Raw genomic sequence first — 56,933 nt, forward strand, 5'->3', positions numbered from 1 at the left:
ACTTTACGACAAATAAAGGCTCCGGCGGGCCAACCGCCGCCTGTCCATTAGTCTAACACTTCAGATTTTTTACAAACGGAAGACACGATGCGAGCAAGCCGTTACCTGATTGCCACCCAGAAAGAGACCCCCGCTGACGCCGAGATCATCAGTCACCAGTTGATGTTGCGCGCCGGCATGATCCGAAAACTGGCCGCCGGGCTGTACACCTGGTTGCCCATGGGCCTGCGTACTCTGCGTAAGGTTGAGCGGATTGTTCGTGAAGAAATGGACAAGAGTGGTGCCCAGGAAGTGTTGATGCCGGCGGTCCAACCGGCAGAGCTCTGGGAGGAATCCGGGCGCTGGACCCAGTACGGCGGCGAACTGCTGCGGATGAAAGATCGTCATGGCCGGGATTTCTGCTTCGGGCCGACCCATGAAGAGGTAATTACTGACCTGATCCGGAATGAGATCAGCAGCTACAAGGAGCTTCCGGCCAACTTCTACCAGGTCCAGACCAAGTTCCGGGACGAGCGGCGCCCCCGGTTCGGTGTGATGCGGGCCCGGGAGTTCCTGATGAAGGATGCCTACTCGTTCCACCTGAACCCAGAATCGCTGAACGAAACCTATCAGCTGATGCACCACACCTACTGCGCCATCTTCGACCGTTTCGGTCTGGATTACCGTGCGGTTCAGGCGGATTCTGGCGCCATTGGCGGCAGTGCATCCCACGAGTTCCATGTGCTCGCGTCTTCCGGCGAAGATGACATCGTGTTCAGCACAGACAGTGATTACGCGGCCAACATCGAGAAAGCCGAGGCGGTAGCTCCGAGCGGTACCCGCCCTGCGCCGGCCGAAGAGATGAAGGAAGTTGCCACGCCGGACCAGAAAACCATCGAGGCGGTGTCAGCGTTGCTGGGCATTGATCCCACTCGCACGGTCAAGACTCTGCTGGTGAAGGCCGAGGCGGACGAAGACGGCAATTCCGGCCTGGTTGCACTGGTTCTCCGCGGGGATCACACCCTCAACGAAATCAAGGCCGAAAACCTGGCCGGCGTCGCCGAGCCTCTGACCATGGCCACCGATGAGGAAATCGAACAGGCCGTGGGCTGCAAGGCCGGGTCTATCGGCCCGGTAAAGCTCAACTTACCGGTCATTGTTGACCGCAGTGCGGCCCACCTGGCCGACTTTGTCTGCGGCGCCAACCGTGAAGGTTTCCATCTGACTGGCGTGAACTGGGAGCGAGACGTGGCACTTGATCGCGTGGAGGACCTGCGCAATGTGGTTGAGGGCGACCCCAGCCCGGATGGCAAGGGCACTCTGGAGATCCGGCGCGGGATTGAGGTCGGGCATATCTTCAAACTCGGCAACAAATACAGTACCGCCATGAACGCCACGGTTCTGGATGAGAACGGCAAGACCGTGACCATGGAGATGGGTTGCTACGGCCTCGGCGTTTCCCGGGTTGTTGCCGCAGCCATTGAACAGAACCACGACGAAAACGGCATCATCTGGCCGGACGCCATTGCGCCTTTCCAGGTGGCCATCGTCACACTGAACGCCCACAAATCACCCACGGTTGCCGAAGCCGGCGAAAAGCTTTACGAGCAGCTGCGCCAGGCCGGCTACGACGTGCTTCTGGATGACCGAAAAGAGCGTCCGGGTGTGAAGTTTGCCGATATGGAACTCATCGGTATCCCGCACCGGTTCGTGGTGTCCGAACGCGGTCTGGCTGCCGGTACGCTTGAGTACAAAGGCCGGAGGGATGCGGAGAAACAGGATGTGCCGGTGGCTGAAGCGCTGCCCTTCCTGGTAAACGCCTCGCCTCGCAAAGGGCTTTAACCACATGCCCGCCGCCGGCGGGCGAACCTCTGACGGCACCCGGCTGCAAGGGTGCTGTCAGGGGTTTTCTTTTCCCGTACCACCCACGATTCCCGGTTCAATTTCCAAAGTGACGCCGAACCGCCCCGCCACGGATTGACGAATTTTCTCAGCAAGTTCGAGTATGTCGGCCCCAGTGCCGCCCGAATGGTTAATCAAAACCAGAGCCTGCCGGTTATGAACGCCCACCCGGGCATTCCGGAAACCCTTCCAGCCACTTTGATCAATGAGCCAGGCCGCCGCCAGTTTGACGCCTTGCTCCTGAGGATAAGCCACAATATCGGGGTTACGTTCCCTGAGAGATTCAAACGTTGCGCTATCCACCACCGGGTTTTTGAAGAAACTTCCGGCGTTAGGAATGATGTCTGGATCCGGCAGCTTGCGGCGACGGATTGCCATCACAGCCTCCGCCACGTGCAACGGGCCAAGAGCGGTTTCCGGCGTATCAGCAAGGTATTCCTCCAGATCCCGATACCCGAGCACAAGGGGCCGCGTGCGCGACAGAGCCAGACGGATTTCAGTGATGACGTAACGGCCCGGAGTCTGTTTGAACAGGCTGTCGCGGTAAGCGAACCGGCACTCCGCGTTCTCGAGAACGACCAGCTCATCAGTCTTGCGGTCGAGGGCTGTAACCGATTCAAGACAATCGCAGAGTTCGACCCCGTAAGCACCAATATTCTGGACCGGAGCGGCACCCGCGGTTCCGGGAATCAGCGCAAGATTTTCAATGCCGCGATAACCGGCACGGGTGGCATATAGGACCGCCTCATGCCAGTTCTCACCTGCGCCGAGAACCAGGGTAGCCTTGTGATCTTCAATGTGCTCCCAGCGGCGGCCACGAATGGCCAGGCGAACCACCAACCCCGAAAAATCACCCGCGAATACCAGGTTGCTTCCACCACCGAGAATCAGCACTTCCAGGTCTTCGGAGGCTACCCAGTTTAGAGACTGGACCAGCTCATCGGCGGTGTGAACCTTCACATAAAAACGAGCCCTGGCGGGCACATGTAGGGTGTTCAGTGCCTCCAGCTCGACGTTTTCCTGGATTTCCGGCCGCTGCTTCAAGCCAGGCGCCCCCGGATATCCGCCAGCAGGCCTTCGCCAGCCTCGTTTATCAGATCCAACACGGTTTCGAACCCTTCCTCACCGCCATAATAGGGATCTGGCACTTCGTGATGGGCCGAGCGGCCATACTCCAGAAATAGCGCTGGCCGGGTGCCGCCGTTCTGGTGCCAGACATCCTTGATGTCTGCAAGATTCTGGCGATCCATGACCAGTACGTAGTCAAAGGTATCGAGATCTTCCGGACTGAACTGACGTGCCCGCAATCCGCTGATATCGATACCCCGGCGCAGGGCAGCCTCCTGGGCGCGGGTATCCGGGCTCTTGCCAATATGCCAGTGTCCGGTGCCACACGAGTCGATGTATATCTGATCCGCGAGGCCGGCTTGCGCGACCAGGGAACGAAACACACCCTCGGCAGTGGGCGAGCGACAGATGTTCCCCAGACAAACAAAAAGCACCTTTACCGGTTCAGCCATGGTCGATCTCTCTCCTTTCCAGCCAGTGGCGCACCCTTTGCAGATCAGCCTCTGTATCAATGCCACCCTGCGGGTTCACGGCGGCCACATCCACATGGATCCTGGCGCCATTGTATAGCGCCCGCAACTGTTCCAGTGATTCGGTAACCTCTGTAGGGGCTGGCGCCCAGCTCACAAACTCACCAAGAACCGACGCGCGATAGCCGTAAATGCCAATGTGCCGGAAATACCCGATGTTGTCTGGCAGAGACCTGTCGACGCCCGTCAACGGTGTTCCTTCCTGCCACTGGTCCCGGGCCCACGGAATCGGCGCGCGGCTGAAATAGTGCGCCATCCCCTGGTGATCAAACACCACCTTTACAATGTTGGGATTGAAGACCTGCTCCGGGTCATGGATTCGTTCACACAGGGTTGCAATTGCGGCTTCCGGATGAAACTCAAGGTTGTCTGCCACCTGATTAATCAGTTCCGGTGGAATCAGTGGCTCGTCGCCCTGAACGTTGACTACCCGGTGGTCGGCTGCAAACCCGAGTTCCCGAGCGACTTCTTCGAGGCGGTCAGTGCCACTGGCGTGATGGGGGGATGTCATGACCACCTCGGCACCGAAGCCTTCGCAAGCGGAGCGGATTCGTTCATCGTCGGTGGCCACAACCACCCGGTCTGCCCGGCTTTCCGCAGCACGCTCACAAACGTGCTGGATCATGGGCTTTCCGGCAATGTCCGCCAGCGGCTTTCCTGGCAGACGACTGGAGGCATAGCGAGCCGGAATCACAACGGTAAAAGACATGACGTAACTACCCCGGTGGACTTGGGTTTAGCGCTTGTGCAGACGCTCATCGGTGGACAGGGTCCGGGCCTCTGTGGCCAGCATTACAGGAATTCCCTCACGGATCGGGAATGCCATGGCGTCCTGGTAACAGACCAGCTCGGTTCTGTCCTCGTTGAGCTTCAGATCGCCCTTGCACACTGGACAGGCCAGCATTGCCAACAGTTTCTTATCCATCTTGCTTACTCACTTGAAATCACGAAGTTATAGGCTCGGAACACTGACGAACCCGGGCCAGAAACGCATCCCGGAACGGCCCCGGCAACCTGGCCTCGACCACCAGGCTCCACGCATTCTCGGGCGCGAACTCCCGGCATTTCACCGCATCCTTTGCCGTCATGACAATCCATTCATCGGTCTCGGTTTTCAGATCCTCCGGGCGGAACCGGTGATGATCCGGAAAAGCCGACTCGGTCACCGAAGCACCCAGCGCCCTGAGCGTATCGAAAAACCGGGCCGGATTGCCGATGCCCGCAACCGCCTTAACCGTTTTTCCCTTCAGGTCGCCCACAGCTCTGGACGCCCCCGATTTGAGGTGGACCAAGGTCGTCGGCTCCAGAACCATGGAATAGATGGCCGGATGGTCAACGCCGGCAAAGCTCTCCAGAGCCTGCTCCGGGAGCTGCTTGTCATTTACGATAACAAAATCCACGGAAGCGAGCCGGGAAACCGGCTCTCGCAGGGGACCAACCGGGATCAGGGCGCCGTTGCCGATGCCACGCTGCCCATCAAATACCGATAGCTCAAGATCCCTGGGCAGTTTGTAATGCTGGAGCCCATCGTCGCAGATCAGCACATCACCGAGGTTGTTCTCGAGAGCGTAATCGGCTGCGCGTCGCCGTCGAGGATCAACCACGACCGGGCAACCTGTGCTGAGCGACAGCATGACCGGCTCGTCACCGGCTTTGATGGGGCTGGTATCTGCCGTGACTTCCAGCGGGTATTGGCCCGCATCACCGCCATACCCCCTACTGAGGATCACCGGCCGCCAGCCAGCAGATGCCAGTTCAGAGACCAGCCAGGCGGTGAGCGGCGACTTCCCGGTTCCGCCTGCAGTGATATTGCCAACTACAATCACTGGAACGGGCAACGACGCATCCCGTGCTTCCCAGGCCGCGCGGCGACGAGCCTCGGCGATGCTTCGGTACAACCAGGACAAGGGCGCCAGAAAAAACAGGGGCCGTTTGCTGCCATACCAGAGACGTTCAACCAACGAACTCAGGGCGGATTTCACCCCACTCATGCCTGCTCGCTGAACTGCATCTGGTGAAGTTGCGCGTAAGCGCCGCCAGCCGCAAGGAGTTCGTCATGGCGCCCGGACTCTGCAATGCGTCCGTTATCCATCACCAGAATCCTGTCGGCTTTCTCGATAGTGGAAAGGCGATGGGCGATGACCAGTGTGGTACGGCCCTGCATCACCGTTTCCAGCGCCTCCTGGATATGGCGTTCAGATTCGGTATCCAGCGCCGAAGTGGCCTCGTCAAGGATCAGAATCGGCGCATTCTTCAGCAGTGCCCGGGCGATGGCCAGCCTCTGCCGCTGCCCACCCGAGAGCATTACACCGTTATCGCCGATCATGGTGTCCAGGCCTTCGGGCATGCGGTCGATGAACTCGAGAGCATGGGCCTTGGCGGCGGCTTCCCGAATTTCCTCGGGGCTGCAATCTCTCAAGGCACCATAGGCGATGTTGGCAGCGATGGTGTCGTTGAACAGAACAACGTTCTGGGTGACCAGCGCGATCTGTTTCCGCAGGGCTTTCAGGGAAAAATCACGGAGCGAATGGCCGTCGATCCGGATGTCGCCGCCGGTATACTCATAGAACCTCGGCAACAGGCTCACCAGCGTGGACTTTCCGCTCCCGGAGCGACCGACCAGAGCCACGCTCTGTCCTGCCGGAATGCTCAATGAGATGCCTTCCAGAACATTGTCTAACTGATCACGGTAACTGAACGCGACGTTATCAAACTCGATATCGCCATCAACGCGATCCGGTGCATAAGTGCCCGGATCCTGCTCCGGGGATTCATCAATGGTTTCGAAGACATCGTAGGCCGCAGCAACACCCTTCTGAATCTTTGCGTGGACCGAGGTCACCTGCCGGATGGGCTTTGCCATGGTGGTCGCAGCCGTAATAAAAGCAACCAGTTGCCCCGTGGTCATTTCGCCACGGATTTCCGGCGCCAGCATCATCCAGACCAGACCGGCAATGGCAATGGCCACCAGCACCTGAATCACCGGAACACTGATCGCCTGAGTCGACGCCATCTTCAGACTTTGCTTGAGGTTCTTTTCATTAACCTCCTGAAAACGCTGACGTTCGTAATCCTCGCCACCAAAAGTCCGAACAACCCGGTAGCCAGTAATCGATTCCGAGGCCACGTGGGTGATGTCGCCCATGGACCCCTGGATGCGCTTGCTGATCTTGCGAAAACGCTTGCTGGCATAGCTGACAACGGCGGCAATAAGTGGTCCTACTGCCAGGAAAATCAGCGTGAGTTTCCAGTTGGTGTAGAACATGTAGCCCAGCAGACCAACGATGGTCAGGCCTTCGCGAAGCGTGATGGTCACAGCGTTGGTCGTGGCCTCCGCCACCTGCTCCACGTTGAAGGTAAGCTTGGAGACCAGGCGCCCGGCTGCATTGTCGTCAAAGTAGCGGGAGGGCAAGGTCATCAGGCGATCAAATACATCGTTGCGTAGTGCATTGATGACCTGGCGACCGACATAGCTGATGAAATACTGGCTCAGGAAGGTGCCCAGGCCCCGGAATGCAAACACCCCTACTATGACCAGGGTGAGCATCAGGCGGTTCTGGTCGGTGGGGTTCTCGATGGCGGCAATGACGTATTCCATCGCAGCCGCCATGCCGGTTGAGGCGGCGGCATAGATGATGTTGCCGAGTACCGCCAGGGAGAACGCCAGGAGGAACGGCTTAACATAGGCAAGCAGGCGCTTGTAGGTTTCCCAACTACCTGCCGGTAACCCGGCCGAGGGGTCGGGCAGAGGCTCGGTTACCTTCACGGGCTCTCAGCCTCCCGCTCAGTGGTAATGCTGAGCTTGGCGAATCCCAGCCGCCCGGCGACATCCATGGCCCGAACCACAAACTCGTGGGGAGTGCGGGCATCGGCGGTGATAATGAACGGGAGCGAATTGTTGCCCTCAGCCAGCTCACGCACACCCCGCTCAAGGGTCTCGCGCCGATTGTTGACCAGCGTCCGGTCATTCAGGATGTATTGCCCCTCGGCATTGATCACCACGTCAATCTGCTGGACTTCCGACGCCGGCGCGGGCTCGCCACTGGCCTCGGGAAGCTCCACCTGCAAATGGCTTTCCCGGGTAAAGGTTGTGGAAACCATGAAGAAAATCAGCAGCAGGAACACCACGTCAATCAATGGTGTCAGGTCTACCCCGACTTCCTGGCTTCTCTGGCGCTTGAACTTCACGGCGTTCAGGCTCCTTCCACGTCGATTTCGCGGTCTCCGTGTACTACCTCAACCAGCTTGATGGCTTCCTGCTCCATACCGACAACCAGCTCATCCACCCGGCGGATGAAATAGCGATGGCAGATCAGCGCCGGAATGGCCACGCTCAGACCGGCAGCCGTGGTGATCAGCGCCTCGGAGATACCGCCCGCCAGGTTACCCGCGTTGCCGACCCCGGCCAGCTGGATCTCGGCAAACACCTTGATCATGCCAATAACGGTGCCCAGAAGACCCAGCAGAGGGGTAATGGTTGCCACAGTACCCAGAGGGTTCAGGAAGCGCTCGAGATCATGAATGACCTGGCTGGCCTCGTGCTCGATGCTCTCTTTCATGATTTCGCGGCCATGCTTTGCGTTGAGCAGGCCACCGGCCAGAATCCGACCCAGGGGCGAGGAACCCTGCAGGGCTTTCAGCTTCCGGCCATTGAGTTCTTTTTTCTTGATCCAGCGCCATAATTCGTTAATGGTCTGGGGAGGCGCTACCCTGGAAGCGCGAAGAGTCCAGATACGCTCCAGAATGATGGCCAGCGCCAGAATGGAACAGGCAACAATTGGCACCATCAGAATGCCACCGGCTTTCAACAGCTCGAACACGCTTGGTCTCCCTCATTGTTTGCAAGCCGCGCTACTTTAGCATAGCTACCGGTGGAGGCCACACCTGCAATGTCACGGTATTTTACATTGGTCCCGGGCGAGTCCCGGGCCGCCAATCCAGAATGGCGTCCCATGGCGCATTTCCTTCAACACCAACCGGTTATCCTCGATGGTCATCACTATGCTGCCAGAACAGGCTGTATTGAACGAAACGGCTCCGATCGCGGCATAGCGAGCGGTTACCGTCGGGTGAGGATGGCCGTACCGGTGGCGATACCCGGCAGTGTAGATAACCTGATCCGGCTTCAACGCCCGAACCCAGGCTTCTGAGGATGACGTTTTGCTGCCATGGTGTGGCGCCACAAGCACCCGGGTAACCGGTGCCTGAAGATCCTCTCGGTCAGCAAGATAAGCCAGATACCGGGCTTCCATCTGGTCGGTAATATCCCCCGGCAGGAGCCATTCGGTGCCTGATTCGGGATGGTAAATACGCAGCACACAGGACGCATCGTTACCTTCTGTCGCACCTTCCCCCTGCCAGAACTCCAGAATCAGGCCGCCCAGCTTCTGGTTTGAGCGCTTGCAGCCCGAAACAGGCAGATCGGCGACCTGCTGTCTGACGGCCACCGGCTCGCCAGCAATAGCTTGCCCGACTTCAATCTTCTGGGTGAGTTCGGCTACCCCGCCGGCATGATCACTGTCTGCGTGGCTGATTACGAGGGTGTTGATCCGACGTATGCCTTCGGCCGCCAGATTCGGTAGCAGGGTTGATTCAACAGCCGAAAACACACCCGGAACGGCAGGACCGGTGTCGTACACCAGGGCTTCATCGCCATGACGGATCAGAACCGACAGGCCCTGACCCACATCCCAGACCCGTATTTCCGGTGTGCGCAGATAGGGGTTCTTCATCAAGGCTTGGCCCGGAACCATCAACCAGAACACCGCCAACAGAGCGGCAACCAGCCGGAATCCGGTAAACGGCACGAATACGAGCGTAACGGACAGCAACCCCCAGCCGACTACCTCGGCAAGGCTGGCCTCAATGTCCGGCGACTGCCACTCCGAGAACCATTTCAGAACGTGCCAGAGCACGCCCAGTGCCCAATCGAACACTGGCACAAACACCTGGGCAGCGCCCGGGACCAAGGCAGTAACCAGCCCTCCGGTCACCAGCACCGGCATGACCACAAGAGATACCCACGGAATGGCCACCAGATTGGTCAGCAGACCAACCAGAGGCTGACCCTGGCCGAATACTTCGAGGATTGGCCATAAACCGCCGAAGACGGCGAGCTGCGCAATAACGAGCCCGGTCACCGGTCCCGTTCCCGCCAGCCGCGCCGAGAACACAGCTATCAGCACGGCGACAGCAATGAATGACAACCAGAACCCTTGATCCAGGGGCGCAAAGGGATCCAGTACAAGAACGGCTGTAAGAGCAGCCAGAAACGCCTGCCACACCGGCGCCTGACGACTGAGCAGAATCAGCCACCCACCTGCGATAACCATGATGAGGGCGCGTCGTGTTGGCACAGTAAAGCCGGCGGCCAGCGCATAAACGAGACAACAAATCACAATCGAGGAAAATACGATCCCGCGTCTGGCCTCATCGCTGACCCATCGCGCCGGCCATAACAGTAACAGCCGCCTACATACAACGCCGGCACCCAGGGCCACCAGACCGAGGTGTAGGCCCGAAATCGCCACCAGGTGAATGGTGCCGGTCGCCTTGAGCACATCCCAGTGGTTCTGTTCCATGTGCCCGCGGTGGCCAATCAACAGCGAGGCAACCAACGGAAAGTGCCTGGCGCTGCCAAACTGCTCCCTCGTCCAGCGTTCAAGCGAAAGATGCAGGCGCCGGTACTGGCAGTGCAGCGAACAGTCTACCGTCGTGTCCAACCGAACATTACGGACGCTTCCCGTGGCACGATACCCTTTCCGGAAGAGCCAGTCTTCGTAGCGGAAACCGGCAGGATTCAGCGTGCCGTGGGGACGCTTGAGAGCAACATCCAACCGCAGCCGGGCGCCGGGAAGGTATTGGCTGCCGCGACCATACCAGGCCAGCCTGAGCAGGCCCGGCATCCTTGCTTCCTGCCCGGCTTCGATGGGAAGGTTGTGCCAGTGGGTGACACAAAGACTAAAACGTAAACTGTTAAAGCTTCCGGGAGAAGGAATGTCGCACAGGTATCCCGAAACCGAGAGGCGCTCCCCTTCCAGGCTGGCCGGGAGGACGGTCGAAAGACGGTCTCCGGCATGCCAGGAGGCCCAGAACAGCCCCAGGAAAAGACCAAGGGCGAACACTGTTAGCCGAGAGGCAAGTGTCGAAAGAGAACAGGACAGGGCAACGGCGAGCAGAAATATCGCGGCGAGCAACCACTCGGAAGGTGGCAGTATCGACAACCAATACAGTAAGATAACGCCACAAGAGAAGGCGACAACGCCCACTACTGCGGAACCGGACTTGCCATACGAGCATACCGGTCGGTTGAGACTTCCGGACAATCCTTGTCCTCCTGTTTGTCATAAACACCGGCGACATCCGATGTGCCGGTATACTAACTCCGTTTAAAGGCAGAACTTCCAATGCCAAAGAAGTTCATGAAACGCTATCTGCCCTCACCAGAGAAGGTGCAAGCGATGCAGTCGCTGAGCTTTCTGGGCGATATTCTTCATGAACCGAACCTCTGGCACATCAACCGACACAGTGTTGCCAGGGCGTTTCTGGTCGGCATCTGGTTCTGCTTTATTCCCATGCCCTTCCAGATGCTCGCCGCAGCCTTCTTCGCTATCTGGTTCAATGCCAATCTGCCACTGTCGGTGGTTCTGGTCTGGATCAGCAACCCGGTGACCATGCCGCCGATGTTCTATTTCAACTACAAAATCGGCGCCTGGGCCCTGGACCGACCTGTACTCAGCTTTGAGTTTGAACTGTCCTGGTCCTGGATCAGCGAGCGGCTGCTGGATATCGGCATTCCGCTCTACCTCGGTTCACTGGTGGTCGCAACCATATCAGCCTGCCTTGCCTATTTGATCATCCAGTATCTCTGGCGCAGGAAAATCCGCTCGGACTGGCAAGTGCGCCGAACCGCAAGATTGCGACGCCGCCGGGCTGCTGATCAAACTTCCTGAATCAGCCGGCCCTGCTCCAGGCGCATGACCCGCCCCAGACTCCGGGCCATTTTCATGTCATGGGTTACCATGACAAAGGCAATGCCCAGCTGATCCCTCAGGGACTCGATCAGGGCCTGGACCCCCTCGCCGGTATGCTCATCGAGGTTTCCCGTTGGCTCATCCATCAACACGCAGTCCGGCTCATTTACCAGTGCCCGTGCAATGGCCACCCGTTGGCGTTCGCCACCGGAGAGCTCGCCGGGTTTGTGATCCAGCCGTTCTGCAAGACCCACCCGTTCCAGCAAACTGCTTGCCTTGTCCCGAGATTTCGAGACGGCCATGCCACCCAATGCGCACGGCATCATGACGTTTTCAAGCGCGGTAAATTCCGGCAACAGGTGATGAAACTGATAGACAAATCCCAGATGGGCGTTGCGGAACCTGGCCCGCCGAGCTTCAGATAGCCGATGGATGTCCTCACCGCAGATAGCAATCTGACCGGACGACGGCTTGTCGAGCCCGCCCAAAAGATTCAGCAGGGTTGTCTTACCGGCACCGCTGCTGCCAACGATGGCTACGGTCTCGCCCTGGGCAACTTCCAGCGAAATATCTGAAAAAATGGTCAGTTTTCCGAGGCCCTCGTTATAGGTCCGGGTTACCTGACGACAATCGATCACCGGTGCAGAATGCGCCATAGCGGCATGTTCCTTACTCATAGCGAAGCGCCTCCGCCGGATCCACCCTCGAGGCCCGCCAGGCCGGGTATATGGTTGCCAAAAGGCTCATGGCAAGTCCGGCGCCGCTGATTATGAAAACATCCTGCCATTGCAACTGGGATGGCAGGTAGCTGATGAAGTAAACGTCCGCACTCAGGAACTGGTGGCCCAGCGCGCCCTCCAGCCAGGAGATAAAGGCACTGATATTAAGTGCACCAAAAACTCCAAGCGCTGTGCCAACGATGGTTCCGAAGATACCGATGACCGCCCCCTGGACGATAAAAATGCGCATGATCCGACCCGGCGTTGCTCCCATGGTCCTGAGGATCGCGATGTCTCCGGTTTTGTCAGTGACCACCATGACCAGTGTGGAGACGATATTGAAGGCCGCTACGGCAACGATAAACATCAGCAGCAGACCGATCATGGTTTTCTCCATGCGGATGGCCTGGAAAAGATTGCCGTGGGTGCGGGTCCAGTCAGATACGTAATAGCGGCCGCCCAACGCCTCAGCCGCCTGCTGCGAAACCTTGGGCGCTGCGAACAGGTCATCCACCAGCAGACGAACGCCCTCCGCCTTGCCCCCGGTTCGCATAAGCTTGGCTGCGTCATCCATATGAATCAGCGTGTAGTTGCCATCCAGTTCAGCACCGACACTGAAAATGCCCTTCACCGTAAATCGCTTGAGCCTTGGCAGCACTCCCGCCGGGGTCACCGAGGCTTCCGGCAACACGACAGTCACCTTGTCACCCACCTGCAGGCGCAGGCTGGCCGCCATCAAGCGACCGATGATGATGCCAAACTCGCCGGAGACCAGATCGTCCAGCCCTCCCTCGATCATATGGTTCTCAATGATGGACACCGTACGCTCTTCTTCTGGAAGAACACCATTGAGCATAACGCCACGAACATTACCGCCACCGGTCACCATCCCCTGCCCCTGGATAAAAGGAGCCGCGGCCAGCACCCTGGGATGCTGCTGAACCCGGGCATCCACCGACTGCCAATCATCCAGAGGGCCGGCGCCCTGTATGGTGGCGTGGGGCACCATCCCGAGAATTCTCTGCTTGAGCTCCCGGTCGAAGCCATTCATGACGGACAACACAATGATCAGCACCGCCACTCCAAGCATCAGCCCGATCATCGAAGTCAGTGAAATAAAGGATATGAAGTGATTGCGGCGCTTGGCGGCCGTGTATCGCAAGCCAATGTAAAATGATAAGGGTCTGAACATGAAGAGGTGCCTGTTGCTACCTTCCGGTCTGTCGTGGTCTTGTTTTCCCGAGTACCTTCTGCCTTCCAGCACGGAGGGAAACTGCTAAACTGTTCTGTACCAATAAAAATTCAGTTTTCCGGAGCCGCGATGCAGTCGTCCGACATCCCCAACGAGCCGGCGGATTATTCCCCCGAACGCCGGGACTTTTTCCGCATTGAAGACCGGATCGGCCTGGAGATCCGCAAGCTAGCCCCTGGCACCCCACTAGACGGGAATGCCTTCGATGGTGACCACCTTGAAAGCCTGAAAGCTGAATTCAGGCGGTTGGACCAGGACGTAAAATCCCAGCTTGCCAGCCTTGCCGAGAGAGACCGGCTGCTAACCGGGCTGATCAAGTCCCTGAACGGCAAGCTGGACACGCTTGCGCGCATTATGGCCTTTGAGCAAAATCCGTTGCAACCTGAGGACTGGCAGGATGTAACCCTGAGCGAAGGCGGCCTGTCATTCTTCAGCAGCACCCCTGCCTGGCATCCCGGAGACCGGCTTGCTGTCCGTATGACCCTCCCGCCCGAACTTTTCCAACCACAGGCACATGCCCGCGTGATTGATGTACACCCCGATTCCTCAGGCGGGGCAAGGGTCCACACCGAATTTGCCCGGATTGATGACGGCGATCGCCAACAAATCGCACGGCATGTGATGCGGTGGCAGATTCGACAGCGCCAAAAAGAGTAGACTGGGTAAAAACGGGTGACTTTTGCTAGTCTTTTTCGGATATTACGCTTTATCCATGTCCTTCCGAGGACGCCAGTTTTCATGGAGACCCATCAATGAGAAAACAAACTACCCTGTTCGGCGCACTGGCAGTGACTGCCACACTGGCCTTTCTTCCGATGACGTCCGCGGTAGCTGAAGAAGTCCGCGTGCCGGTTGGCTCCCAGGCCGATCGTGACCAGGCCAGCTTTCCCGGCTCGGGAATGAGCCAGTCGTCAGTCCGCGCTTCCTGGGGTGCGCCCATGGAAATTCAGGGCCCGGTAGGCCAGCCACCGATCACCCAGTGGCATTACCAGGACTTCGTGGTGTATTTCGAAGGCAACCGGGTTATCCATACCGTTCTCAAACATAATCGCTGAGGGCCCGAGGGACTGTTCGGGTCGGAAATACCTTCCTTATGTCCTGACGTTCAACCAATCGTTGGTTAGAATGCCGTCTTTTATGATTCAAGGTGACGTAGTGACAACCAAACGAGTGTTGCCCGCCGAGTGGGCTCCCCAGAGTGCCGTGATGCTGACCTGGCCCCATCCGGGAACCGACTGGGCAGGCGTTATGGAAGAGGTGGAGCCGGTCTTCGAAAATATTGCGAAAGCCGTTCTCCGACACGAGCATCTGGTTGTAAGTTGCGAACACGTGATACGTCTGCAGGAGCTTGAGCAGCAGCTGAATCTCTACGCTGAGGAGAACGGGCTCCCTGGCCGTGTAAAGACCGTTCCAGCGCCAGCAAACGATACCTGGGCGAGAGACCATGGGCCGATTACCATCCTGACCGATGATGGGCCGGCACTGCTGGATTTCCGGTTCAACGCCTGGGGCGGAAAGTTTCCGTCGGAAAAAGATGATGCGCTGAACACTCACCTGTTCAACGCCGGTGTATTCGGCACAACCGCGATGCAGCAGGTGAACTTCGTGCTCGAGGGAGGCTCCTTTGAATCGGATGGCCAGGGTACCTTGCTGACAACGTCTGAATGCCTGCTGACGCCGACCCGAAATCCTGCCATGGACCGGACAGCCATTGAGCAACTGCTCTCAGAGATATTGGGTGTCCGCCGAATTCTCTGGCTCAACCATGGCTACCTTGCCGGCGACGACACCGACAGCCATATCGATACCCTGGCCCGATTCTGCGCACCGGATCATATCTGTTATGCAGCCTGCCCCGATGTCGCCGACGAGCACTACAGTGCGCTGGCGGCCATGGAAGAAGAGCTCCAGGAGTTTCGCCAGGCCGACGGCTCTCCTTATCGATTGACGGCTCTGCCCTGGCCCGATGCCATTTATGATGAGGACGAAGAACGCCTGCCGGCTACCTACGCAAATTTCTTGATCATCAACGGTGCTGTATTGCTTCCGGTGTATGACGTGCCGCAGGACGAAGACGCCATTACTGTCGTACAAGAGATTTTCCCGTCCAGGGAGATAATACCGATTGATTGCCGGCCCTTGATTTACCAGCATGGCAGCCTTCACTGTGTGACCATGCAAATCCCGGCCGGAGTAGTCAGTTAATGAGCAGAGAAGCGCGCAAGAACCAGATCAACATTGCTGCCATCCAGCAGGCCTGCAGCAGTGACAAAGCAGCCAGCCTGGCCGTTACCGAAAAACTGGTTCGCGAAGCCGCAGCCAGTGGCGCAGACCTGGTTATTCTGCAAGAGCTCCACGCCACCCTTTACTTCTGCCAGACTGAAGATACGGCCGTTTTCGAATTGGCCGAGCCGATTCCCGGCCCCACCAGCAATCGCCTCTCCGATCTGGCCCGCGAACTGGGTGTCGTGTTGGTTGGCTCCATTTTTGAACGGCGGATGAACGGCGTTTACCACAACACTGCCGTCGTATTTGAGAAAGACGGCTCAATGGCAGGGCTGTACCGGAAGATGCACATTCCGGACGACCCGGGATTCTATGAGAAATTCTACTTCACCCCGGGTGACGCCCAGTTCAATGATGGCAGGAGCGGCTTCACGCCCATTGATACATCTGTTGGCAGGCTGGGCGTACTGGTTTGCTGGGACCAGTGGTACCCCGAGGCTGCCCGCCTGATGGCCTTGGCCGGAGCGGAGATGCTCATCTACCCCACCGCTATCGGCTGGGATGTTACCGATGACCCGGGTGAGCAGGCGCGTCAACTGGAAGCCTGGGTCACCGTCCAGAGAGGCCATGCGGTTGCCAATAATCTCCCTGTCGTGGCGCCGAATCGGGTCGGCACAGAACCGGATCCGTCCGGACACAGTGACGGCATTCGTTTCTGGGGCAACAGTTTTATCTGCGGACCGCAGGGTGAATTCCTTGCCCGGGGCGATGACAGCTCCGAGTGCATTCTGTCTGTAAGCCTCGATCGCACCCGCAGTGAATCGATTCGCCGGATCTGGCCGTATTTGAGAGATCGTCGCATCGACGCCTATGGCGACATCCTCAAACGCGTAAGGGACTGAGGCCGGAATGAAAAAGCTGGTTGATACCGTAGTCAGTGAACTGAACCAGATACTTCTGGGCAAGGAGCAACAGGTGCGTTTGGCCCTGTGCGGTCTACTGGCGCGAGGGCACCTGCTGATCGAAGACATCCCCGGCATGGGCAAGACCACCCTCTCCCATGCCCTGGCCAAGGTGATGGGGCTGAGCTACCAGCGAATCCAGTTCACCAACGACCTGCTTCCCGCGGATGTGCTTGGTTATTCCATGTACGACAAGCAGGCCGGCAGCCTGGTGTTCCATCCTGGGCCGATCTTTGCCCAGGTGGTTCTGGCTGACGAAATTAACCGGGCATCACCTCGTACCCAGAGTGCCCTGTTGGAAGCCATGGAAGAACGGCAGGTATCCATTGAGGGCGAGACCCGTCCACTGCCCCACCCGTTCTTCGTGATTGCCACCCAGAACCCCATTGAACAGGGAGGGACCTACCCTCTACCCGAGTCCCAACTGGACCGGTTCCTTATGCGCCTTCACCTGGGCTACCCGGACCCCCGGGCCGAACGGGAACTGCTGGAAGGCGAAGACCGCCGCACCATGACCGAAAAGCTTCCCACCCTGCTCTCCCAGGCCGACCTGAAAACCCTGCAGGAAGGTGTAACAAGGATAACCGCCAGCCCGGCGCTTCTCGATTACGTGCAGCGATTGCTGGAACAGAGTCGGAGAATGCCGGGCCTTCTGTACGGGCTTTCGCCCCGCGCCGGCCTGGGACTCGTCCGGGCCGCCAAGGCCTGGGCGCTCATGGAAGGACGGCATCACGTGTTGCCCGACGACATTCAGGCGGTTTTCCCAGCAGTAGCAGCCCACCGCCTCGAACAGGGCGAGTCCGGCAAAAGTGCGGAAAGGGTTCGTCAGCTGCTGGCAACCGTTTCCGTGCTTGAGTAAATAGCAAGGTTTTATAAGCGGAATTGGCCAAAACGAATGGCAGACCGCGCCTTTCATGTTAGCCTTTGCTCCTTTCCCCGAAGCGTCTGGCCCGGAACAGGGCCTGGCAACGTACGGCTTTTTCAGTGAGAGAATTCCCAATGAGCGACACCAAACATTCCCGACTGATCATCCTTGGTTCCGGCCCCGCAGGCTACACCGCTGCTGTCTACGCAGCCCGCGCCAACCTGAACCCGACCCTGATTACCGGTATTGAAGTCGGCGGCCAGCTCACCACCACCACCGACGTCGACAACTGGCCCGGAGACAACGACGGCGTTCAGGGCCCGGAGCTCATGCAGCGCATGCTCAAACACGCCGAACGCTTCGAGACCAGCATCGTCTACGACACCATCAACGAGGCTGACCTGCGCAACCGCCCCTTCCGGCTCAAGGGCGACGGCGGTGAATACACCTGCGATGCCCTGATAATCGCCACCGGCGCCTCCGCCATGTACCTGGGCCTGGAATCCGAAGAGAAATTCAAAGGCCAGGGCGTCTCCGCCTGCGCCACCTGCGACGGTTTCTTCTACAAGAAACAGAAAGTCGCCGTTATCGGTGGCGGCAACACCGCCGTCGAAGAGGCCCTGTACCTGTCCAACATCGCCGACGAAGTCACCCTGGTACACCGCCGCGACAGCCTGCGCGCCGAAAAGATCCTCCAGGACAAACTGTTTGAAAAAGCCGAAAACGGCAACGTGAACATCGTCTGGGACCACACCCTCGACGAGGTCCTTGGGGACGGCACCGGCGTGACCGGCATGCGCATCAAGAGCACCAAAGACGGCTCTACCCAGGAGATGGACCTGGCCGGCGTCTTCATCGCTATTGGCCACAAACCCAACACCGACCTGTTCCAGGGCCAGTTGGACATGGAAAACGGCTACATCCGCATCCGCTCCGGCCTTGAGGGCATGGCCACCCAGAGCAGCATCCCCGGCGTCTTCGCCGCTGGCGACGTAGCCGACCACGTCTACCGCCAGGCCGTCACCTCCGCCGGCTTCGGTTGCATGGCGGCCCTGGATGCGGAAAAGTTTCTGGATCAACAGGATTGATCTAGTCTTTTAGAAGACTATACGGAAGCTGATCGAGGCCGGGAGGGCCAGCCTTCTAAAACTGTGCGGAGCCAGGGATGGCGGAGCCAAGCGTACACGGACGTATTCACAGCGTGTTTTAGAAGGCTGGCCCTCCCGGGCGCGACTCCAAGGCCCGTAAGCAACAAGACCAACGCGAACTAGGCAGTAAAAACCGGAGAAGGATGACCTCACTACCCTGGCTAGACCCGGACCAACTCTGGTTCCCCCCCGCCAACGAAGCCCTGGACGACCCGGACGGCCTCCTCGCCCTCGGCGGGGACCTGTCCACCGAACGACTCATCCTTGCCTACCGCAACGGCATTTTCCCCTGGTACAGCGACGACCAGCCCATCCTGTGGTGGTCACCCAACCCCAGATGCGTCCTGCTCCCGAACGAAATCCACGTGTCACGCAGCCTGCGCCGCACCCTGAACCAGCAACGCTTCGAGGTGACCGCCGACAGACACTTCGGCCGAATTATCCGACTCTGTGCGTCAACCCGAGCCGAAGGCACCTGGATTACCGAAGAAATGATTGCCAGCTATTCCGAGCTGCACCGCATGGGCGTCGCCCACTCCATCGAAATATGGAACCGTCGCGGCGAACTGGCCGGTGGCATGTATGGCCTGGCCATTGGCCGGTGCTTCTTCGGGGAATCCATGTTTTCCCTGGAAACCAATGCCTCCAAGGTTCTCATGGTTCATCTGGCGCACCAGTTACAGCTTTGGGGTTATCGGATCATGGATTGCCAGGTGGAGAGCAGGCACCTTCTGACCATGGGCGCACGGACTATTCCACGGGAAGAGTTTTTATCTATACTCAGGATGAGCATCGATCAGAAACCGGATCAGACCGACTGGACCTTCAGATGGCGTTGGCCCGGGCCGGAGGAGTGAATGAGCAATCTCAGAACCCTGGTGTTCTTCGCAACGCCGCCCCATGATTGCAGCTACCTGCCAGACCGCGAGGCGACCACCATGTTTGTGGATCCGCGGGCCCACATTGATAAAAAGCTTTACAGCCAACTGACCGCTCTTGGTTTTCGCCGCAGCGGTTCGCATTATTACCGTCCCCATTGCGAGCAGTGTAATGCCTGCATCCCGGTTCGACTCAAGGTTGATGATTTCAGCCCGGACAGAAGCCAGCGGCGTGTGCTGAAGAAAAACTCAGACCTGAAGTGCACCATGGTGCCAGCGACCTTTGCGGAAAGGTACTATCAGCTCTACGCAAACTATATTGAGCAACGGCACCAGGATGGCGACATGTACCCGCCCACCCGGGAACAGTTCACGTCCTTCCTGGTGGAAGGGGCAACGGACTCCTGGTTCCTGGAAATCCACAAGGATGAGCGATTGGTAGGGTTGGCGGCCGTGGACCTGCTGGACGACGGTTTGTCGGCCATTTACACCGTTTTCGACCCCGATCTTGATGACAGGAGCCTTGGCACTTACGCAATCCTCTGGCAAATCGAGGAAGCTCGCCGCAGGGGGCTGCCCCACCTGTATCTTGGCTACTGGATCAAGCAATGCCGGAAAATGAACTACAAAACCCGCTTCCGCCCGATCGAGGCGCTAAGAGACGGCCACTGGCGTGAACTGGACCCAGGCTAACTTTGCCAAACGCCGATAAATCAGGCAGAATTGCGCAATTTAAAATTACGGAAAGCATATCCAAACGAGGTTTCTACTGAATGCCGAAATCAGATGCCATTGAAATGGAAGGCGTTATCATCGACACCCTTCCAAACACCATGTTCCGCGTTGAGCTCAGCAACGGCCATGTTGTGACAGCTCATATCTCCGGCAAGATGCGCAAGAACTACATCCGCATCCTGACAGGTGACAAGGTCAAGGTTGAGCTGACTCCCTACGACCTGAGCAAAGGCCGCATTGTCTACCGCGCCCGTTGATGCTCACGTGACATCTGAAAGCCCCTTCGGGGGCTTTTTTTGGTGCGCCCGGCATGGGCGCACTCCTGGAGGTGCAAGTCCTCCCGTGAGCTGGCCACAGCGAACGAAGTGAAGCGCAACTGCGGAAGGGTGACCGACCGTGGGGAGGAAGCGTGGAGCGTAAACCGTGAGCCGATGAACAAGAATCGGATATGAGGCACTGCCAAGCAGGGCGAGCGGGCCAAAAGCCGCGAAGCTCTTGTGGCCAAGGCGAAGTGGTGTAAATCCGGCGGTTGTGCGGCGAAGGAGTGTGTTCTTACCCGGGGAGATCTCGCCTCATGCCTGAAAGGGCGACGTGGCAACACGGAGCGAGAAGTCAGCAGAGGCCATAGTAACCGCTAACACAGGGCGAAGGGCCGAACGAGAAGGAGCGTCAAACGCCTTGTCGATGAGCACTGTACGGCATCAGATGCCCGCGCCAGCGGGGCGGATCGCGCAACGGACAGGTGAAGCCTTGCCGAAGGCGATGAGCGATGAAGCAGGACTCCCGCGACAAGAACCGGAAGGCGCAGGGCGAAGCCTGCTTGAGCAGGCGTTCGCACGAGAGAATATGCAGCGGGCATGGAAGCGCGTGAAGGCCAACAAGGGAGCGGCAGGTGTGGACGGGTTGGACATTGCCCAAACCGCGGAACACCTGCGATGGGCGTGGCCTGAGCTTCGCCAGCACCTGCTGAGCGGCGCCTACCAACCACAGCCCGTCCGTCGGGTAGGCATCCCGAAGCCGGACGGCAGTGAGCGGGAACTGGGCATCCCCACCGTCACTGATCGTCTGATTCAACAGGCACTGTTGCAAGTGCTGCAACCTCTGATTGATCCCACCTTCAGCGAGCACAGCTACGGCTTCCGCCCGGGCCGTCGGGCCCACGACGCCGTGTTGGCTGCGCAGCGTTACGCCCAACAGGGCCGCCATATCGTGGTGGACGTCGACCTGTCGAAGTTCTTCGACCGGGTCAACCACGACATCCTGATCGACCGCCTGAAGAAACGCATAAACGACCCCGGCGTTATCCGGCTGGTTCGTGCGTACCTGAACGCGGGCATCATGGACGGTGGTGTGGTCATGGATCGGCACGAGGGCACGCCGCAAGGCGGGCCATTGTCGCCGTTGTTGGCCAACGTTCTGCTGGACGAGGTGGATAAAGTGCTGGAACGCCGGGGGCACTGCTTCGCCCGTTACGCCGATGACTGCAACGTCTACGTTCGCAGCCACAAGGCGGGAGAACGGGTCATGCAGTTACTCCGCCGCTGTTATGGAAAGTTGCGTCTGGTGATTAACGAAGCCAAGAGCGCGGTGACCAGCGTGTTCGGGCGCAAGTTCCTCGGCTATGCCCTGTGGCAAGGGAGGAACGCTGAGGTTCGACGCGCGGTATCCACCAGGGCGTTACAGGCGTTCAAGCTCCGGATCCGGCAACTGACCCGGGGATCAGGGGGTCGCAGTATTGAACAGGTGGTAGAGCAACTCCGCCGATACCTGCTCGGCTGGAAAGGGTACTTCAGGCTGGCGCAAACGCCACGCATCTGGCGATCACTGGATGAGTGGATACGTCGTCGTCTGAGAATGCTCCACCTCCGGCAGTGGCGGCGGGGTAAGACGATCTACCGGGAGCTGGTCCGGTTGGGTGCCAGTTCCTGGGTGGCTGAATCTGTGGCGGCTCTGAGTCGCCGCTGGTGGCACAACAGTCGCTCTGCCATCCACAATGTCCTGACGATTGCCTACTTCGACCGGTTGGGAGTGCCGAGACTCTCGTGAACCCTCAACGTCTCGAACCGCCCGGTGCGGACCCGCATGCCGGGTGGTGTGGGAGGGGTGGAGCCTCATGGCTCCCCCCTATCCCGATTTGTAGCTAAAAAAACCGCTGCCGGTTGCCCGGGCAGCGGTTTTTTATTTCCTCAAGTAGATCAGACCGCCTCGGCAGGCTCGTCCTCGTACTCGAATACCAGCTCATCATCACGAAGGTGGATGAAGACATCACCGCCCTTCTCCGACAAACGCCCGAACAGGATCTGCTCGGCCAGCGGCCGCTTGATCTTGTCCTGGATCAGCCGCGACATCGGGCGGGCGCCCATGGTGATGTCGTATCCCTTCTCGGCCAACCAGGCTTTGGCATCGTCATCCACATGCAGAACCACATGCTTCTCGTCCAGCTGTGCCTGCAATTCGGTGAGGAACTTGTCCACCACGTGAGTGATGGTATCCATCTGCAAGTCACCAAACTGGATAATGCCGTCCAGACGGTTACGGAATTCCGGCGTGAAGGTCTTGCTGATGATCTCCATGCCGTCCGTGCTGTGATCCTGCTCACTGAAGCCAATGGACCGGCGGGCCATACTCTCGGCCCCGGCGTTGGTGGTCATCACCAGGATCACATGGCGGAAATCCGCTTTCCGACCGTTATTATCGGTCAGCGTGCCATGGTCCATGACCTGCAGCAGCAGGTTGAACACTTCCGGATGGGCCTTCTCGATCTCATCCAGCAGGAGCACGCAGTGCGGATGCTTGTTGACCGATTCGGTCAACAGGCCGCCCTGATCGTAGCCAACGTAGCCCGGAGGCGCACCGATCAGCCGTGAAACCGTATGGCGCTCCATGTACTCGGACATGTCAAACCGTACCAGCTCGATGCCAAGAACCTTGGCCAACTGCTTGGTAACCTCGGTTTTCCCGACACCGGTCGGTCCTGCGAACAGGAACGCACCCTCTGGCTTCTCGGGCGCCTTCAGCCCGGCTCGTGCCAGCTTGATAGCGGTAGACAGCGATTCGATCGCCGGATCCTGTCCGAACACGGTCATCTTCAGATCCCGTTCCAGGTTCCGCAGCAGATCCTTGTCGCTGGTGGAGACGTTCTTCGGCGGGATGCGGGCAATGTTCGCAACTACATCCTCGATCTCGGTGACATCAACGGTTTTCTTGCGCTTGCCTTCAGGCTGCAGCCTCTGGCGGGCACCCGCTTCATCAATCACGTCGATGGCCTTGTCCGGCAAATGACGATCAGTGATGTAGCGGTCTGACAGTTCGGCGGCTACGCGCAGGGCCTTGTCGGTGTACTTGAGATCGTGGTGCTTTTCGAAATTGGGTTTGAGGCCCTTCAGTATTTGATAAGTATCCTCAACGCTTGGCTCGTTTACATCGATCTTCTGGAACCGGCGAGCCAGGGCGCTATCCTTCTCGAAAATACCCCGGAACTCCTGGAACGTGGTTGAACCGATGCACCGGATTTCCCCGGAACTGAGCATGGGCTTGAGAAGGTTGGAGGCATCCATCACGCCACCGGATGCGGAACCCGCTCCGATGATGGTGTGAATCTCGTCAATGAACAGGATTGCGTGGTTTTCTTTCTTGAGCTCGGCAAGCAACCCTTTCAGGCGTTTCTCGAAATCGCCCCGGTACTTGGTCCCGGCGAGCAGAGCCCCGAGGTCCAGCGAGTAAACCACCGCATCGGAGATAATGTCGGGCACCTGACCATCAACGATACGTTTCGCAAGCCCCTCTGCAATCGCAGTCTTGCCGACACCGGCCTCCCCCACCAGCAGCGGGTTATTCTTGCGACGACGAACCAGAATCTGAACGACCCGTTCGACTTCGTGTTCGCGCCCAATCAGCGGATCAATACGGCCCTGACGGGCCTGCTCATTCAGGTTGGTGGCATAGCTTTCCAGCGGTTTGGACTGCCCGCCTTCCTCACCGGCCTCATCATGGGACGCCTGATCATGGCTTTCCTGGTCTTCCGCACCCTGAACACGAGAAATACCGTGAGAAACGAAGTTCACCACATCAATCCGGGCAATGCTCTGCTTTTTGAGCACATAGACCGCCTGGCTTTCCTGTTCGCTGAAAATGGCCACCAGCACGTTGGCACCGGTTACCTCTTTCTTGCCGGAAGACTGCACATGGAAAACCGCCCGTTGCAGCACACGCTGGAACCCCAGCGTTGGCTGTGTCTCCCGCTCACTGTCACTGCTTGGAATGAGTGGTGTGGTTGAATCCACGAATTCGACGAGTTCTTCCTGAAGCCGCTTGAGGTCGGCGCCGCAAGCCTTCAGAACGCCCACTGCCGATTCATTATCCAGTAGGGCCAGCAACAAATGCTCCACAGTCATGAACTCATGACGCTTGTCCCGGGCATTTTTGAAGGCCGTATTCAGCGTAATTTCTAGATCTTTGCTCAGCATGGGCCACCCCAACGTCTTTCAGTCCGCACGTTCAATCTCGCAAAGGAGCGGATGTTCGCATTCCGAGGAATACTGGTTCACCTGTGCCGCCTTTGTTTCCGCGATGTCCCGGGTATATACCCCGCATACAGCTTTTCCCTGTGTATGGACGAGCAGCATCACCTGCGTCGCCTTTTCTTCGTTCATTCCGAAGAACTTCATCAACACATCCACAACAAAATCCATGGGCGTGTAATCATCGTTCAGAAGCACCACCCTGTATCGCGCAGGGCGCTTGAGAGCAGGCTTCTCGGGAGCAACGCTGAGGTCATCCTGTCGCCCCGGTTGTTCGTCCTCCCCCTGATTAAATACTAGTAGAGAATTCTCGATAGTCCGCATCATTCCTTACCGGTTTATCGGTGCTCCTGTTAAATGTGGATGTCCGCCCCCGGGTTTTCAAGCGGGGCATGAGATATTTATCAATACGAACATGATACCGCTTCCAGACTGCGTTCAACCACACATTCCCGGCATAGAAACTATTGACTCATCGCTATGATTGGCCGAAAGTTAAGTTGCATTGTAAAATAATGTAAATCCATGCAAGGATTGTGTAACAGGATTCGGACCGACCGTGCGACGGCACCGATAGGCAAACAAAGAATCAACAAGAATAGAGACAGCAAAAGAACAGGGGAGTTCATCATGCCAAGAGGCAAGGTCAAGTGGTTCAACAATGCCAAAGGGTACGGATTCATCATCGAGGATGGCTGCAGTGACGACCTGTTTGCGCACTTCTCTTCGGTGCAAATGGACGGCTACAAGACCCTGAAAGCCGGCCAGGCCGTAACCTTTGACAAAAAGCCCAGTGACAAAGGCATTCACGCAGTCAACATCGTCCCTGACGAAATGCCCGCCAGCAAAGCGCAGGCTGGTACCGGGAGCGAATCTGCCGGCAAGTCGGGTCAGCAGGAATCAGGGCGCGACAACTATCCGCCCCGTGCCGTAAACGCCTGATCGGTTGCGACATTGGAATACTCGCACCCACCGGTACTCTACTGGTGGGCCCATCCCTTCTTGCTTTTCAGAATCATCCCCTATTAAGCGATATCAACTTCGCTTTGCCACTGCCCCTCTTTGCAGTACCCTGCTGTCAACAAACGCATCGTAACCCCGGGAACACAGCAGCGCATGGCTGAACTCGTGCTTTTTAACAAACCCTTCCAGGTTTTGAGCCAATTTACCGACGATGGGGTCTCCGGTGGTGACTCACCGAGAGCCACCCTGGCGGACTATCTGCGAATCCCGGGTATCTACCCTGCCGGTCGCCTCGACTATGATTCCGAGGGCCTGCTTCTTCTGACCTCTGAAGGCCCACTGCAACACAGGATTGCCTCTCCTTCGCTAAAGATGCCGAAGACCTACTGGGTGCAGGTGGAAGGCGACATTACGGAAGACGCCTTGAAACATCTGGCGGCCGGAGTTCAGTTGAAAGATGGCCTGACCCGACCGGCAAAAGCCACCAGAATAGCCGCCCCTGCAGTCTGGCCCAGGGTTCCGCCGGTGCGCCATCGAGAAACAGTTCCCACCAGCTGGATTGAGCTGACCATCACCGAAGGCAAGAATCGGCAGGTCCGACGAATGACTGCCGCCGTGGGCTTTCCAACGCTCAGGCTGATCCGGTACCGGATTGGCGACTGGTCGCTGGAGGGCCTGGATTCAGGAGCCCACCGGACCGTTACCGTTAATCTTCCAGCTTCAGCAAAAACAACCCGCCGCGGCAAAGCCGCCGGCGCCCGACCCGGGAGAAACCGCAGATCATGACCTGGACACCCCACGCAACCGTCGCCGTTATCGTTGAAGATGGTGCGGGCCGCTACCTGATGGTCGAAGAAGTCAGCGGCGGCAAGGTTGTTTTCAACCAGCCCGCAGGCCATGTGGAGGAAGACGAAGCCATTCTCGATGCGGTTCGCCGGGAAACACTCGAAGAAACAGGCTGGGACATAGAGCCGTTACATTTTCTCGGCATCTATACCTACAAGGCGCCAGCCAACGGAGTGACCTACTACCGATTCTGCTACGCGGCCAGGGCCCGAAACCGGCTTACCGACCACCTGGACGATGGCATCATCGCCGCCCACTGGCTGACTCTGGAAGAGATTCGCGCATTGGGCACGCAATTGCGAAGCCCGCTTGTGCTTCAATGCATAGAAGATTACCGAAATGGTCGCCGATACCCGCTGGACGTGGTGGTGGATGCGCAGACGGCGCCACCGGAAAGATGATAAACTTGCGGCTTTTTAACCGGTAGCAAAGCTGTCATGAACAACGCATCCGACACCCATACTTCAAACGGCGCAACCCACACCCGCGTCATTGTCGGCATGTCCGGCGGCGTGGATTCTTCCGTGGCCGCCTGGCTGCTCAAGGATCAGGGTTATCAGGTGGAAGGCCTGTTCATGAAGAACTGGGATGAGGACGATGGCACCGAATACTGCACCGCCATGACGGACCTGGCGGACGCCCAGGCCGTGGCGGATGCCATCGGCATCAAGCTTCATACCGCCAGTTTCGCGGCGGAGTACTGGGACAGGGTGTTTGAACACTTCCTGTCCGAATACCAGGCCGGGCGGACACCGAATCCGGATATCCTGTGTAACAAGGAAGTGAAGTTCCGGGCGTTCCTGGACTACGCCATTACTCTTGGCGCCGATTACATTGCCACCGGCCACTACGCCCGCCAGCGTCCGATTGCTGGCTCCCCGGGCAAGGCCCAGCTCTTGAAAGGGCTCGATCCCAACAAGGATCAGAGCTACTTCCTGCATGCTGTCTCCGGCGACCGCATTGCAAGGACACTGTTCCCTGTGGGCGAGCTGGAAAAACCGGAAGTCCGTCGTATTGCCGAACAGCAGGGTTTCGTTACCCACGACAAAAAAGATTCCACCGGTATCTGCTTTATTGGTGAGCGCAAGTTCAAGGATTTCCTGAAGCAATACCTGCCAGCCCAGCCCGGCGATATCGAGACACCCGATGGCCAGAAAATTGGCCGGCACCAGGGCCTGATGTATCACACCATTGGCCAGCGGCAGGGGTTGGGCATCGGCGGCCTCAGTGAATTCGGGGATGAGCCCTGGTACGTGGCGGAGAAAGATCTCAGTCGTAATGTCCTTATTGCAGTACAGGGAAAGCATCACCCCCTGCTCTTTTCCCGGGGCCTGGTGTCCGGGCCGATTGACTGGGTAGCAGGCGAACCACCGGCAGGAACCTTCCGCTGCAAGGCCAAAACCCGCTATCGGCAGCCTGACCAGGATTGCGAAGTTGAGGTTATCGAGGGCGGTGTTCGGGTAGTCTTTGACGACGCGCAGCGCGCCGTCACTCCCGGACAATCCGTCGTGTTCTACGAGGGCGACGTGTGTCTCGGTGGCGGCGTTATTGAGGAAACCTGGCGAGACGGCGAACCCTTACCGGCCCGCCTGACCGGAACCCGGCCCCAGGAAGAAACCGCATGAGTCGCTCCCTCAAGGATCAAACCCTGGCGCTGGCCGGCGTGTTCCAGGCCGCGAACCTGGTCCAGCAGATTGCCCACAATGGCCAGTGCAACGAAGCCAGCCTGGAAACATCTATTCGTTCCCTGTTTGCTACCGATCCGGCGAACACTCTGGATGTCTATGGCGGCGAACTTCGCGACATCCGTGAAGGCCTTGTCACCCTGTCCTCGGTGCTCAGCCAGCAGTCCCGGCAGCAGGACATCGAAGTACTGCGCTACGCCCTCAATCTGATCCAGCTCGAATCAAAACTGAATCGCCGCTCCGACATGCTGGACGTGATTGGTAGCCGTATCGATCAGGCCAGGCATACCGCCAGCCACTTCGGGTACACCCACCCCAACCTGATCAGCAATCTGGCATCGGTCTATGCCGATACCATCAGCACCTTCCGACTGCGGATCCAGGTCAGCGGCAACCCAGCGGTGCTGCAGCGGGAGGAGAACGCTGCCAAAGTGCGCGCCCTGCTGCTTGCGGGCATTCGGTCCGCCGTGCTCTGGCGCCAGACTGGCGGCCGCCGCTGGCAGCTGATCTTTGCCCGGAAGAAAGTTATCCGGCTCGCCGGCGAACTGGCCGAGGAAGCCAATCGCTCCCTGTACCACTGACGGCGCTGATTCAGTGCCTTCGGTGGTGTATGATATGCACCCCTTATTTTCTTTTGATCCGAATCTTTGATGACTTGAGAGGTTTTCGATGGAACTCACCGCCCTGACCGCCATTTCCCCGGTCGATGGACGCTATGGCAGCAAGGTCAGCGTCTTCCGTGAAATTTTCAGTGAATATGGCCTGATCAGGAACCGGGTAACCGTCGAGATCCGCTGGTTGCAAAAGCTGGCCGCTCATCCCGGAGTAACTGAGGTACCCCAGTTTTCCGCCGAAGCCAACAAAGTTCTGGACAGTCTGGTCAATGAGTTCAGCCTTCAAGACGCCGAGCGTATCAAGGACATCGAACGCACCACCAATCACGATGTGAAAGCGGTCGAGTACTTCATCAAGGAAAAAATTGCCGGCGTTCCGGAACTGCACGCCGTCACCGAATTTGTTCATTTTGCCTGCACCTCCGAAGACATCAACAACCTGTCCCATGCCCTGATGCTGCGGGAAGGCCTGGACCACGGCCTGCTGCCGGCCATGGACCGTGTGGTCGACAAGCTGGCGCAGCTGGCTCATGACCACGCCCAACAGCCGATGCTGTCGCGCACCCACGGCCAGACAGCCTCGCCCACCACCGTGGGCAAAGAGCTGGCGAACGTGGTCCATCGTCTGCGCCGCCAGGTAAAACAGATCCGTGACACCGAGCTGTTGGGCAAGATCAACGGCGCAGTGGGGAACTACAACGCTCACCTGTCGGCCTACCCGGAAATCGACTGGGCCCTGAATGCCCGGGAATTCATCGAGAGCCTTGGCCTCGACTGGAATCCGTACACCACCCAGATCGAACCCCACGATTACATCGCCGAACTGTACGATGCCATCGCCCGATTCAACACAATCCTGATCGATCTGGATCGTGACATCTGGGGCTATATTTCACTCGGCTACTTCAAGCAGAAAACGGTGGAAGGCGAAGTGGGCTCTTCAACCATGCCCCACAAGGTCAATCCCATCGATTTCGAGAACTCCGAGGGTAACCTGGGCATCGCCAACGCGCTCTTCAGCCACCTCTCTGCCAAGCTGCCCATTTCACGCTGGCAGCGGGACCTGACCGACTCCACCGTGCTACGCAACCTGGGCGTTGGCTTTGCCCACAGCCTGATTGCCTACGAAGCCACATTGAAGGGTCTCGGCAAACTGGAGATCAACCCGGCTCGCCTGGATGAAGACCTGGACCATGCCTGGGAAGTGCTTGCCGAGCCGATCCAGACCGTGATGCGCCGTTACAACATTGAAAAGCCCTATGAAAAACTCAAGGCTTTGACCCGCGGCAAGGCAATGACCCCGGAAGTGATCAAGAATTTCGTTGAGAGCCTGGACATTCCGGAGCAGGCCAAGGCCGAACTGATGGCCCTGACTCCGGGTCGTTATATCGGTAACGCCGTCGATCAGGCACAAAACATCTGAAACCGGGAGCAACACCCATGGACATGCTTGGCGGACTGACACCTTCTGAATTTCTGCGAGACTACTGGCAGAAAAAGCCGCTGGTTATCCGTCAGGCATTTCCGGGCTTCCAGTGCCCGGTCAGCGCTGATGAACTGGCAGGCCTTGCCTGCGAGGAAGGCGTGGAGTCCCGGATTGTCATCGAAAACGACGATGGCAAACCCTGGCAGCTCCATAATGGCCCCTTCTCGCCGGACCGGTTCAGCTCACTACCTGAACAGGACTGGACGCTGCTGGTGCAGGGCCTGGACCATTGGGTGCCCGATATTGCCGACCTTCTCGAGCATTTCCGGTTTATTCCCAACTGGCGCCTGGATGACATCATGGCCAGCTTTGCCCCGAGAGGCGGCAGTGTCGGCCCGCATTACGACCAGTACGATGTATTCCTCCTTCAGGCCCAGGGTCACCGTCGATGGACATTTGGTGGCCATTGCGACCACACATCACCCAGGGTGGAGGGCACCCCGCTCCGCATTCTGAGCAGTTGGGATGGCGAGGAAACCGTTACCCTGGCACCTGGTGACATGCTGTACCTTCCCCCGGGCATTGGGCACCACGGAGTTGCGGAAGATGACTGCATCACCCTGTCGGTGGGATTCCGGGCGCCGACCATTGACGATATTCTTACCGGCTTTACCGACTTCCTTTGCAGCCGCTCCGACGCGGCGGATCACCTGAACGATCCGGACCTGAAGGTGCAGGAGAATCCCGGCACCATCCAGCCTGATGTGGTAGATCGCCTGGAGAATGTGATCCGGGAAAAGCTTGGCGACCGTCGGCAACTGGCGCTCTGGTTTGGCCAGTTCTCGACTGCACCCAAGAGCATGGATATTGTCGTTCCTGCTGACGAGCCCGCGTCCAACGAGGATGTTGCGGAAGCGATTCACGCAGGCGAGCAGTTGCGCTGGAACGAAGGCTCCCGTTTCGCCTACTACGACTTCGCCAGCGAAACCGCGCTGTTTGTCGATGGCGAGCAGTTCCTGCTCAAGGGTGACGCCCGACCACTCGCTCCGTTACTGTGTTCCGCCGCCCGCGTGGATATGGCTGCCCTGGCCGGGCTTGCTGACGATGACGCGTTGCTTGGGCTTCTGACCACGCTCTACAATCAGGGCTCCGTTTACTTCGAATAGGCATTATGAGCATCCGGTTTCGCAAATACAGCTGGCAACTGGCTCCGGGGTCCATCCGCGACATTCGCCAGCAGGTGTTTATTGAGGAACAGAACGTCCCATCGGAACTGGAATGGGATGAAACCGACGAAATTGCCGACCATTACCTCGCTGTTCTCCCTGATAACACCCCGGCCGGCGTAGCCCGGCTGTTTTCAACACTGGAAGAAACCGGCCACATTGGTCGCATGGCGATATTGCCCCAATTCCGTGGCCGGGGCATTGGGGAAGCACTGCTGAGGCACCTGATTGCGGAATCCGCGAATCGATTTTCCGAGCTCAAACTGTCTGCCCAGGAGCACGCCATTCCGTTCTACCAGCGCTCAGGCTTCCATGTCTGTTCTGGCGTTTATGACGACGCCGGCATACCCCACTTCGACATGCGCTGTCTGGCGCCGGATCTTGCCGCCGGAAGTCTCGGGGCCAGTGATCACCCCATGATTCTGGGCAGCGATACGGATTCCTGGCTATTCGATACCGAATCGAGACTGCTGGGCCTGATGGATTCAGTGGTTGGGCAGGCCAGCCAGCGGATCTGGCTGTACGACCGCCTGCTCGAACATGATCTTTATGACCGGCATCGGTTCCGGGAACTGATTTCGGCCCTGGCCCGCCGGCACCGGCTCAGTGAAGTCAGGTTGCTTATCCATGACGACAAGCCTCTGGTCAAACGCCGGCACGCCCTGGTCGAGCTGATGCGCCGACTACCCAGCCGAATGGAGCTTCGACTGGTGAATGAGGACTATCCGGTTGAGGACCAGCCCTTCATCCTCGCGGATCGTGAAGGTGTGGTTTACCGGCACGACTTCTACAAACCAGAAGGCTTTGCCAAGTTTTCGGACGGCGGCCGGGTGAAGCTGCTGTCTGAAAATTTCCAGCGCATGTGGGATGCGGCGCGCCCTTCCCTGGAACTTCGGGAACTACCGCTCTGAGTGATGTGCCTGAGGCGCGTCCGGCGCTTCGAATCTGGCACCGAACGGAGCAAACTCGGTATCAACCTCGGTGGCCACCTCGGCAATCAGCTTTCGCAACCATTGGTGATCCGCATTGTGCTGCAGCAGCGGACTCCAGGCCATTTTCAATTCAAATGGCGGGATCTCGAACGGCGGAACCTTCACCACCAGGTTCGGATTGTCTTTTTGCAGCCAGGCGGCCCGGGATGGCAGAGTTGCTACCAAATCGTGCTGCTCGGCCAGCAACATTGCCACCTGATAGTGCCGGGTGAACACCGAAATCTGGCGCTTGCGCCCCATTCTTGAGAGTGCCTCGTCTACCCAACCCAGACGCTGGACATCCTTGGGGTTTACCCCCACGCCAACGCCAAAACCAGTCTTGCTAACCCAGATATGGCTGGCGTCCAGATAGGTATCCAGAGTGAAGGGTTCCTTCAGTACCGGATTTCGGGCGTTCATCAGGCAGGCGAAATATTCGGTCCAGAGGGTTTTCTGGTGAAAAGATTGCGGGATTTTGTCGAACCGGTTAATTGCCATATCCAACCGCCCCTGTTCCACATCCAGAAAGCTGACATCACTGGGCGTAAGTACGTCCAGGGTAACGTGAGGTGCTTCCTGGCGGATCCGCCTCAGTACCCGTGGCATCAGGCAGGACTCAGCATAATCACTGGCCATGATCCGGAACACGCGTTGGCTGTCCAAGGCCGAGAACGGTGTCTTCTCCTGCACGGCCTGCTCAATATCCGACAGGATACCCCGCACCAGCGGCTGCAGTTCCCGCGCGCGCTCCGTGGCCGTCATCCCCTCGCTGGTTCTCACCAGCAGCGGATCGCTGAACAGGTCCCGTAGCCGCCTCAGACCATTACTCATGGCAGGCTGGGTAATACCCAGGTGGTTAGCAGCCTTGGTAACATTCCGCTCGCGCAACAACACATCCAGGTAAACGAGCAAATTCAAATCGACACGGGAAATATCCACAAAAACTCCGAAGCATCAGAAACGGGAAATCACCACCATTCACGAAAACAATATACATGATACAGTGGATTCACGGAATCAATCCGCAACACGAACTTTCACATTTGAAAACGGATCTGGGGCGGTATTTCTGCTAGTCTTTCTGATACTTGCTGAATAATATCGGTACTTTGAGGCCGGTTTACAGACCCGCCATCATTTGATCCTGAAGCCGGAGTCGTTACTGACAAAATGGATACCACTACGATCGTCCTTCTGCTGGCGGCCATCGTTACCGTCTCGATTGTCATTATTGTGCTCAGCCAGATGCGCGAGCGCGCCCGTATTGAGCGGGCTCGCAAGATTACAGCCCAGGAAGACGCCTACAACAGGGCCAATCGACTACTGACCGAAATTCCCGGCCAGTATCTGACGGCCGATCTGAAGCTGCTCCTGATCAAGCGCATGGAAGAAGCCTGTGGTGAGCTTGCCGGGCTCAAGTCCAACCTGCCGGTCAAGGAGTGGCAGAACGCCGCCGCTGAGCTGAAAGCCGAGATCATCGAAAAGCGGGACAGGACCACTCCCGTCAAGATCGATTCCGCCGAAAAGTCCAACTATGTCAAAGAGTTGCTTCAGAACCTCTTCAAAATGATTGAAGCAATGCACAAGAGTGGCCGAATCGATGCGGCCACCGCCAAGAAAAACCTCAAATATGTGCTCTTCCTGGTCCACAAGACCCACGCGGACCTGCATGTGTTTCAGGCCCGGGATTATGTGCGCCAGAACCAGTTTCGCAAGGCCATCCACGCCTATCACCTGGCCAGTACCGAAATGGGCAAATCCCGCGACAACCCTCTGGCCATGAAAGCGGTCAAGAGTTTCCGGACCCGCATCAAGGAGCTTGAGGCGCTGAGTGCAGAGGGTAAGGAAAGTCCGCAGGGAGAGTCCAAACTGGACCGAGAGTGGGATACCTTCCTCCACGACGACGAGTGGAAGAAAAAGGCCGACTACGACGACTGAAGGCACCGAACGGGTCGCCATTGCAGACCCGTCAACAGGGATAGTGCAAACCCGTGAGCAAGGGCTTTAAACAACGACTTTCCTATCGACTGACCCGGGACACGGTACTGGTTGCCATGGCACTCGGGCTGGTGCTGAATGTTATCCAGATTACCCTGGACTACTTCAGCGCAAAGGAGTCGATGGAGAAGGAAATCCACGCCCTGATTGACATCAGCAACAGCCCCGCGTCCCAGATTGCCTACAACATCGATGTCCGGCTGGCGGAAGAATTGCTTGATGGCTTGCTTCGCCACCCCGCCACCATTGATGCCCGGATTAGCGATAACGACAACGAGACCATGGCCGCCGCAAGCAAAAGCAGCCCGGTGTCGTCCTATCGCTGGGTCAGTGATTTGCTATTCGGCCCCGACAGGGTATTCAGACAGGAGTTGCAGGTCCCACAGCTTGAAGATTTACCGCTCGGCAACCTGATCGTCACCATCGATACCTATCACTACGGCGCGCAGTTTCTTCAGCGCGCCGGCTACACGTTGATCAGTGGCCTCTTGAAGAGCCTGATTCTGTCGGCGGCATTGCTCGCCATCTTCTATTTTGTGCTTACCCGCCCCATGCTCAATGTTATCAGTGCCTTGAGCCAGGTACAGGCCAGCACTCCCGAGAAGGTCAGGCTTCCGATCCCGGCAAACCATCGGGAAGACGAGATCGGGACCATGGTCGGCATCATCAACCAACATCTTGAGACCATTGACTCAAGCCTTGCCCAACTTCGGCACGCAGAGAGTGCCATGAAGAACTACTCCACTCAGCTTGAACAGGAAGTGGCAGACCGTACCCGGGAAATCTCGGAGAAGAACGAGGCCCTGCAACGGGGTAACCGTGCCCTGGTGAAAGCCAAGGAGGATGCGGTTCGGCGAGCACGGGCAAGGGCCAACTTCCTGGCCAGCATGAGCCACGAGATACGCACGCCCCTGAATGGCGTTATCGGTATGCTGGGGCTGGCCCTGGAGGGCGAACTGGACCCGGCTCAGCGCAACCGGATGGAAATTGCCCTGAACGCCGGCGAAAGCCTGCTTGGCCTGCTGAACGACATACTGGACATCTCGAAAGTGGAAGCCGGCAAGCTCAGCCTGGAAAATATACCCTTCAGTGTCCGGCACCTGATCGAGGAATGCGCCACACTGCACGCCCAACAGGCGCGTCGGAAGCAGATTCTCCTGGTTACCGAAGTCGACCCTGATCTGCCCGAAAACTTCCTCGGCGACCCAACACGGGTTCGTCAGGTGCTCAACAACCTGCTGAGCAATGCCATCAAATTCACCGACGAGGGTAGTGTCCGAATTCGGGCAGCCTATTCCGGGGGTAGCTTGAGAATTGACGTTGTGGACACCGGAATAGGCATGTCCAAAGAGGGCCTGCACCGGATATTCTCTCCTTTTTCCCAGGCCGACGCGGACACCACCCGGCTTTATGGCGGTACCGGCCTCGGCCTGACACTCTGCCGTCAGTTGGTGGAACGTATGCATGGCCAGATCCTGGTTGACTCCCGGGAAGGCAGCGGAACTCACTTTACCGTCACCCTGCCATTGCCGATACACGAGACTTCCGGGGCACAGGACCTCCCGAGGGTGGACCCACGGTTAAGAGACATTGGCATTGCCATGGCGATACCCGCGGACAACCCCTATCGTTCGGGCATTGAGGCTCAGCTGCGAAAGTGGGGGATTCCGATCCGAGGAGCAAGCAGAGACCCGGACGGAATTCTGTTGGCGCTCGCCAGCGCTGAGGATAGAGAAACCCTGGAGTTTGCCAACGATTGGCAGGGCCCGGGCGTGATTCTTGCCGACGCTACCGGGACCCTGCCCCCCGGCAGAGCCAATCACCAGCTTCTGTCACTGCCGTTGCGACGGGATGAACTACTTCGCTGCCTTGGCCTGGCCGCGGGTCTGGTTCATTCGGACGATCAGCATACACACAGGGCTGAAACGATTGACCAAAACGCCGCTGAACCTTCTCTGTCTATCCTCTTGGTCGAGGACAACCAGGTGAATCAGCTGGTGGCAACCAGCCTGCTGAAAAAGCTCGGTCACCGGGCAGACCCCGCCGAAAACGGCCTCAAAGCTCTGCAGGCGCTCGAAAATAACCACTACGACCTGGTGCTGATGGATTGCCAGATGCCAGTGATGGATGGGTACGAGGCAACACAGAGGATTCGCCAGAATCCGCAATGGCAGCAACTACCTATCATTGCGGTGACGGCCAACGTGATGCAAGGCGACCGGGAAGACTGCCTTGCATCGGGCATGAATGACTACATAACCAAGCCGTACAAGCGGGAAGAGCTCCGGGCCGTGATTGAACGCTGGCGACCCTCTGACTCAGCGGAGGTGTCAGGCCGGTAGAAGTTTCTCGATATCGGCCCGGATATCCTCCGGCTTGGTTGTGGGCGGATAGCGACGTACAACCTTACCATCGGGCCCTACCAGAAACTTGGTAAAGTTCCATTTCACCTTTTCGGACCCCATCAACCCCTTGGCCTCTCGCTTTAGAAAGCGGAACAGCGGATGAGCGCCATCGCCATTGACCTCAATCTTGGCGAACATCGGAAAATCGACACCGTAGTTAAGGCTGCAGAACTGGCTGATGGCATCCTCATTGCCCGGATCCTGATTCAGGAACTGGTTGCACGGGAAACCCAGAACTTCAAAGCCCTTGTCGCCTAGTTCCTTGTGAAGGGACTGTAAACCTTCGAACTGCGGTGTGAAACCACACTTGCTGGCAGTGTTCACGATCAGGAGCACTTTACCCTGGTACTCTGCCATGCTTTTTTCATTGCCCTTGATATCCCGTGCGGTGAAATCGTAGACCGTCTCGCCTGCCATAAGCTTCTCCGTTTGATATTTCCATTCGTCCCGGACCATTGTTCACAATGCAGAGCAAAAAACCATGGCATTGCAGGCTGTACGGCCATCATTTTTAAAAAACGGTTCAGGTTTGTGAGCTAAATCTGCCCCGACACGCCACAATTCATCATAATTCCCCTGTTGCCGCTGGCCCTCGCTCCGCTAGAATAAAGGCCTGTCGTGTTGGCAGTTGCCATTTTCCGCTCTCAAAAGAAGGACATCCGGGTCTTATGCAGAACTACTATAAATCCGCCAAGCTGGATAACGTTTGTTATGAAATCCGTGGCGTAGTTCTGCGGGAAGCACGCCGACTCGAAGAAGAGGGTCATCGAGTACTCAAGCTCAACATCGGCAACCCAGCCGCCTTCGAACTGGACGTGCCTGAGGAAATCCAGCAGGACGTCATCTACAACATGCACATGGCCCAGGGCTATGTGGAATCAAAAGGGCTTTTCTCCGCTCGCAAGGCAGTAATGCACTACTGTCAGCAGCGGGGCATCGATAAAGTCGATATCGACGATATTTTCCTGGGTAACGGTGTCAGTGAGCTCATCGTCATGACCATGCAAGCCATGCTGAACACCGGTGACGAGGTGCTGATTCCCGCCCCGGACTACCCCCTGTGGACAGCCGCCGTCACCCTTTCCAGTGGCAAGCCCGTGCATTATCGGTGCGATGAGCAGCAGGACTGGTTTCCGGATATCGACGACATCCGCAAGAAAATCACCCGACGAACCCGTGCCATTGTTCTGATCAACCCGAACAACCCGACTGGAGCGGTGTACTCGAAAGAGCTTCTGGAACAGGTCATCGAACTGGCTCGAAAGCACAACCTGATCATTCTGTCCGACGAGATCTACGACAAGATTCTCTACGACGGTACCCAGCATGTTTCCACCGCCTCACTGGCAGACGACGTGCTTTTCTTCACCTATAACGGATTGTCCAAGAACTACCGGGCAGCCGGTTACCGTTCGGGCTGGATGATTGTCAGTGGTGCCAAGCATCGGGCGAAGGATCTGATCGAAGGCATCGACATGCTCTCCAACATGCGGCTCTGCGCCAATGTGCCGGCCCAGCTGGCCATTCAGACAGCCTTGGGGGGTTACCAGTCGATCAATGATCTGGTGGCACCGGACGGGCGGCTGTATGAACAGCGGGAGATCGCCTGGCGAATGCTCAACGACATCCCGGGGGTAAGCTGCGTCAAACCTCAGGGCGCGTTGTACCTTTTCCCGAAACTGGATCCGAAGCACTTCCCGATCGTGAATGATGAGAAGCTGGTCCTCGACCTGCTTATTCAGGAAAAAATTCTTCTGGTGCAGGGGTCTGCGTTCAACATTGACGACAAACAACACCTGAGAGTGGTGTTCCTGCCACGGGAAGACACCCTGGAAGACGCCATGGGCCGGCTCGGAAACTTCCTGGCCCAATACCAGCAATAACGGGGAGAACCATGGCCGATATTCACGTCGAGGAATTCTACAAGGATGCGGCGATTGCTCTGGTGCAACTCTATGGCGCCTTCCCGCGTCGGATAAACCTGTTTGTCGAAGACATAGCCGGGCCGGACGAGCCGGACGAGTTCGGCCTGCACAGCAAGAGGCACATGGCCTGCTTTGGGGCCCTGCTCTGGCTCTCTGAGGAAGGCCTGCTCAGGTACATCGATACCATTCGCCAGGAGGCTCTGGACCAGGCTGTACTGACACGGGACGCGTTTATCCGCCTCAGCTCTCCGGCACCGCAAGCTTTAGCCAGGGAATTCGGCGTTCCCGGGGAGAATTCAGCCGGCTCGCTGCCTCCTTCGGTCAAGGAAGATCTTTCCACCCACATTCACCTGATCCGGACAGCCCTTCGCAGTGGTAACTCCGCCAGAATCAGCCATATCATGCAGACTACCTTCTTTGCGGACCGCGGCAATCATTAAATCACCGTAAGCTCGTTGATTGATTGAACCACGTCCGCATATAACGGTCTGAGTGACGGCTTTATCTTCTGTGACGAACTGATCAGGGAACCAACATGCGTATTCTGCTGTTTCTGGCAACCAACCTTGCTGTAATCCTTGTCGCCAGCTTTACACTGCGACTTCTGGGCGTAGACAGCTACCTCGCCCAAAATGGCATTCAGTACGGCTCTTTGCTGGCTTTCGCTGCGGTCTTCGGATTCGCCGGCGCCATCGTGTCACTGCTGATATCCAAGCGAATGGCCAAGTGGAGCACCAGGGCCCGGGTCATTGATTCCCCGCGCACGCCGGCCGAACGCTGGCTGGTGGATACTGTGGCCGAGCTGGCCAGGAATGCCGGTATCGGCATGCCAGAGGTCGCCATTTTTCCGGCGTCCCAGTCCAATGCTTTCGCTACGGGCTGGAACAAGAACGATTCGCTGGTAGCGGTCAGCGAAGGGCTTTTACACCGCTTTAACAAGGACGAGATCCGGGCAGTGCTGGGCCACGAAATCGGCCACGTTGCCAACGGTGACATGGTTACGCTGGCCTTGATTCAGGGTGTGGTGAATACCTTCGTGATCTTCGCCTCCCGGGTGATCGGCTCCTTTGTCGACCGGGTGATTTTCAAGAATGAAAGCGGGCACGGGCTCGGCTTTTTCGCGGTCAGCATCGTTGCCGAGATTGTCCTGGGCATTCTGGCGAGCACCATCGTCTTCTGGTTCTCCCGTCGCCGTGAATTCCGTGCGGACATTGCCGGTGCCCAGTTAGCGGGTCGCTCAGCCATGATCAGCGCGCTGGCACGGCTGAAACAGGAGAGCGAGGTACCGGATCAGATGCCGGACTCACTGCAGGCATTCGGTATCAATCGGGGAGCCCGTGGTGGCCTGAGCGCCCTGTTCATGACGCATCCGCCACTGGAAGACAGGATACAGGCGCTGCAGCAGGCCAAGCTATAAAAAAACGGGGCGCAAAGGCCCCGTTTTTTTGTTCAGGTGTTGCAGGATCAGATTTTCAACTTGAACCCGATAGCCCTGAAACTGTCCTGCAAGGATTTGCTGGTGCCCTTGAGCTGGATCTTGAGGCTGGAGCACTCCCGGCGAACCGGATAGTCCCTCCGTAGCCTGTCAAAGGCTGCGCCACGCTCCTCGGCGGATCCGGTCATGGTATTGCGCAGTCTGGCATCGTCGCGACGAGGGTCGTAGCAGGCTCTCAGCGCAATACGGATGGCATCTTCTTCATCGGCAGAACTGGTAAATGAAATTTTGCTCAGGGCCGGCTCCGGCAAAAACTGACCCGCCTTCTTGCGAACCGGCAGCCCCAAAAAGTGGCTCAGGGCCTGGTAGATCATTTCGGTTCCCTGAACCTTGCCTTCCAGGCTATATCCGGCGATGTGCGGTGTTGCCAACCAGACCCTTTCAACCAGCCCGGGGTGAATTCTGGGTTCCTGCTCCCAGACATCCAGGGCCACAGTGGGCGGGTTGGGCTGTTCAAGGCGGGCCAGCAGCGCTGACGAATCAATCACTTCTCCCCGACCAGCATTGATCAGGAGCTGATTCGAATTCAGGGCCGCAAGCTCGGACTCGCCGATCATATGCAGCGTGGGATGATCCCCCTCGCGGGTCAGCGGAGTATGCAGGGAAACCACATCACACCTCATGGCTTCCTCAAGCGCTACAAACTCCTGATCGCCCTCTTCCCGATCCGCTCTGGGCGGATCGCAGAGGCGCACATCGAAGCCCAGGCGTTCCAGTTTGTGCGCCAGCTCACCGCCAACATTCCCGACGCCGACGATACCGACGCTGAGCTGGGACCAGTCGGAAAGTCCACGCCGTTCAGCATGCAGGGATAACACGGACAGCACATACTCAGCGACACTGTTGGCGTTGCAACCCGGCGCCGCAGAGAACCGGATCCCCGACTGCTCGAGCCAGTCGAGATCAACATGATCGGTACCGATGGTGGATGTGCCCACGAAACGGACCCGACTGCCCTCCAGAAGCTCACGGTTTACCTTCGTGACGGAACGGACCAGCAGTATGTCAGCATCACGGACATCCGCGTTCGACATGGTACGACCGGAGACCCGATGAATCTCTCCGATATCGCCGAAGAAGCAATCCAGTAAGGGAATATTCTCGTCTGCTACGATCAACATGATGGTATCCGGCCCTGTCAGTTCCTGCGCTGACGCTGATTACGACCACCCTGACCACGGCCGCCTGAACCCTGTGGTCGTCGGCCACGTTTGCGGGTAATCGGCGGGTTCTCCATGGGCGCCATAAGCGCCTCATCGGGCACCGCAGTCTTGAGCTTCTGGCTGATGTAGGTCTCGATGGCCGGGAGTGCGAACGAATCATCCTCCCCAGCAAAACTGATGGAAACCCCATGCTTGCCAGCCCTGCCCGTACGCCCGATACGGTGCACATAATCCTCGGCGTTATCCGGCAGATTGTAGTTGAAGACATGGGTCACGCCGTTCACGTGAATGCCACGGCCGGCCACATCGGTAGCAACCAGCACCTGGATACTGCCCTTCTTGAACTGGTCCAGGGTTTTGAGGCGTTTGTTCTGGGCGATCTCGCCAGACATCAGAGCCACCTTTACGCCCTGATTCCTCAAGTCCTCTTCCAGGTCGCGGCACTGGTCCCGGCGGTTGGCAAACACCAGCGCCTTTTCCACTTCCGGCCGTTTCAGGAAATTAACCAGGACCGGAAGCTTCTCATCGTCGCCCACCAGGTACACGGTTTGTTCAACCCGCTCCGCTGTTTTCTGTTCCGGCTCGATTTCCACGAACTCTGCGTTACTCGTCCACATGGAGGCCAGATTGAGCACGTCCTGGTTGAAGGTGGCGCTGAACAACAGGGTCTGACGCTCCTCCTTGGGGGTGCACTTGCGGATGATCCGCTTCACATCGGGGATAAAGCCCATGTCGAGCATTCGATCAGCCTCATCCAGAATCAGGATGTCGAGCTGGTCCAGGAATACATCCTGGGATCCTAGAAAGTCGATGAGGCGCCCAGGAGTCGCAACGAGAATGTCGACGATCTCGTTCTGCAACTGGTCCCGCTGCTTGTCATAGTTCATGCCGCCAACGACGGTCACCACATTGTGCCCGGTGTGCTGGCACAGTTGCTCGGCATCCTTTGCAATCTGCATCGCCAACTCCCGGGTCGGCGCCAGGGCAAGTACCCGGGGTTCGGAAGCAAAACGATCTTTCTCGGGAACCGGGGTTTCCAGCAGACTCTGGATGGCCGTAATCAGAAACGCAGCGGTTTTACCAGTGCCGGTCTGTGCCTGACCAATCAGGTCTTCACAGGCCAGTGTCCAGGGCAGTGTTTCGGCCTGGATGGGTGTGCAGTATTCAAAACCAATGGCCGTAATGGCATCCAGCAAACGCTTGTCGAGGTTCAGATCACTGAACCTCAGGTCACCGGTGTGTTTTGGGTCAGATGTCATAGAGTTTCAGTTTTCCTGGGAATGTCCTGATTCAGAATAAGACGGAGCGATACGCCGGGCATCTTCAAGCCAGCGCTCTTCAAGGGTTTCTCCGGTACCATAAAATGTTGCCAGCGCATCAAAAAATGCCTGGGCCCGGCGCGGCAAACCCCGCACCAGATACTCGCCTGCCTGGCTCCGGACGTTGTGTCTGAAACGCGCTTCATTGGCGGCGCCAACTCCGGAGAGGTTGTCCACGCTGATGTGGAAACGGGAACCTGCAGCCACCGAAAACAACCATTCAATGGCTTGCGGTTTAACCTCGACCTGCTCGAAAGCCTCTTGCTGTTGCAGTGTTCGGCCATCCGGACAGTACCAGTAACCATAGTCATGAAGTGTGCGCCGGTGCTCACCAGCAATACACCAGTGGCTTATTTCATGCAAAGCGCTGGCATAATAGCCGTGAGCAAAAATAACCTGAGCGAGGCCCTCGGGCCTGCTAGCAGGCAAGTATTCAGGTTCATCGCTGCCTTTGACCAGAACTGTCCGGTAAGCTTCCCGGAAAAGGTCATTGAACAGCATGATAAGATCATTCGGACTGTGATTCATTGGGTGGCTATTGTGCGACTTTACTGCCCCCAATACCAGAGGGAACTTTGATAGCCCCCTCGTGTCCATTGCTGGCATTGGCCGGCAGCGATTTTGCTGTAACAGTCAGCTTTTTAAAGACTCTGATTAAAGAGACACTAACCGGGAAATCATACAATCGATGATGGCTTTCGCTGCAGTATCAAAGATGAAACGCCAATGGGCGAAATCGCTTGGCCTGTTTCTCGCACTTACCCTCGCGCTATGGGCCTCGGCTTCCTGGGCCCTTGGCGGTAATGGCAGCTCCCTGTTTGGCGGCCAGGGTAACGAGTTCCTGCCGGTAGACGAAGCACTGCCCTTCAGCTTCACCACCAATGCCGACTCCGTGGTTCTTTCCTGGGATATCACACCCGGGCACTATCTTTATCGAGAACGAGTCAGCATTACCGCCAAAGACTCTAATGTCGCTCTCGGCGAACCGGTTTTCTCGGCGCCGGGAACGGTCACGGAAGACGAATTCTTCGGCAAAACCACGGTATTTTTCGACCCCATTGAAGCCCGTGTTCCGGTCTCCCTTCCTGCCGGCATCCGGGAAGCTGAGCTGCAGGTAACCTATCAGGGTTGCGCGAAGGCGGGGCTGTGCTACCCGCCCCAGACACGGGATGTACTTTTCTATCAGGGCAGCGGCGGCTCAGGCTCTCAAGCCGCCTCGGCAGCCGGCTTTTCCGGGGGCCAGAGCGTCCCCGTGGACACCGAGACCGCCACCGGTCTTGCCGGTTTTCTCGCTCAGCAATCTACCCTCGTAATCGCAGGGGTGTTTCTGCTGCTGGGGCTGGGACTGACCTTTACCCCCTGCGTCCTGCCCATGGTACCGATAATTTCATCGCTGGTTTCTGGCAGGAACACCCGAACCACCGGTCATGCCCTGCTCTTGTCCGGCAGCTACGTTCTGGGCATGGCACTGACATACGCCGCAGCCGGGGTGCTGACAGGCTTGCTCGGCGCCAGCTTCAACCTTCAGGCACAGCTGCAGTCACCCTGGGTTTTGAGCGTCTTTGCCCTGCTGTTCGTTGTATTCGCCCTGTCGATGTTTGATCTGTTCGAAATCCAGCTTCCCCGCTTCATTCGCGAACCACTCAATGACGCCAGCCATCGCCTCACCGGTAGCCGGGTGTTCAGCATCTTCGGTATTGGCGCCCTGTCTGCCCTCATCGTATCGCCCTGTGTCTCGGCGCCGCTGGCGGGCAGTCTGCTGTATATCTCCACCACCCAGGACGCCGTAATCGGTGGTGTCGCGCTTTTTGCACTAGGTCTGGGCATGGGCATTCCTTTGATTCTGGTAGCCGTGGGAGGGCGGAAACTGCTGCCAACAACCGGCCACTGGATGACCGCGGTGAAACACTTCTACGGGGTAATGTTACTGGCGGTGGCCATCTGGCTGGTTGAGCGTCTGGTCCCGGGGTGGCTGGCGCTGACATTATGGGGTCTTCTTGTTGCCATCACCGGCGTCCAGCTGGGCGCCTTTGATGCCGCAAAGGCAGGTTGGGAGCGCACCCGTAAAGGACTTGGCCTGGTTCTTTTCGCCTATGGCCTTGCTCTGCTCGCCGGCGCTATGGGCGGCGCCAACGACCCGCTGAAGCCTCTGGCACCCTTCACGATAGCCTCGGCGTCATCCGGTGCCGTTGGCACCCCAGGTCTTCAGCACGCGGATTTCGTGCGCGTCGAACAGCCCGCTGAAATCCGGACAATGTTGCAGCAGGCCCGGGAACAGGGCAGGCCCGTTGTGCTGGATTTCTATGCCGACTGGTGTATCTCCTGCAAGGTCATGGAGCGCAACGTGTTCAGTAAGCCGGATGTGATTCAGGCGCTTGCCCCCTACACCTTGCTGCAGATCGACATGACCGACAATACACCGGAACAACAGGCAATGCTGGACGAACTCGGCCTCTTCGGACCGCCGGCCATACTGTTCTATGGCACCAATGGAGAAGAGCTGCCCCAACGAAGGGTGCTGGGCGAAATGGATCGGGAGGAATTTCTGGGGCACCTCCGGACGCTACGCCCGGAGGTTTAACCAACGAGCAGCTCTTCTATTGCCCCCGGCGTATCAGGTAGACAAACAGGTCATCGTCTTCGACCTTACTAATCAGCTCGTGGCCGAGGAACTGGCAGAATCTCGGTATATCCCGGGTCGTGGAAGGATCAGTGGCCACAACTCGCAACACGCCTCCGGGCTGAACATCGTTTATCCGGTTATGCAGCACCATGACCGGCTCCGGACAGAAAAGACCACGGGCGTCCAGCTCCAGGTCGTATTCGGTTGCGCTCACACTAGTTCTCCTATCATTGAACCTGATTTTTCGTAAAAACCTGCTAAATTATTGTTTATAACCATTAAAACACTTGGAGGTTTGTCATGATCCGGGTTCTGATTGAACGTCACATTGCCGAGACTCTGGAAGAAGCTTACGAAGAACGTTCCCGGAAGGTTCTGCAGCAGGCTGTGAGTGCACCCGGCTTCATTTCCGGAGAAACCCTGGCAGACAGCCATGACCCCAATCACCGGTTTACCCTGGCCAATTGGCGATCCGAAGCGGATTGGGACCGCTGGTTCCACTCCGACGAACGTCGCGAGCTCATGCTGGAACTCATCCCCATGATGGACGAAGACGAGCACATCACCGTCCTGGAACAGAGCGTCTTTTAGCCAGTCCGTTCAATAAAACAGGTGATCTCCTCCCTGTCATGATACAAGTGGCGGGCCTTGAGACGAAAGCCGATGCCCGCCTGGCTCAGGCCATTCACGAGGATATCACGACAGGTTAGCCACTCGTCGTACCGCATTTTCATCGGCAATTTGAGATTGAATACCGTGTAACGACAAAGGCCTTCGCCGAGCCAGGTCACCGCCAGCTTTGCAGTTTTCCGGGGCTGGTCCACAATATCGCAAACCATCCAGTCGATCCCCCGCCTGGGACGCCAGCTATAACCATCCGCTTCCACATGCTCCACCTGCCCCGACGCCATCAGTTCGGCCTGCATGGGACCGTTATCCACGGCCGTTACCATCATACCCCGGCGTACAAGCTGCCAGGTCCAGCCACCGGGTGCGGCCCCCAGGTCTGCGGCTTTCTTGCCACCACCAAGGTATTCAAGTTCTTGTTCCGGTGGTAAAAACACCTTCCAGGCCTCTTCCAGCTTGAGCGCAGACCGACTGGGCGCCGATGCTGGCAGCCGCAGCCGCGGAATACCACCAACATAACGGGCCCGGTTATCCGTGAGGCTGAAACCGACAACCGCCGAAGAGAAGTCCTGCAGAAGAATTTCCAGACGCGCCGGAGCCTGGGCATTCTGGTCGGCCTTGAGCAGGCCGGCTCCGCGCAGGCCCCGAGAGAGCGGCGATACCCACTTTCGGGCAAAATTTCCAAGATCGCTGTCAGCATTGTTTTCAGGCAACCTGACCTCAAGCCGCGCACATCCGGGATAGCCTCGCCCGAGATCCCGAAGCCCCTCTATCACGGCACCCACCCTGTCAGTTTCGGGCAAGCTGAATTCTCCGAGCACGACGATCCAGTCCCGAATAAATACCAGCTCCTCAAGCATGAGGCGGGCCATCACATCTTCCGCGGTTTCGGGCGCAGCCGGATAAAAACGCACCAGCCCCTGATCTTTAACAGGCTCGAAATAGCCGAAAACACCCTTTTCCGCGGCTGAGTCAGTCATTTCACGGCCGGCTTCGGTTTCAAAGCCGGGCCGGCAAAACACGAGAATCTGTTCCATGCATTTCCTGAAAGAGGGCTGAAAACCAACCCGTAAAAGTTGAATCTGTTTAACAGCGCGGATTGTCCTCTCTGGCTACACTTCCCGCTCTGATAGACGCGGGAAGCCATGAATGACGTCCGTTTTGCGCTTGATTGCCATTCTCAGCCTTTTGCTGATCCCTGCGCTGGCACTGCCAGACGCAGGATCCCGGCCGTCTGGCTGCCCCACACTCGATGCGACCGATCCTGCTACCCGCGCGTCATTGATGCAATACGTTTGCTATTACAGCGCGCCGCCGGGCGCACCCGGCCATCAGGCAAAGGATCCGACCGAGCTTCCTGAAGATCTCGAGTGGACGCCAGCGAACGGGCGGGACCTGGTTTTCAGTCACACCAAATCCGTTTATTGGGTCCACCTGCAAGTCAGGAACCCCGGAACTGAACGCTCCGCTTGGTACCTTAAGGTCAACTATCCCCTGCTGGACGAAGTGACCTTCTGGCAAACGGGCGACGGAATTACGGAAACCCTTGCTACCGGTGATCAGCGGCCTTTCGCATCACGAGCGGTAGACTACCGATATTTTCTACTCCCCGTCACCCTGGATGGCGGCGAGACACGGTCTTTAACAATCCGGATCCACAGCAATGGCGCTCTCAACGTGCCGCTCAGCTTTGAAACTGCGGCAGAAGTGATTGCCCACAGCAATCACCTGACACTGACCCACGGGCTTTTTTACGGAGCCCTCCTCGTATTCGCGGTTTTCAACCTGCTACTCTTTTTCAGCTCCGGGACCGGCTATTACTTCTACAACGCGTTCTACCTGGCGGCACTGGGGCTGTTCCTGTTCGCCATGGGCGGCTTTGCGAATCAGTACTTCTGGCCAGACAACGCCAGCTTTGCCAACACTTCGATCCCTCTATCTTTGTCGCTTTGCGCCCTTGCCATGATACTTTTTGGCCGTTCGTTCCTGGAAGTGGAAAAGGGAACCATCTCCGAGACCGTGCTCAAGGGGCAGGCCTGGTTCTGCATCGGGTTTCTGCTTCTCACTCTGATCCTGCCCTACAACAAGACCATTCTGCTTAACACGGTTCTGGCGATCACGGTTATTTCGAGCCTGTTCATCATTGCAGCCGTCCGCTGGAAGCAGGGCTATCAACCCGCCATCTGGTACCTGATGGCGTGGCTGATCATGCTGGTTGGAGGACTGATCTACGCCCTCGCCGCATTTGGCTATCTCACAGACTTCCTGGCAAGGGAAGCCCTTATGCAATCAGCGGTTGGTGGACAGGTGATTCTACTGAACTATGCCATGGTCCAGAGATGGCGCCTGCTCAACCAGAAGCTTCTCGATGTGGAACACAATGCAAGGACAGAGCTGGAATTCAAGGTGCACGAGCGCACAGCGCAGCTGAGAAATACCATGAGGGAACTGGAAAAGGCCAACCGGAAATTATCGACAATGAGCCTCAACGACGCCCTTACGGGCCTGCATAACCGGAGACACCTGAACAACATATTCCCAGAGCTATGCGCCGAGGCCCGTCGAACCTCCCAACCATTGACCCTGGCCCTGGTCGACGCTGACCACTTCAAGAGCATAAACGACACCTGGGGCCACGGCTTCGGCGATACCTGCCTTCAATTTATAGCCGAAATGCTGACCCGGCATGTAAAGCGTCCGCGGGATGTCGCCATCCGTTTTGGCGGTGAGGAGTTTGCATTGCTGCTACCGGGAACCGATGCCGCAGGCGCCCTGAACGTCTGTTCGGCATTGCTGAAAGACATCGCCAGCACGCCGCTTCTGTCGCCGGATGGCACCGAGGTGAGAATGACTCTGAGTGCTGGAATCGCGTCGCTCAACCCCGGTGAGACCCAGAACCAGCTGTTCGAGCGAGCGGATGAAGCGCTCTATCGCGCGAAAAGCGAGGGTCGCAACCGCGCTCAGCTGTCTGAAACGATCGCGGCGGAGTAACGCTCAGACTTCAAGCCGCTCATCTACAAAGATCCGGGTTTCCCGGGCAGCCTGCGCAATCAGCTCACTCTGGGTCTGTGGCTGACTTTTCAGGGTCTGGAAATCGTGATTGCCGCCTTCCAGCCAGCGCAAATCGATGGCTTCGAGTTCCTGTTGATGGTCCTCCAGCTCGTCGGGCTTGCCAAACGGGTCCCGCGTTCCCTGCAGCACCAGAATCGGGCAGTTCAGATCCCGGAAGTGTGCGGTTCGCCAACGGTCCAGCTTCCCCGGTGGATGGAAGGGATAGCCAAAACAGATCACACCATCAATATCGTCCCGACGGCTGGCGAGAATGCTCGCCATGCGGCCGCCCATGGACTTACCCCCAACCAGAATCAGACTGGTGCTCCCTAGCTCTGCCCGAACCCGGTCAATTACCCCGGAAAAGTACTCCAGCAGTACCGGCTCCCGGTCTGGCGGACGCTTCTTTCCATCCTTGCGACGTTTCTGCATGTAGGGAAACTCAAAGCGAATAGTTCCAATACCCTCACGCTCAAGAGCCGCAGACAGGTCTTCCATGAAGGTCGAGTCGGCCGGCGCTCCAGCACCGTGCGCCAGAATCAGCACGACTTTAGAATGACTTTCATAGCCTTTGGTCTTAATCAACTCCACAGAATTCACCTCATCCCTTTAAGCGACTATCATTGCTCTCAGGCAACACATATTCCCTACGCTTGAACAACTCCAATAACGGTACTGAAAAGGAAGCCATGTTGCTGATTTCGGCGCATTTGACGGATGTCAGGAGTTGACCTGAGTCATTGCAAACAGCTTACCGTTTCTCCATACTTGCGCCCGCATATTTCCCCACTATAAACCCATTGGTAAGGCTATGAGCACAGTAAATGCAAACCTGACATACAACTACAAGGTGGTGAGACAATTCGCCATCATGACAGTGGTATGGGGTATTGTAGGTATGGCGCTGGGTGTGCTGATTGCAGCACAGCTGGTTTGGCCGTCCCTCAACCTCGACCTGCCCTTTACCCACTTCGGCCGTCTCAGGCCGCTGCATACCAACGCCGTTATCTTCGGCTTTGGTGGAAGTGCCTTGTTCGCTACCTCGTACTACGTGGTGCAGCGCACCTGTCAGGCCCGACTGATTTCCGATGGGCTGGCTTCCTTCACCTTCTGGGGCTGGCAGGCGATCATTGTCGCCGCAGCAATTACCCTGCCGCTCGGCCTTACCTCTTCCAAGGAATATGCCGAACTTGAATGGCCGATCGATATTGCCATCGCCATTGTCTGGGTAACCTACGCGCTCGTGTTCTTCGGAACGGTCATGAAGCGCAGCACCCCCCACATTTATGTGGCCAACTGGTTCTACGGCGCATTCATCATTACCGTTGCATGCCTGCACATCGGTAACAACATGGCGCTGCCCGCCAGTGCTTTCAAGTCTTACTCTGCCTATGCCGGCGTTACCGACGCGATGATGCAATGGTGGTATGGCCATAACGCGGTAGGCTTCTTCCTGACCGCAGGCTTCCTGGGCATGATGTACTACTTCGTTCCCAAGCAGGCCAATCGCCCTGTTTACTCTTATCGTCTGTCGATCGTCCACTTCTGGGCCCTGATCGCCACCTACGTTTGGGCCGGTGGTCACCACCTGCACTACTCTGCACTGCCAGACTGGGCACAGACCGCAGGCATGGTTATGTCCCTGATTCTGCTTGCACCTTCCTGGGGCGGCATGATCAACGGCATGATGACCCTCTCGGGCGCATGGCACAAACTGCGTACCGATCCGATTCTTCGCTTCCTGGTGGTTTCACTGTCTTTCTACGGCATGTCCACGTTTGAAGGTCCGATGATGTCCATCAAGACCGTTAACGCGCTTTCCCACAACACTGACTGGACCATCGGCCACGTTCACTCCGGTGCCCTGGGCTGGGTTGCCATGATCAGTATCGGTGCCGTTTACCACCTGATTCCCAAGCTTTGGGGTGTTCAGGCCATGTACAGCACAGCCCTGATCAACGCCCACTTCTGGCTGGCGACAGTAGGTACCGTACTGTACATCGTTGCCATGTGGGTCAACGGCATTATGCAGGGCCTGATGTGGCGTGCGGTCAACCAGGACGGCACTCTGACCTACAGCTTTGTTGAAGCACTGGAGGCCTCTTACCCCGGCTACTTCGTCCGCTTCCTTGGCGGCGCTATCTTCCTGACCGGCATGCTTATCATGGCTTACAACGTTTACATGACCGTTCGCCAGAAAGATGCGATTGCGCAGGACAACGCGGCAACCCAGCCGGCGTAACGGGAGAGAGATCAGATGAAACACGAAATAGTTGAAAAGAACCTTGGTCTGATGATCGTGCTGATCGTCCTGACCATCAGCGGCGGTTTTCTTGCCGAAGTAGTGCCCCTGTTCTTCCTGAAGGAAACCAATGAACCGGTGGAGGGTCTTGAGCCCCTTTCGGCCCTGGAACTGGAAGGCCGGGATATCTACATCCGTGAAGGCTGCCACGTGTGCCATACCCAGCAGATCCGTCCGTTCCGGGCGGAGACTGAGCGCTATGGCCACTACTCCGTTGCGGGCGAGTTCGTGTATGACCGTCCGTTCCTGTGGGGTTCCAAGCGCACCGGTCCGGATCTGGCCCGTGTAGGCGGTCGTTATTCGGACGCCTGGCAGCGCCAGCACCTTTATGATCCGCGCAGCGTTGTGCCCGAATCGAACATGCCGGCCTTCCCGTGGCTGTTCGAAGACCGGGTAGATCACACCAAGACCGCCGCAAAAATGGAGACCCTCCAGACGCTGGGCGTGCCCTACACCGATGAGCAGATTGCCGAAGCGTCTGCCCAGGTAGAAGGCAAATTCGAAATCGAGGCTCTGGTCGCGTACCTGCAACAGCTGGGTACAGTGATTTCAGACAAACGGTGAACCCATGGATATTAATGAGTTACGCGGTATTCACACACTTCTGGTAATGGCGGTTTTCCTTGGAATCGTCTGGTGGGCGTACAGCGCCCACCGCAAGAAGGCCAACGACGAGGCAGCCCACCTGCCCTTCGACGATGACGACGTGGAAAAGCGTACGCTCGAACAGGAAAAAACGGAGAAAAAAGAATGAGTACCTTTTGGAGCATCTGGATCAGTGTGATCGTGCTCGGTACCGTATTCGGCTGCTGGTGGTTGCTTTGGGCGACCCGCAAGAGCCAGACGAACGATACCGAAACCGATCGCACCATGGGCCATTCCTTTGATGGCATTGAGGAATACGATAACCCGCTGCCCAAGTGGTGGTTCTATCTGTTCCTGGCGACCTGTATTTTTGCGCTCGGTTATCTGGCTCTCTACCCCGGCCTGGGTAACTGGAAAGGCCTTCTGGGCTGGACCGCCGTTAATCAATGGGAAGCCGAAGTAGCAGAAGCAGAAGAGAAATACGGTGAAATCTACGCCCAGTACGGCCAGACCCCGGTCCCCGAGCTGGCCGCGAATGACGACGCCATGAAAATCGGACAGCGTCTGTTCGCCAACAACTGTGCGGTTTGCCACGGCTCTGCCGCTCGTGGCCAGGTTGGCTTCCCCAACCTGACCGACGACGACTGGCTCTGGGGCGGTACCCCTGAGGCAATCCTGGAGACCCTCCATAACGGCCGTATGGGTAACATGCCAGCAAAAGGCACCATGCCCAGCATGACCAACGAGCAGGTTGACCAGGTTGTGAACTACGTTCTGAGCTTCAGTGGCCGCGAAAAAGACGCCGAGGCTGCCAAAGCGGGCGAACAGGTCTTTGCCCAGGCTTGCGTGGCCTGTCATGGCCCTGAGGGTAAAGGTATGCAGGCTCTGGGCGCGCCCAACCTGACCGACAACACCTGGCTCTATGGCTCCACCTATGAGTGGATCAAGGAGACCGTCATGAACGGTCGCCAAAACCAGATGCCAGCTCAGGATCGCCTGCTTTCAGACGATCAGATTCAGATTCTCGCGGCTTACGTTTACAGCCTCTCGAACTGAGTCAGCCGGCCGGGGTTTGACCCCGGCCCGGTCTTTTCAACCCTGTGTCTGCGTGCGGGCACAGGCTTGAAAAGATCAGCAGACTAAAGGCCTGTTGCCCCGCATTACCCTGTTCCTGGAGGTAACGATGAGCAGTGAGATTCCGGTCAAACAGGTTGACCCATCCTCTGACCCCTCCGACAACAATAATAAATCCGGAACCGTCGAGCTTTACGCCAGCCGCAAGAAGATTTACGTCAAGGAAGTCAAAGGCTTCTTTCAGCGTATTCGTAATGTCAGCCTGACGCTGCTAATGGGCATGTACTTTGCGTTCGTCTGGTTCACGCTGGACGGACAACCCCTGATCCATTTTGACCTCCCTGCCCGTGAGTTCCATTTGTACGGAGCCACTTTCTACCCGAAGGATTTCATCCTGCTATCGGGAATGTTGATTATCTGTGCCTTTGGCCTGTTCTTCATTACCACCCTGTTTGGCCGGGTCTGGTGTGGCTACACGTGTCCGCAGACAGTCTGGACGTTCATTTTCATGTGGGTTGAGGAGCGCATAGAAGGCAGCCGAAACAAGCGGATGAAACTGGACAAAGCTCCCAGTTCCGCCAGCAAGATTGCCAAGAAATCCGCCAAACACACGGTATGGCTCCTGATCGCCCTGGCTACCGGCCTGACCTTTGTCGGCTACTTTTACCCGATCCGGGAACTGATCGCAGACCTGTTTACCTTGCAGGCCAATGGCTGGGCCTATTTCTGGGTGGCCTTCTTTACTGTCGCCACCTATCTGAACGCTGGCTGGATGCGTGAGCAGGTTTGCCTGTACATGTGTCCTTATGCCCGCTTCCAGTCCGTCATGTTTGACCCCAACACCCGCGTGGTCTCCTACGATCCAAACCGCGGCGAGCCACGGGGTGGCCGCAAAAAGGGCGTGGATCCGGCAGAGGCCGGCCTCGGCGATTGTATCGACTGTGGCCAGTGCGTCCAGGTATGCCCAACGGGTATCGATATCAGAGACGGGCTTCAGTACGAGTGTATCGGCTGTGCCCTTTGCATTGATGCCTGTGACGAAATCATGGATAAAATGAACTACCCGAGGGGCCTGATCCGCTATACCACGGAGAATGAACTCGAGGGTAAGACCTCGAAGCTCCTGCGGCCACGAACCTTTGGCTATGGCGCGGTCCTGTCGTTGATGATTGCGGCCATTATTTTCGCAATAGCCACACGGGTACCGGCGCAAATGGATGCCCTCCGTGATCGCGGCGCCCTCTACAGTTTCAATGGCGAAGGTCGGATCGAGAACTCCTACACGCTGAAAATTGCCAATATGACAGAGGTGCCCCAGACCTTCACTCTCGCCGTGACCGGCCTGGAGGGGATCCGAATCCTGACTGACACCTCGGTAACCGTTGAAAGCGGGGAAAACCGCTCATTGCCGACCGTTGTCGATGTGCCTCCGGAATCCATTACCGAGTCCAACAACGATATCGTGTTCAGGGCGCAATCCGAGACGGATTCTTCGCTCAGCCTTGAAACTGAAAGCCGATTTGTCGGTCCAACGCGCTGATTTCTGACTGCCCGGACCTGACCGCATTAACGAGACACCGATTTATGACAACTGAAACACCCGTAGCACCCTGGTACCGCCAGCCCTGGTTCTGGTTCCTGCTGATATTCCCGGGCGCATCCATTATTTATTGCGCCGTTGCCATTACGATTGCTGTCAGCACTGAAAATGCAATGGTCACCGACGACTGGTCCAAGGAAGGTCGCGGTATCAATATGTCCATTGCCCGGGACCAGAAAGCTGTGGATCTGGGGATGGAAGCCCGGATCGATTTCCAGAACCGGAACATCACCGTGGATCTGAATACCGTTGACGGTCCGGCGGATTTCCCCTATCTGATTCTCAACCTGTTCCATCCAACGCTTTCGGACAAGGACCGCACCATCCAGTTCCAGCAAGTTGCCCCGGGACGATTTGCCGGAAAGCTCCATAACGATATTGACGGTCGCTGGTACTACGACCTCCGTGGTCCGGCCAACGAGTGGCGTCTCAAAGGAGAAGCCTGGCTGCCTTCCGAGAGCGGCATAACGGTCAAGGCCGGGGAGTCTGCCCAAGGTTGACCAGCCTGGATTGCTTTCACTGCGGTGAACCGGCAGATGGTGAGCCGCCCATTACCCTTGAGCTTGATGGCACAACTCGCCACTTCTGCTGCCAGGGCTGCAAGGCGGTTTGCCAGACCATCCACAGTGAGGGTCTGACCGGTTTTTATGATTTTCGGACAAAACCGGCTGTCACACCAAAGCAACTGACCGCAGCAGAATTGAACCGTATCAGGGAACTTGACCATCCCCTGATTCAGGAATCCTTTGTTGCCCCTGTCAAAGGGGCCCAAGAAGCCCAGTTGCTGATTGGCGGGATTACCTGCGCGGCCTGCATCTGGCTGCTTGAAAACCACATGAAACAACAGCCCGGTGTTGTTTCCTTTTCGGTAAACCACACCACACAGAGAGCCCGGCTGGTCTGGTCCCCCGATCAGGCACCGCTCAGCGACCTTCTGATTGCCATTCATGAGCTGGGTTATACGGCCCGCCCCTACCAGGCAGACGAGGCGGAACAGGCCCTCAAGGCCGAACACCGGTCCATGCTTATCAGGGTCGCCATCGCGGGCATAGGCTCTTTCCAGAGCATGATGCTGGCCTTTCCCCTGTACTTCGAGCTGGTCAACGATCTGTCGCCGGAGTTTGTCAGCTTCTTTCGATGGTTCAGCTTGCTGGTTGCCACTCCCGTGGTTCTCTACAGCGCTGCCCCTTTTTTCCGAAACGCGCGCCGGGATATACAGAGCCGGCATCTGACCATGGATGTGCCGGTTGCCATTGCGATCGGGCTTGCCTACCTTGCCAGCGCCTGGGTAACCATCGTTGGCGGCGAGGAAGTCTACTTCGAGTCAGTATGTATGTTTACCTTCTTCCTGCTGCTCGGTCGTTATATTGAGGTGCAGGCCCGTTACCGCGCGGGGCTAACCGGAAACGCCCTTGCAGGTTTCCAGCCGACGGTTGCCACACGAGTCAGCGGTGATGATACGGACATAGTGCCGGCCCACCAGATTCGGCCCGGCGATATCGTTCGGGTTCGGCCCGGTGAGACCCTGCCCGTGGATGGCGAGATCGTGCGGGGAGAGTCCACTCTCAACGAGGCTGCGCTGACGGGAGAATATCTGCCTGAAACCCGCTACCCCGGGGATACCGTTCATGCCGGCAGTGTCAACGGCGAGAATCCGCTCGATGTGCGGGTGGTGAAGGCCGGCGCACAAACCCGGCTGTCAGGTATTCTCCGGGTGCTGGATCGCGTGCAATCGGAAAAGCCCGAGGTCGCGATGATGGCCGACCGTATGGCGGGGAAATTTGTCGGGCGGGTACTCATACTGGCTCCGGTGGTCTGGATCGGCTGGTGGTTGGCTGGCGCCGACAACGCCTTCGACATCACCCTGTCGGTACTGGTGGTAACCTGCCCTTGTGCGCTATCGCTGGCAACCCCGACCGCCATCACCTCGGCAACAGTCAGGCTCCGTCGCCTTGGTTTTTTGCCGACGAGGGGCCATACCCTGGAATCAATGAACACCATCGATACCGTCGTGTTCGATAAAACCGGAACCTTGACCCGCGGAGAGCTCAGTCTCACCGGTACAGAGGTTGTCGGCAGCATGGATGAGGAGACCTGCCTGCAGCTTGCGGCCGGCCTCGAGAAATACTCCGAACATCCGATCGCCAGAGTATTCCATCGTCGGAATACCGCTGCAGTTGAAGATGTGGAAAATCATTTGGGTGGTGGGCTCTCAGGCCAGCTGGGCACTATGACGGTGTTCATTGGCCATCGGGGATTTGTCGAACAGCATGTAGGC

General features: G+C 57.6%; 56 protein-coding genes (1 of these 56 only partly in view). 35 read left to right on the forward strand and 21 right to left on the reverse strand.

Annotated elements, in window-relative coordinates; all coding sequences use genetic code 11:
* Nucleotides 1-87 precede the first annotated feature (87 nt).
* Nucleotides 88-1,821: a proline--tRNA ligase gene (locus SIC15_RS11575; protein ID WP_069183405.1), complete on the forward strand. Its 1,734-nt coding sequence runs from the start codon at nt 88-90 to the stop codon at nt 1,819-1,821.
* Between the two features lie 57 nt (nt 1,822-1,878).
* Here SIC15_RS11575 and murB read toward each other — a convergent pair whose 3' ends face one another.
* The 9 genes from murB to SIC15_RS11620 form a co-directional block, all read right to left on the reverse strand.
* On the reverse strand, nt 1,879-2,925 hold the full coding sequence (murB, locus tag SIC15_RS11580; RefSeq protein WP_412535967.1) for a UDP-N-acetylmuramate dehydrogenase: 1,047 nt from the start codon (nt 2,923-2,925) through the stop codon (nt 1,879-1,881).
* On the reverse strand, nt 2,922-3,401 hold the full coding sequence (locus SIC15_RS11585; protein ID WP_069183403.1) for a low molecular weight protein-tyrosine-phosphatase: 480 nt from the start codon (nt 3,399-3,401) through the stop codon (nt 2,922-2,924). Before SIC15_RS11585 ends, murB begins: the two co-directional genes overlap by 4 nt.
* Entirely contained in the window at nt 3,394-4,188 is a 795-nt protein-coding gene (kdsB, locus tag SIC15_RS11590; protein ID WP_069183402.1) for a 3-deoxy-manno-octulosonate cytidylyltransferase, read from the reverse strand. Before kdsB ends, SIC15_RS11585 begins: the two co-directional genes overlap by 8 nt.
* Before the next feature lie 27 nt (nt 4,189-4,215).
* Nucleotides 4,216-4,404 (reverse strand): Trm112 family protein, encoded by a 189-nt coding sequence (locus SIC15_RS11595; protein WP_064230163.1) that lies wholly within the window; start codon nt 4,402-4,404, stop codon nt 4,216-4,218.
* Between the two features lie 19 nt (nt 4,405-4,423).
* Entirely contained in the window at nt 4,424-5,470 is a 1,047-nt protein-coding gene (gene lpxK, locus SIC15_RS11600) for a tetraacyldisaccharide 4'-kinase (RefSeq protein WP_412535968.1), read from the reverse strand.
* Entirely contained in the window at nt 5,467-7,245 is a 1,779-nt protein-coding gene (msbA, locus tag SIC15_RS11605; RefSeq protein ID WP_412535969.1) for a lipid A export permease/ATP-binding protein MsbA, read from the reverse strand. Before msbA ends, lpxK begins: the two co-directional genes overlap by 4 nt.
* Nucleotides 7,242-7,667: an ExbD/TolR family protein gene (locus SIC15_RS11610; RefSeq protein ID WP_069183400.1), complete on the reverse strand. Its 426-nt coding sequence runs from the start codon at nt 7,665-7,667 to the stop codon at nt 7,242-7,244. The genes msbA and SIC15_RS11610 overlap by 4 nt, the downstream gene beginning before the upstream one ends.
* Nucleotides 7,668-7,672: 5 nt before the next feature.
* Nucleotides 7,673-8,299: a MotA/TolQ/ExbB proton channel family protein gene (locus SIC15_RS11615; RefSeq protein ID WP_069183399.1), complete on the reverse strand. Its 627-nt coding sequence runs from the start codon at nt 8,297-8,299 to the stop codon at nt 7,673-7,675.
* Nucleotides 8,300-8,371: 72 nt separating this feature from the next.
* Nucleotides 8,372-10,804: a DNA internalization-related competence protein ComEC/Rec2 gene (locus tag SIC15_RS11620; RefSeq protein ID WP_412535970.1), complete on the reverse strand. Its 2,433-nt coding sequence runs from the start codon at nt 10,802-10,804 to the stop codon at nt 8,372-8,374.
* Between the two features lie 81 nt (nt 10,805-10,885).
* Between SIC15_RS11620 and SIC15_RS11625 the strand changes: the two genes are divergently transcribed.
* On the forward strand, nt 10,886-11,431 hold the full coding sequence (locus tag SIC15_RS11625) for a DUF2062 domain-containing protein (RefSeq protein WP_136631775.1): 546 nt from the start codon (nt 10,886-10,888) through the stop codon (nt 11,429-11,431).
* Here the strand turns inward: SIC15_RS11625 and SIC15_RS11630 are convergent.
* A complete protein-coding gene (locus SIC15_RS11630) occupies nt 11,419-12,108 on the reverse strand; it encodes an ABC transporter ATP-binding protein (RefSeq protein WP_209401018.1) in 690 nt (229 codons plus the stop codon). The two genes, SIC15_RS11625 and SIC15_RS11630, sit on opposite strands and share 13 nt — an antisense overlap.
* Before the next feature lie 13 nt (nt 12,109-12,121).
* Nucleotides 12,122-13,363, reverse strand: coding sequence for a lipoprotein-releasing ABC transporter permease subunit (locus SIC15_RS11635; RefSeq protein ID WP_069183395.1), 1,242 nt, complete (start codon nt 13,361-13,363; stop codon nt 12,122-12,124).
* A 129-nt stretch (nt 13,364-13,492) separates the two neighbouring features.
* Between SIC15_RS11635 and SIC15_RS11640 the strand changes: the two genes are divergently transcribed.
* The 10 genes from SIC15_RS11640 (at nt 13,493) to ltrA (ending at nt 22,283) form a co-directional block, all read left to right on the forward strand.
* Nucleotides 13,493-14,080 (forward strand): PilZ domain-containing protein, encoded by a 588-nt coding sequence (locus SIC15_RS11640; protein ID WP_412535971.1) that lies wholly within the window; start codon nt 13,493-13,495, stop codon nt 14,078-14,080.
* A 95-nt stretch (nt 14,081-14,175) separates the two neighbouring features.
* Nucleotides 14,176-14,478: a hypothetical protein gene (locus SIC15_RS11645; protein ID WP_222464682.1), complete on the forward strand. Its 303-nt coding sequence runs from the start codon at nt 14,176-14,178 to the stop codon at nt 14,476-14,478.
* A gap of 151 nt (nt 14,479-14,629) precedes the next feature.
* Entirely contained in the window at nt 14,630-15,628 is a 999-nt protein-coding gene (locus SIC15_RS11650; RefSeq protein WP_412537612.1) for an agmatine/peptidylarginine deiminase, read from the forward strand.
* Nucleotides 15,628-16,551 (forward strand): carbon-nitrogen hydrolase, encoded by a 924-nt coding sequence (locus SIC15_RS11655; RefSeq protein ID WP_412535972.1) that lies wholly within the window; start codon nt 15,628-15,630, stop codon nt 16,549-16,551. The genes SIC15_RS11650 and SIC15_RS11655 overlap by 1 nt, the downstream gene beginning before the upstream one ends.
* 7 nt (nt 16,552-16,558) lie before the next feature.
* Nucleotides 16,559-17,470 (forward strand): AAA family ATPase, encoded by a 912-nt coding sequence (locus SIC15_RS11660; RefSeq protein ID WP_069183390.1) that lies wholly within the window; start codon nt 16,559-16,561, stop codon nt 17,468-17,470.
* Between the two features lie 140 nt (nt 17,471-17,610).
* Nucleotides 17,611-18,564 (forward strand): thioredoxin-disulfide reductase, encoded by a 954-nt coding sequence (gene trxB / locus SIC15_RS11665; RefSeq protein ID WP_291907268.1) that lies wholly within the window; start codon nt 17,611-17,613, stop codon nt 18,562-18,564.
* A gap of 203 nt (nt 18,565-18,767) precedes the next feature.
* Nucleotides 18,768-19,481, forward strand: coding sequence for a leucyl/phenylalanyl-tRNA--protein transferase (gene aat / locus SIC15_RS11670; protein ID WP_412535973.1), 714 nt, complete (start codon nt 18,768-18,770; stop codon nt 19,479-19,481).
* A complete protein-coding gene (locus SIC15_RS11675) occupies nt 19,482-20,195 on the forward strand; it encodes an arginyltransferase (protein ID WP_136631784.1) in 714 nt (237 codons plus the stop codon).
* Between the two features lie 80 nt (nt 20,196-20,275).
* Nucleotides 20,276-20,494, forward strand: a complete 219-nt coding sequence (gene infA / locus SIC15_RS11680; RefSeq protein ID WP_008169200.1) for a translation initiation factor IF-1 — start codon at nt 20,276-20,278, stop codon at nt 20,492-20,494.
* Between the two features lie 421 nt (nt 20,495-20,915).
* Nucleotides 20,916-22,283: a group II intron reverse transcriptase/maturase gene (gene ltrA, locus SIC15_RS11685; RefSeq protein ID WP_053115127.1), complete on the forward strand. Its 1,368-nt coding sequence runs from the start codon at nt 20,916-20,918 to the stop codon at nt 22,281-22,283.
* 149 nt (nt 22,284-22,432) lie between these two features.
* On the opposite strand, the gene clpA is transcribed toward ltrA, so the two are convergent.
* Both clpA and clpS read right to left on the reverse strand, forming a co-directional pair.
* On the reverse strand, nt 22,433-24,703 hold the full coding sequence (clpA, locus tag SIC15_RS11690; protein WP_069183386.1) for an ATP-dependent Clp protease ATP-binding subunit ClpA: 2,271 nt from the start codon (nt 24,701-24,703) through the stop codon (nt 22,433-22,435).
* Nucleotides 24,704-24,721: 18 nt separating this feature from the next.
* Nucleotides 24,722-25,081 (reverse strand): ATP-dependent Clp protease adapter ClpS, encoded by a 360-nt coding sequence (clpS, locus tag SIC15_RS11695; protein WP_008169202.1) that lies wholly within the window; start codon nt 25,079-25,081, stop codon nt 24,722-24,724.
* A gap of 306 nt (nt 25,082-25,387) precedes the next feature.
* Here clpS and SIC15_RS11700 point away from each other — a divergent pair, with 306 nt between their 5' ends.
* The 8 genes from SIC15_RS11700 (at nt 25,388) to SIC15_RS11735 (ending at nt 32,428) form a co-directional block, all read left to right on the forward strand.
* Nucleotides 25,388-25,699: a cold shock domain-containing protein gene (locus SIC15_RS11700; RefSeq protein ID WP_412535974.1), complete on the forward strand. Its 312-nt coding sequence runs from the start codon at nt 25,388-25,390 to the stop codon at nt 25,697-25,699.
* A 174-nt stretch (nt 25,700-25,873) separates the two neighbouring features.
* Nucleotides 25,874-26,506, forward strand: a complete 633-nt coding sequence (locus tag SIC15_RS11705; RefSeq protein WP_412535975.1) for a pseudouridine synthase — start codon at nt 25,874-25,876, stop codon at nt 26,504-26,506.
* Nucleotides 26,503-26,967, forward strand: a complete 465-nt coding sequence (locus tag SIC15_RS11710) for an NUDIX hydrolase (RefSeq protein WP_222464690.1) — start codon at nt 26,503-26,505, stop codon at nt 26,965-26,967. Before SIC15_RS11705 ends, SIC15_RS11710 begins: the two co-directional genes overlap by 4 nt.
* Before the next feature lie 36 nt (nt 26,968-27,003).
* Nucleotides 27,004-28,191 carry a tRNA 2-thiouridine(34) synthase MnmA gene (gene mnmA, locus SIC15_RS11715; protein ID WP_412535976.1) on the forward strand — a complete coding sequence of 396 codons (1,188 nt, stop codon included), beginning with the start codon at nt 27,004-27,006 and terminating at the stop codon, nt 28,189-28,191.
* Nucleotides 28,188-28,832 (forward strand): high frequency lysogenization protein HflD, encoded by a 645-nt coding sequence (gene hflD / locus SIC15_RS11720; protein ID WP_305967211.1) that lies wholly within the window; start codon nt 28,188-28,190, stop codon nt 28,830-28,832. The genes mnmA and hflD overlap by 4 nt, the downstream gene beginning before the upstream one ends.
* Nucleotides 28,833-28,920: 88 nt before the next feature.
* Entirely contained in the window at nt 28,921-30,288 is a 1,368-nt protein-coding gene (gene purB / locus SIC15_RS11725) for an adenylosuccinate lyase (protein WP_412535977.1), read from the forward strand.
* 17 nt (nt 30,289-30,305) lie between these two features.
* The gene (locus SIC15_RS11730; protein ID WP_412535978.1) at nt 30,306-31,457 is read left to right on the forward strand and encodes a JmjC domain-containing protein; all 1,152 of its coding nucleotides are present in this window, start codon (nt 30,306-30,308) and stop codon (nt 31,455-31,457) included.
* Nucleotides 31,458-31,462: 5 nt separating this feature from the next.
* Nucleotides 31,463-32,428: a GNAT family N-acetyltransferase gene (locus SIC15_RS11735; protein WP_412535979.1), complete on the forward strand. Its 966-nt coding sequence runs from the start codon at nt 31,463-31,465 to the stop codon at nt 32,426-32,428.
* On the opposite strand, the gene SIC15_RS11740 is transcribed toward SIC15_RS11735, so the two are convergent.
* Nucleotides 32,417-33,427 carry a LysR family transcriptional regulator gene (locus SIC15_RS11740; RefSeq protein ID WP_069183377.1) on the reverse strand — a complete coding sequence of 337 codons (1,011 nt, stop codon included), beginning with the start codon at nt 33,425-33,427 and terminating at the stop codon, nt 32,417-32,419. The genes SIC15_RS11735 and SIC15_RS11740 overlap by 12 nt on opposite strands.
* A gap of 231 nt (nt 33,428-33,658) precedes the next feature.
* Between SIC15_RS11740 and SIC15_RS11745 the strand changes: the two genes are divergently transcribed.
* Entirely contained in the window at nt 33,659-34,426 is a 768-nt protein-coding gene (locus SIC15_RS11745) for a hypothetical protein (RefSeq protein WP_291907233.1), read from the forward strand.
* Between the two features lie 53 nt (nt 34,427-34,479).
* Nucleotides 34,480-36,828, forward strand: coding sequence for an ATP-binding protein (locus SIC15_RS11750; RefSeq protein WP_412535980.1), 2,349 nt, complete (start codon nt 34,480-34,482; stop codon nt 36,826-36,828).
* On the opposite strand, the gene SIC15_RS11755 is transcribed toward SIC15_RS11750, so the two are convergent.
* Nucleotides 36,817-37,308, reverse strand: a complete 492-nt coding sequence (locus tag SIC15_RS11755) for a glutathione peroxidase (protein WP_069183374.1) — start codon at nt 37,306-37,308, stop codon at nt 36,817-36,819. The genes SIC15_RS11750 and SIC15_RS11755 overlap by 12 nt on opposite strands.
* Nucleotides 37,309-37,559: 251 nt before the next feature.
* On the opposite strand from SIC15_RS11755, the gene SIC15_RS11760 reads away from it, so the two are divergent.
* From SIC15_RS11760 to htpX, 3 genes are all read left to right on the forward strand, one after another.
* Nucleotides 37,560-38,774, forward strand: a complete 1,215-nt coding sequence (locus SIC15_RS11760) for a pyridoxal phosphate-dependent aminotransferase (RefSeq protein WP_136631795.1) — start codon at nt 37,560-37,562, stop codon at nt 38,772-38,774.
* An 11-nt stretch (nt 38,775-38,785) separates the two neighbouring features.
* Nucleotides 38,786-39,256, forward strand: coding sequence for a hypothetical protein (locus tag SIC15_RS11765; RefSeq protein WP_222464697.1), 471 nt, complete (start codon nt 38,786-38,788; stop codon nt 39,254-39,256).
* 95 nt (nt 39,257-39,351) lie between these two features.
* Entirely contained in the window at nt 39,352-40,233 is an 882-nt protein-coding gene (gene htpX / locus SIC15_RS11770; RefSeq protein ID WP_069183371.1) for a protease HtpX, read from the forward strand.
* Nucleotides 40,234-40,280: 47 nt separating this feature from the next.
* On the opposite strand, the gene pdxB is transcribed toward htpX, so the two are convergent.
* The 3 genes from pdxB to SIC15_RS11785 are packed head-to-tail and all read right to left on the reverse strand — an operon-like array spanning nt 40,281 to nt 43,294.
* The gene (gene pdxB / locus SIC15_RS11775) at nt 40,281-41,432 is read right to left on the reverse strand and encodes a 4-phosphoerythronate dehydrogenase PdxB (RefSeq protein WP_222464699.1); all 1,152 of its coding nucleotides are present in this window, start codon (nt 41,430-41,432) and stop codon (nt 40,281-40,283) included.
* A gap of 17 nt (nt 41,433-41,449) precedes the next feature.
* Nucleotides 41,450-42,733: a DEAD/DEAH box helicase gene (locus tag SIC15_RS11780; protein ID WP_069183369.1), complete on the reverse strand. Its 1,284-nt coding sequence runs from the start codon at nt 42,731-42,733 to the stop codon at nt 41,450-41,452.
* 6 nt (nt 42,734-42,739) lie between these two features.
* The gene (locus SIC15_RS11785; RefSeq protein WP_412535981.1) at nt 42,740-43,294 is read right to left on the reverse strand and encodes an elongation factor P hydroxylase; all 555 of its coding nucleotides are present in this window, start codon (nt 43,292-43,294) and stop codon (nt 42,740-42,742) included.
* 187 nt (nt 43,295-43,481) lie between these two features.
* Here SIC15_RS11785 and dsbD point away from each other — a divergent pair, with 187 nt between their 5' ends.
* Nucleotides 43,482-45,374: a protein-disulfide reductase DsbD gene (dsbD, locus tag SIC15_RS11790; protein WP_412535982.1), complete on the forward strand. Its 1,893-nt coding sequence runs from the start codon at nt 43,482-43,484 to the stop codon at nt 45,372-45,374.
* A 16-nt stretch (nt 45,375-45,390) separates the two neighbouring features.
* Here dsbD and SIC15_RS11795 read toward each other — a convergent pair whose 3' ends face one another.
* Nucleotides 45,391-45,567 (reverse strand): sulfurtransferase TusA family protein, encoded by a 177-nt coding sequence (locus tag SIC15_RS11795; RefSeq protein ID WP_412537613.1) that lies wholly within the window; start codon nt 45,565-45,567, stop codon nt 45,391-45,393.
* Between the two features lie 149 nt (nt 45,568-45,716).
* Here SIC15_RS11795 and SIC15_RS11800 point away from each other — a divergent pair, with 149 nt between their 5' ends.
* Nucleotides 45,717-46,007 (forward strand): antibiotic biosynthesis monooxygenase family protein, encoded by a 291-nt coding sequence (locus SIC15_RS11800; protein WP_069183365.1) that lies wholly within the window; start codon nt 45,717-45,719, stop codon nt 46,005-46,007.
* Here SIC15_RS11800 and rlmM read toward each other — a convergent pair.
* On the reverse strand, nt 46,004-47,080 hold the full coding sequence (gene rlmM, locus SIC15_RS11805) for a 23S rRNA (cytidine(2498)-2'-O)-methyltransferase RlmM (RefSeq protein ID WP_412535983.1): 1,077 nt from the start codon (nt 47,078-47,080) through the stop codon (nt 46,004-46,006). The two genes, SIC15_RS11800 and rlmM, sit on opposite strands and share 4 nt — an antisense overlap.
* Nucleotides 47,081-47,192: 112 nt before the next feature.
* Here rlmM and SIC15_RS11810 point away from each other — a divergent pair, with 112 nt between their 5' ends.
* Nucleotides 47,193-49,034, forward strand: a complete 1,842-nt coding sequence (locus tag SIC15_RS11810; RefSeq protein ID WP_412535984.1) for a diguanylate cyclase — start codon at nt 47,193-47,195, stop codon at nt 49,032-49,034.
* Between the two features lie 3 nt (nt 49,035-49,037).
* Here SIC15_RS11810 and SIC15_RS11815 read toward each other — a convergent pair whose 3' ends face one another.
* Nucleotides 49,038-49,685 carry an alpha/beta family hydrolase gene (locus tag SIC15_RS11815; RefSeq protein WP_412535985.1) on the reverse strand — a complete coding sequence of 216 codons (648 nt, stop codon included), beginning with the start codon at nt 49,683-49,685 and terminating at the stop codon, nt 49,038-49,040.
* Nucleotides 49,686-49,905: 220 nt separating this feature from the next.
* Between SIC15_RS11815 and ccoN the strand changes: the two genes are divergently transcribed.
* The 7 genes from ccoN to SIC15_RS11850 form a co-directional block, all read left to right on the forward strand.
* Nucleotides 49,906-51,336, forward strand: a complete 1,431-nt coding sequence (gene ccoN, locus SIC15_RS11820; protein WP_136631816.1) for a cytochrome-c oxidase, cbb3-type subunit I — start codon at nt 49,906-49,908, stop codon at nt 51,334-51,336.
* Nucleotides 51,337-51,351: 15 nt separating this feature from the next.
* Complete coding sequence (gene ccoO / locus SIC15_RS11825) at nt 51,352-51,960, forward strand: cytochrome-c oxidase, cbb3-type subunit II (RefSeq protein ID WP_064230201.1); 609 nt, start codon at nt 51,352-51,354, stop codon at nt 51,958-51,960.
* A 4-nt stretch (nt 51,961-51,964) separates the two neighbouring features.
* Nucleotides 51,965-52,150: a CcoQ/FixQ family Cbb3-type cytochrome c oxidase assembly chaperone gene (locus tag SIC15_RS11830; protein ID WP_064230202.1), complete on the forward strand. Its 186-nt coding sequence runs from the start codon at nt 51,965-51,967 to the stop codon at nt 52,148-52,150.
* Nucleotides 52,147-53,037, forward strand: coding sequence for a cytochrome-c oxidase, cbb3-type subunit III (gene ccoP, locus SIC15_RS11835; RefSeq protein WP_412535986.1), 891 nt, complete (start codon nt 52,147-52,149; stop codon nt 53,035-53,037). Before SIC15_RS11830 ends, ccoP begins: the two co-directional genes overlap by 4 nt.
* Before the next feature lie 127 nt (nt 53,038-53,164).
* Nucleotides 53,165-54,595: a cytochrome c oxidase accessory protein CcoG gene (ccoG, locus tag SIC15_RS11840; protein WP_412535987.1), complete on the forward strand. Its 1,431-nt coding sequence runs from the start codon at nt 53,165-53,167 to the stop codon at nt 54,593-54,595.
* Nucleotides 54,596-54,639: 44 nt separating this feature from the next.
* Nucleotides 54,640-55,155, forward strand: a complete 516-nt coding sequence (locus tag SIC15_RS11845; protein WP_069183356.1) for a FixH family protein — start codon at nt 54,640-54,642, stop codon at nt 55,153-55,155.
* On the forward strand, nt 55,152-56,933 hold the 5' portion of the coding sequence (locus SIC15_RS11850; RefSeq protein ID WP_412535988.1) for a heavy metal translocating P-type ATPase. 666 nt of this gene lie beyond the right edge of the window; 1,782 of the gene's 2,448 nt are visible here — the first part of the coding sequence; the start codon lies at nt 55,152-55,154; its stop codon lies beyond the right edge, outside the window. The genes SIC15_RS11845 and SIC15_RS11850 overlap by 4 nt, the downstream gene beginning before the upstream one ends.

The sequence above is a fragment of the Marinobacter sp. MIT932201 genome, assembly GCF_047123295.1.
Taxonomy (GTDB): domain Bacteria; phylum Pseudomonadota; class Gammaproteobacteria; order Pseudomonadales; family Oleiphilaceae; genus Marinobacter; species Marinobacter salsuginis.

Excerpts from the sequence above, each read along its gene's own strand:
- SIC15_RS11735 (WP_412535979.1), top strand. The coding sequence starts at position 31,463 with ATGAGCATCCGGTTTCGCAAATACAGCTGGCAACTGGCTCCGGGGTCC.
- SIC15_RS11630 (WP_209401018.1), bottom strand. The coding sequence starts at position 12,108 with ATGGCGCATTCTGCACCGGTGATCGATTGTCGTCAGGTAACCCGGACC.
- SIC15_RS11635 (WP_069183395.1), bottom strand. The coding sequence starts at position 13,363 with ATGTTCAGACCCTTATCATTTTACATTGGCTTGCGATACACGGCCGCC.
- rlmM (WP_412535983.1), bottom strand. The coding sequence starts at position 47,080 with ATGGAACAGATTCTCGTGTTTTGCCGGCCCGGCTTTGAAACCGAAGCC.
- ccoN (WP_136631816.1), top strand. The coding sequence starts at position 49,906 with ATGAGCACAGTAAATGCAAACCTGACATACAACTACAAGGTGGTGAGA.
- kdsB (WP_069183402.1), bottom strand. The coding sequence starts at position 4,188 with ATGTCTTTTACCGTTGTGATTCCGGCTCGCTATGCCTCCAGTCGTCTG.
- SIC15_RS11780 (WP_069183369.1), bottom strand. The coding sequence starts at position 42,733 with ATGACATCTGACCCAAAACACACCGGTGACCTGAGGTTCAGTGATCTG.
- SIC15_RS11800 (WP_069183365.1), top strand. The coding sequence starts at position 45,717 with ATGATCCGGGTTCTGATTGAACGTCACATTGCCGAGACTCTGGAAGAA.
- SIC15_RS11755 (WP_069183374.1), bottom strand. The coding sequence starts at position 37,308 with ATGGCAGGCGAGACGGTCTACGATTTCACCGCACGGGATATCAAGGGC.
- SIC15_RS11760 (WP_136631795.1), top strand. The coding sequence starts at position 37,560 with ATGCAGAACTACTATAAATCCGCCAAGCTGGATAACGTTTGTTATGAA.
- SIC15_RS11705 (WP_412535975.1), top strand. The coding sequence starts at position 25,874 with ATGGCTGAACTCGTGCTTTTTAACAAACCCTTCCAGGTTTTGAGCCAA.
- SIC15_RS11700 (WP_412535974.1), top strand. The coding sequence starts at position 25,388 with ATGCCAAGAGGCAAGGTCAAGTGGTTCAACAATGCCAAAGGGTACGGA.
- ccoO (WP_064230201.1), top strand. The coding sequence starts at position 51,352 with ATGAAACACGAAATAGTTGAAAAGAACCTTGGTCTGATGATCGTGCTG.
- SIC15_RS11650 (WP_412537612.1), top strand. The coding sequence starts at position 14,630 with ATGCTGACCTGGCCCCATCCGGGAACCGACTGGGCAGGCGTTATGGAA.
- SIC15_RS11845 (WP_069183356.1), top strand. The coding sequence starts at position 54,640 with ATGACAACTGAAACACCCGTAGCACCCTGGTACCGCCAGCCCTGGTTC.
- SIC15_RS11710 (WP_222464690.1), top strand. The coding sequence starts at position 26,503 with ATGACCTGGACACCCCACGCAACCGTCGCCGTTATCGTTGAAGATGGT.
- SIC15_RS11810 (WP_412535984.1), top strand. The coding sequence starts at position 47,193 with ATGACGTCCGTTTTGCGCTTGATTGCCATTCTCAGCCTTTTGCTGATC.
- aat (WP_412535973.1), top strand. The coding sequence starts at position 18,768 with ATGACCTCACTACCCTGGCTAGACCCGGACCAACTCTGGTTCCCCCCC.
- mnmA (WP_412535976.1), top strand. The coding sequence starts at position 27,004 with ATGAACAACGCATCCGACACCCATACTTCAAACGGCGCAACCCACACC.
- SIC15_RS11660 (WP_069183390.1), top strand. The coding sequence starts at position 16,559 with ATGAAAAAGCTGGTTGATACCGTAGTCAGTGAACTGAACCAGATACTT.
- pdxB (WP_222464699.1), bottom strand. The coding sequence starts at position 41,432 with ATGTTGATCGTAGCAGACGAGAATATTCCCTTACTGGATTGCTTCTTC.
- infA (WP_008169200.1), top strand. The coding sequence starts at position 20,276 with ATGCCGAAATCAGATGCCATTGAAATGGAAGGCGTTATCATCGACACC.
- lpxK (WP_412535968.1), bottom strand. The coding sequence starts at position 5,470 with ATGAGTGGGGTGAAATCCGCCCTGAGTTCGTTGGTTGAACGTCTCTGG.
- SIC15_RS11830 (WP_064230202.1), top strand. The coding sequence starts at position 51,965 with ATGGATATTAATGAGTTACGCGGTATTCACACACTTCTGGTAATGGCG.
- trxB (WP_291907268.1), top strand. The coding sequence starts at position 17,611 with ATGAGCGACACCAAACATTCCCGACTGATCATCCTTGGTTCCGGCCCC.
- SIC15_RS11765 (WP_222464697.1), top strand. The coding sequence starts at position 38,786 with ATGGCCGATATTCACGTCGAGGAATTCTACAAGGATGCGGCGATTGCT.
- SIC15_RS11595 (WP_064230163.1), bottom strand. The coding sequence starts at position 4,404 with ATGGATAAGAAACTGTTGGCAATGCTGGCCTGTCCAGTGTGCAAGGGC.
- SIC15_RS11795 (WP_412537613.1), bottom strand. The coding sequence starts at position 45,567 with ATGGTGCTGCATAACCGGATAAACGATGTTCAGCCCGGAGGCGTGTTG.
- SIC15_RS11575 (WP_069183405.1), top strand. The coding sequence starts at position 88 with ATGCGAGCAAGCCGTTACCTGATTGCCACCCAGAAAGAGACCCCCGCT.
- ccoP (WP_412535986.1), top strand. The coding sequence starts at position 52,147 with ATGAGTACCTTTTGGAGCATCTGGATCAGTGTGATCGTGCTCGGTACC.
- htpX (WP_069183371.1), top strand. The coding sequence starts at position 39,352 with ATGCGTATTCTGCTGTTTCTGGCAACCAACCTTGCTGTAATCCTTGTC.
- SIC15_RS11640 (WP_412535971.1), top strand. The coding sequence starts at position 13,493 with ATGCAGTCGTCCGACATCCCCAACGAGCCGGCGGATTATTCCCCCGAA.
- SIC15_RS11745 (WP_291907233.1), top strand. The coding sequence starts at position 33,659 with ATGGATACCACTACGATCGTCCTTCTGCTGGCGGCCATCGTTACCGTC.
- SIC15_RS11625 (WP_136631775.1), top strand. The coding sequence starts at position 10,886 with ATGCCAAAGAAGTTCATGAAACGCTATCTGCCCTCACCAGAGAAGGTG.
- SIC15_RS11785 (WP_412535981.1), bottom strand. The coding sequence starts at position 43,294 with ATGCTGTTCAATGACCTTTTCCGGGAAGCTTACCGGACAGTTCTGGTC.
- hflD (WP_305967211.1), top strand. The coding sequence starts at position 28,188 with ATGAGTCGCTCCCTCAAGGATCAAACCCTGGCGCTGGCCGGCGTGTTC.
- SIC15_RS11675 (WP_136631784.1), top strand. The coding sequence starts at position 19,482 with ATGAGCAATCTCAGAACCCTGGTGTTCTTCGCAACGCCGCCCCATGAT.
- SIC15_RS11645 (WP_222464682.1), top strand. The coding sequence starts at position 14,176 with ATGAGAAAACAAACTACCCTGTTCGGCGCACTGGCAGTGACTGCCACA.
- SIC15_RS11655 (WP_412535972.1), top strand. The coding sequence starts at position 15,628 with ATGAGCAGAGAAGCGCGCAAGAACCAGATCAACATTGCTGCCATCCAG.
- ccoG (WP_412535987.1), top strand. The coding sequence starts at position 53,165 with ATGAGCAGTGAGATTCCGGTCAAACAGGTTGACCCATCCTCTGACCCC.
- SIC15_RS11730 (WP_412535978.1), top strand. The coding sequence starts at position 30,306 with ATGGACATGCTTGGCGGACTGACACCTTCTGAATTTCTGCGAGACTAC.
- SIC15_RS11585 (WP_069183403.1), bottom strand. The coding sequence starts at position 3,401 with ATGGCTGAACCGGTAAAGGTGCTTTTTGTTTGTCTGGGGAACATCTGT.
- clpS (WP_008169202.1), bottom strand. The coding sequence starts at position 25,081 with ATGCGGACTATCGAGAATTCTCTACTAGTATTTAATCAGGGGGAGGAC.
- purB (WP_412535977.1), top strand. The coding sequence starts at position 28,921 with ATGGAACTCACCGCCCTGACCGCCATTTCCCCGGTCGATGGACGCTAT.
- clpA (WP_069183386.1), bottom strand. The coding sequence starts at position 24,703 with ATGCTGAGCAAAGATCTAGAAATTACGCTGAATACGGCCTTCAAAAAT.
- dsbD (WP_412535982.1), top strand. The coding sequence starts at position 43,482 with ATGATGGCTTTCGCTGCAGTATCAAAGATGAAACGCCAATGGGCGAAA.